Annotated in this window: 52 protein-coding genes, 2 tRNA genes and 2 pseudogenes (2 of these 56 cut by a window edge); 20 read left to right on the forward strand and 36 right to left on the reverse strand. The window is 60.8% G+C overall.

All coding sequences use genetic code 11. The annotated features are described in order from the left end of the window. The 6 genes from rseP to pyrH form a co-directional block, all read right to left on the reverse strand. Positions 1–1190, reverse strand: the 5' portion of a protein-coding gene (gene rseP / locus BLV27_RS12370; RefSeq protein WP_244504648.1) for an RIP metalloprotease RseP. 154 nt of this gene lie to the left of the window's left edge; the window shows 1190 of its 1344 coding nt (coding positions 1–1190); it begins with the start codon at positions 1188–1190; its stop codon lies beyond the left edge, outside the window. Between the two features lie 19 nt (positions 1191–1209). After that, positions 1210–2370 carry a 1-deoxy-D-xylulose-5-phosphate reductoisomerase gene (gene dxr, locus BLV27_RS12375; protein WP_092646420.1) on the reverse strand — a complete coding sequence of 387 codons (1161 nt, stop codon included), beginning with the start codon at positions 2368–2370 and terminating at the stop codon, positions 1210–1212. Beyond that, on the reverse strand, positions 2367–3233 hold the full coding sequence (locus BLV27_RS12380) for a phosphatidate cytidylyltransferase (RefSeq protein WP_342024878.1): 867 nt from the start codon (positions 3231–3233) through the stop codon (positions 2367–2369). Before BLV27_RS12380 ends, dxr begins: the two co-directional genes overlap by 4 nt. Next, a complete protein-coding gene (uppS, locus tag BLV27_RS12385) occupies positions 3230–3961 on the reverse strand; it encodes a polyprenyl diphosphate synthase (RefSeq protein ID WP_092646422.1) in 732 nt (243 codons plus the stop codon). The genes BLV27_RS12380 and uppS overlap by 4 nt, the downstream gene beginning before the upstream one ends. 110 nt (positions 3962–4071) lie before the next feature. Next, positions 4072–4629 carry a ribosome recycling factor gene (gene frr, locus BLV27_RS12390; RefSeq protein ID WP_092646424.1) on the reverse strand — a complete coding sequence of 186 codons (558 nt, stop codon included), beginning with the start codon at positions 4627–4629 and terminating at the stop codon, positions 4072–4074. A 323-nt stretch (positions 4630–4952) separates the two neighbouring features. Further along, positions 4953–5687, reverse strand: a complete 735-nt coding sequence (gene pyrH / locus BLV27_RS12395) for a UMP kinase (protein ID WP_092646426.1) — start codon at positions 5685–5687, stop codon at positions 4953–4955. Between the two features lie 105 nt (positions 5688–5792). Between pyrH and miaA the strand changes: the two genes are divergently transcribed. Both miaA and BLV27_RS12405 read left to right on the forward strand, forming a co-directional pair. Continuing rightward, positions 5793–6674, forward strand: coding sequence for a tRNA (adenosine(37)-N6)-dimethylallyltransferase MiaA (gene miaA, locus BLV27_RS12400; RefSeq protein WP_092646535.1), 882 nt, complete (start codon positions 5793–5795; stop codon positions 6672–6674). A gap of 40 nt (positions 6675–6714) precedes the next feature. Next, positions 6715–7557 carry an AraC family transcriptional regulator gene (locus BLV27_RS12405; RefSeq protein WP_170831441.1) on the forward strand — a complete coding sequence of 281 codons (843 nt, stop codon included), beginning with the start codon at positions 6715–6717 and terminating at the stop codon, positions 7555–7557. A gap of 51 nt (positions 7558–7608) precedes the next feature. Here BLV27_RS12405 and BLV27_RS12410 read toward each other — a convergent pair whose 3' ends face one another. Further along, entirely contained in the window at positions 7609–7938 is a 330-nt protein-coding gene (locus BLV27_RS12410; protein WP_092646430.1) for a chaperone modulator CbpM, read from the reverse strand. Then, positions 7935–8882, reverse strand: coding sequence for a DnaJ C-terminal domain-containing protein (locus tag BLV27_RS12415; protein ID WP_092646432.1), 948 nt, complete (start codon positions 8880–8882; stop codon positions 7935–7937). The genes BLV27_RS12410 and BLV27_RS12415 overlap by 4 nt, the downstream gene beginning before the upstream one ends. Positions 8883–9210: 328 nt before the next feature. Between BLV27_RS12415 and BLV27_RS12420 the strand changes: the two genes are divergently transcribed. After that, entirely contained in the window at positions 9211–9615 is a 405-nt protein-coding gene (locus tag BLV27_RS12420; protein WP_092646434.1) for a hypothetical protein, read from the forward strand. A 90-nt stretch (positions 9616–9705) separates the two neighbouring features. Here the strand turns inward: BLV27_RS12420 and BLV27_RS12425 are convergent, their stop codons facing one another. The 6 genes from BLV27_RS12425 to pdxH all read right to left on the reverse strand — a co-directional run bounded on the left by BLV27_RS12425 (position 9706) and on the right by pdxH (position 16612). After that, positions 9706–10125: a cupin domain-containing protein gene (locus tag BLV27_RS12425; RefSeq protein WP_092646437.1), complete on the reverse strand. Its 420-nt coding sequence runs from the start codon at positions 10123–10125 to the stop codon at positions 9706–9708. Positions 10126–10319: 194 nt separating this feature from the next. Continuing rightward, positions 10320–14003, reverse strand: a complete 3684-nt coding sequence (locus BLV27_RS12430) for a vitamin B12-dependent ribonucleotide reductase (RefSeq protein WP_092646439.1) — start codon at positions 14001–14003, stop codon at positions 10320–10322. Between the two features lie 597 nt (positions 14004–14600). Continuing rightward, positions 14601–14677 (reverse strand) — tRNA-Pro (locus tag BLV27_RS12435). A 42-nt stretch (positions 14678–14719) separates the two neighbouring features. Beyond that, complete coding sequence (locus BLV27_RS12440; protein WP_244504649.1) at positions 14720–15226, reverse strand: DUF192 domain-containing protein; 507 nt, start codon at positions 15224–15226, stop codon at positions 14720–14722. Beyond that, a complete protein-coding gene (locus BLV27_RS12445; protein ID WP_425283659.1) occupies positions 15205–15798 on the reverse strand; it encodes a cold-shock protein in 594 nt (197 codons plus the stop codon). The genes BLV27_RS12440 and BLV27_RS12445 overlap by 22 nt, the downstream gene beginning before the upstream one ends. 184 nt (positions 15799–15982) lie before the next feature. Then, positions 15983–16612 (reverse strand): pyridoxamine 5'-phosphate oxidase, encoded by a 630-nt coding sequence (gene pdxH / locus BLV27_RS12450; protein WP_092646445.1) that lies wholly within the window; start codon positions 16610–16612, stop codon positions 15983–15985. An 82-nt stretch (positions 16613–16694) separates the two neighbouring features. Here pdxH and fabI point away from each other — a divergent pair, with 82 nt between their 5' ends. The 3 genes from fabI to gpt all read left to right on the forward strand — a co-directional run bounded on the left by fabI (position 16695) and on the right by gpt (position 18786). After that, a complete protein-coding gene (gene fabI / locus BLV27_RS12455; protein WP_170831442.1) occupies positions 16695–17510 on the forward strand; it encodes an enoyl-ACP reductase FabI in 816 nt (271 codons plus the stop codon). A gap of 85 nt (positions 17511–17595) precedes the next feature. Further along, positions 17596–18210: a LysE family translocator gene (locus BLV27_RS12460; RefSeq protein WP_092646449.1), complete on the forward strand. Its 615-nt coding sequence runs from the start codon at positions 17596–17598 to the stop codon at positions 18208–18210. Positions 18211–18279: 69 nt separating this feature from the next. Beyond that, a complete protein-coding gene (gene gpt / locus BLV27_RS12465; RefSeq protein WP_092646451.1) occupies positions 18280–18786 on the forward strand; it encodes a xanthine phosphoribosyltransferase in 507 nt (168 codons plus the stop codon). Between the two features lie 52 nt (positions 18787–18838). Here gpt and BLV27_RS12470 read toward each other — a convergent pair whose 3' ends face one another. After that, positions 18839–20185, reverse strand: a complete 1347-nt coding sequence (locus BLV27_RS12470; RefSeq protein WP_092646453.1) for a cytochrome P450 — start codon at positions 20183–20185, stop codon at positions 18839–18841. Then, positions 20182–21414, reverse strand: coding sequence for a hypothetical protein (locus BLV27_RS12475; protein WP_092646537.1), 1233 nt, complete (start codon positions 21412–21414; stop codon positions 20182–20184). Before BLV27_RS12475 ends, BLV27_RS12470 begins: the two co-directional genes overlap by 4 nt. Before the next feature lie 70 nt (positions 21415–21484). Here BLV27_RS12475 and BLV27_RS12480 point away from each other — a divergent pair, with 70 nt between their 5' ends. After that, positions 21485–21700, forward strand: a complete 216-nt coding sequence (locus BLV27_RS12480) for a sulfurtransferase TusA family protein (RefSeq protein ID WP_092646455.1) — start codon at positions 21485–21487, stop codon at positions 21698–21700. Positions 21701–21710: 10 nt separating this feature from the next. On the opposite strand, the gene BLV27_RS12485 is transcribed toward BLV27_RS12480, so the two are convergent. Beyond that, positions 21711–25115, reverse strand: a complete 3405-nt coding sequence (locus BLV27_RS12485; protein ID WP_092646457.1) for an indolepyruvate ferredoxin oxidoreductase family protein — start codon at positions 25113–25115, stop codon at positions 21711–21713. 128 nt (positions 25116–25243) lie between these two features. On the opposite strand from BLV27_RS12485, the gene BLV27_RS12490 reads away from it, so the two are divergent. Continuing rightward, positions 25244–26146, forward strand: coding sequence for a LysR family transcriptional regulator (locus tag BLV27_RS12490; protein WP_092646459.1), 903 nt, complete (start codon positions 25244–25246; stop codon positions 26144–26146). 250 nt (positions 26147–26396) lie between these two features. Here BLV27_RS12490 and BLV27_RS12495 read toward each other — a convergent pair whose 3' ends face one another. Further along, a complete protein-coding gene (locus BLV27_RS12495) occupies positions 26397–26822 on the reverse strand; it encodes a SufE family protein (RefSeq protein WP_092646461.1) in 426 nt (141 codons plus the stop codon). Between the two features lie 122 nt (positions 26823–26944). Between BLV27_RS12495 and BLV27_RS12500 the strand changes: the two genes are divergently transcribed. Then, the gene (locus tag BLV27_RS12500) at positions 26945–27391 is read left to right on the forward strand and encodes a hypothetical protein (protein WP_092646464.1); all 447 of its coding nucleotides are present in this window, start codon (positions 26945–26947) and stop codon (positions 27389–27391) included. A 140-nt stretch (positions 27392–27531) separates the two neighbouring features. Here BLV27_RS12500 and BLV27_RS12505 read toward each other — a convergent pair whose 3' ends face one another. The 3 genes from BLV27_RS12505 to BLV27_RS12520 all read right to left on the reverse strand — a co-directional run bounded on the left by BLV27_RS12505 (position 27532) and on the right by BLV27_RS12520 (position 30006). Continuing rightward, complete coding sequence (locus BLV27_RS12505) at positions 27532–28287, reverse strand: SDR family NAD(P)-dependent oxidoreductase (RefSeq protein ID WP_092646466.1); 756 nt, start codon at positions 28285–28287, stop codon at positions 27532–27534. A gap of 298 nt (positions 28288–28585) precedes the next feature. Further along, positions 28586–28795 carry a hypothetical protein gene (locus tag BLV27_RS12510; protein WP_092646468.1) on the reverse strand — a complete coding sequence of 70 codons (210 nt, stop codon included), beginning with the start codon at positions 28793–28795 and terminating at the stop codon, positions 28586–28588. A 467-nt stretch (positions 28796–29262) separates the two neighbouring features. After that, entirely contained in the window at positions 29263–30006 is a 744-nt protein-coding gene (locus BLV27_RS12520) for an alpha/beta hydrolase (protein WP_092646472.1), read from the reverse strand. 530 nt (positions 30007–30536) lie between these two features. Here BLV27_RS12520 and BLV27_RS12525 point away from each other — a divergent pair. After that, entirely contained in the window at positions 30537–30749 is a 213-nt protein-coding gene (locus BLV27_RS12525; RefSeq protein ID WP_092646474.1) for a hypothetical protein, read from the forward strand. Here the strand turns inward: BLV27_RS12525 and BLV27_RS12530 are convergent. Together BLV27_RS12530 and BLV27_RS12535 are read right to left on the reverse strand one after the other, a co-directional pair. Continuing rightward, positions 30746–31495: an RlmE family RNA methyltransferase gene (locus BLV27_RS12530; RefSeq protein ID WP_092646476.1), complete on the reverse strand. Its 750-nt coding sequence runs from the start codon at positions 31493–31495 to the stop codon at positions 30746–30748. The genes BLV27_RS12525 and BLV27_RS12530 overlap by 4 nt on opposite strands. Before the next feature lie 39 nt (positions 31496–31534). Further along, positions 31535–32701, reverse strand: a complete 1167-nt coding sequence (locus BLV27_RS12535) for a Ppx/GppA phosphatase family protein (RefSeq protein WP_092646539.1) — start codon at positions 32699–32701, stop codon at positions 31535–31537. A 237-nt stretch (positions 32702–32938) separates the two neighbouring features. Here BLV27_RS12535 and BLV27_RS12540 point away from each other — a divergent pair, with 237 nt between their 5' ends. Genes BLV27_RS12540 through BLV27_RS12555 form a run of 4 tightly spaced genes read left to right on the forward strand, consistent with a single transcriptional unit; the run spans position 32939 to position 37121 of the window. Beyond that, entirely contained in the window at positions 32939–33238 is a 300-nt protein-coding gene (locus tag BLV27_RS12540; protein ID WP_092646478.1) for a virulence factor, read from the forward strand. Then, positions 33235–34134 (forward strand): methylenetetrahydrofolate reductase, encoded by a 900-nt coding sequence (locus BLV27_RS12545; protein ID WP_092646480.1) that lies wholly within the window; start codon positions 33235–33237, stop codon positions 34132–34134. The genes BLV27_RS12540 and BLV27_RS12545 overlap by 4 nt, the downstream gene beginning before the upstream one ends. Beyond that, positions 34131–35117, forward strand: coding sequence for a methyltetrahydrofolate cobalamin methyltransferase (locus BLV27_RS12550; protein ID WP_092646482.1), 987 nt, complete (start codon positions 34131–34133; stop codon positions 35115–35117). Before BLV27_RS12545 ends, BLV27_RS12550 begins: the two co-directional genes overlap by 4 nt. Positions 35118–35120: 3 nt before the next feature. Continuing rightward, on the forward strand, positions 35121–37121 hold the full coding sequence (locus BLV27_RS12555) for an ASKHA domain-containing protein (RefSeq protein WP_092646484.1): 2001 nt from the start codon (positions 35121–35123) through the stop codon (positions 37119–37121). On the opposite strand, the gene BLV27_RS12560 is transcribed toward BLV27_RS12555, so the two are convergent. The 6 genes from BLV27_RS12560 to BLV27_RS12585 form a co-directional block, all read right to left on the reverse strand. Further along, positions 37118–37750 (reverse strand): ATP-binding cassette domain-containing protein, encoded by a 633-nt coding sequence (locus BLV27_RS12560; RefSeq protein ID WP_092646486.1) that lies wholly within the window; start codon positions 37748–37750, stop codon positions 37118–37120. The genes BLV27_RS12555 and BLV27_RS12560 overlap by 4 nt on opposite strands. Beyond that, the gene (locus tag BLV27_RS12565) at positions 37743–39380 is read right to left on the reverse strand and encodes an ABC transporter permease (RefSeq protein WP_244504650.1); all 1638 of its coding nucleotides are present in this window, start codon (positions 39378–39380) and stop codon (positions 37743–37745) included. Before BLV27_RS12565 ends, BLV27_RS12560 begins: the two co-directional genes overlap by 8 nt. A 33-nt stretch (positions 39381–39413) precedes the next feature. Continuing rightward, positions 39414–40616, reverse strand: coding sequence for an ABC transporter substrate-binding protein (locus BLV27_RS12570; protein WP_092646490.1), 1203 nt, complete (start codon positions 40614–40616; stop codon positions 39414–39416). Between the two features lie 10 nt (positions 40617–40626). Then, positions 40627–41229: a CDP-alcohol phosphatidyltransferase family protein gene (locus BLV27_RS12575; RefSeq protein WP_092646492.1), complete on the reverse strand. Its 603-nt coding sequence runs from the start codon at positions 41227–41229 to the stop codon at positions 40627–40629. A gap of 94 nt (positions 41230–41323) precedes the next feature. Next, positions 41324–42532, reverse strand: a complete 1209-nt coding sequence (gene arsJ, locus BLV27_RS12580; RefSeq protein WP_280140306.1) for an organoarsenical effux MFS transporter ArsJ — start codon at positions 42530–42532, stop codon at positions 41324–41326. A gap of 1 nt (position 42533) precedes the next feature. Then, entirely contained in the window at positions 42534–43526 is a 993-nt protein-coding gene (locus BLV27_RS12585) for an ArsJ-associated glyceraldehyde-3-phosphate dehydrogenase (RefSeq protein WP_092646494.1), read from the reverse strand. Between the two features lie 100 nt (positions 43527–43626). On the opposite strand from BLV27_RS12585, the gene BLV27_RS12590 reads away from it, so the two are divergent. Next, positions 43627–43716, forward strand: a tRNA-Ser gene (locus tag BLV27_RS12590). 429 nt (positions 43717–44145) lie between these two features. Next, entirely contained in the window at positions 44146–45108 is a 963-nt protein-coding gene (locus BLV27_RS12595) for a metallophosphoesterase (RefSeq protein WP_092646496.1), read from the forward strand. Between the two features lie 175 nt (positions 45109–45283). Here the strand turns inward: BLV27_RS12595 and BLV27_RS12600 are convergent. The 6 genes and pseudogenes from BLV27_RS12600 to BLV27_RS12625 all read right to left on the reverse strand — a co-directional run bounded on the left by BLV27_RS12600 (position 45284) and on the right by BLV27_RS12625 (position 51684). Further along, positions 45284–45917: pseudogene (locus tag BLV27_RS12600) on the reverse strand (tyrosine-type recombinase/integrase). Positions 45918–46020: 103 nt separating this feature from the next. After that, positions 46021–47169 (reverse strand): glycosyltransferase, encoded by a 1149-nt coding sequence (locus tag BLV27_RS12605; protein ID WP_092646498.1) that lies wholly within the window; start codon positions 47167–47169, stop codon positions 46021–46023. Between the two features lie 578 nt (positions 47170–47747). Then, the gene (locus tag BLV27_RS12610; protein WP_092646500.1) at positions 47748–48404 is read right to left on the reverse strand and encodes a hypothetical protein; all 657 of its coding nucleotides are present in this window, start codon (positions 48402–48404) and stop codon (positions 47748–47750) included. Positions 48405–48413: 9 nt separating this feature from the next. Further along, complete coding sequence (locus BLV27_RS12615; RefSeq protein WP_244504651.1) at positions 48414–48947, reverse strand: hypothetical protein; 534 nt, start codon at positions 48945–48947, stop codon at positions 48414–48416. Between the two features lie 271 nt (positions 48948–49218). Further along, positions 49219–49843: pseudogene (locus tag BLV27_RS12620) on the reverse strand (tyrosine-type recombinase/integrase). A 422-nt stretch (positions 49844–50265) separates the two neighbouring features. Then, a complete protein-coding gene (locus tag BLV27_RS12625) occupies positions 50266–51684 on the reverse strand; it encodes a bifunctional AfsR/SARP family transcriptional regulator/alpha/beta hydrolase (RefSeq protein WP_244504652.1) in 1419 nt (472 codons plus the stop codon). A gap of 558 nt (positions 51685–52242) precedes the next feature. On the opposite strand from BLV27_RS12625, the gene BLV27_RS12630 reads away from it, so the two are divergent. After that, on the forward strand, positions 52243–52773 hold the full coding sequence (locus BLV27_RS12630) for an STAS domain-containing protein (protein ID WP_092646508.1): 531 nt from the start codon (positions 52243–52245) through the stop codon (positions 52771–52773). 55 nt (positions 52774–52828) lie between these two features. After that, positions 52829–53062 carry a DUF1127 domain-containing protein gene (locus BLV27_RS12635; RefSeq protein ID WP_170831443.1) on the forward strand — a complete coding sequence of 78 codons (234 nt, stop codon included), beginning with the start codon at positions 52829–52831 and terminating at the stop codon, positions 53060–53062. A 381-nt stretch (positions 53063–53443) separates the two neighbouring features. Here BLV27_RS12635 and BLV27_RS12640 read toward each other — a convergent pair whose 3' ends face one another. Then, entirely contained in the window at positions 53444–54340 is an 897-nt protein-coding gene (locus BLV27_RS12640) for a LysR family transcriptional regulator (RefSeq protein ID WP_244504653.1), read from the reverse strand. Between the two features lie 81 nt (positions 54341–54421). Here BLV27_RS12640 and BLV27_RS12645 point away from each other — a divergent pair, with 81 nt between their 5' ends. Next, complete coding sequence (locus tag BLV27_RS12645) at positions 54422–55072, forward strand: glutathione S-transferase family protein (RefSeq protein ID WP_244504654.1); 651 nt, start codon at positions 54422–54424, stop codon at positions 55070–55072. A 72-nt stretch (positions 55073–55144) separates the two neighbouring features. Further along, on the forward strand, positions 55145–57140 hold the 5' portion of the coding sequence (locus BLV27_RS12650) for an FAD-binding oxidoreductase (protein WP_092646514.1). It continues 74 nt past the right edge of the window; only the first 1996 of its 2070 coding nucleotides appear in the window; it begins with the start codon at positions 55145–55147; its stop codon lies beyond the right edge, outside the window.

Raw genomic sequence — 57140 nt, forward strand, 5'->3', positions numbered from 1 at the left:
ACGGGAATCGGGAACAGGTTCAGCAGACCGACCCCTGCGGACAAAAGCGCGATAAAGCCGATAAAGCTGGACAATCCGTGACTGGCGGCGACGGCACTGGTCTGCGCGATGCCGATCGGTCCGGACATGTTGCAGGAGCTGATTTTCCCGGTAGCGATGTATCCCAAGGTCGAAATGGAGCGGCCAAGGATGGTCCAGACCTGCGTGACTCCAAATGTCACCGCCTCAATGGGGCCGGACCGCTCGGTCGCGGCTTCGAATGCCAAGCTTGACGTGATTCCGATCAGCGCGCGCGTCTCGAACCCGCCATCGGCCAAGGGAATGTCACGTAGACGCGGCTGCAAAGCGAACTCGAGGACCTCACCATCGCCGCCATCTTCGCGCCAGACCGTCAGCGCTACCGTTCCGTCGCCCACGCCGGCAACGGCAGCCTGCAGGTCCGCAAAGGAATTCATTGCCGCGCCATCAGCCGTCAGGATCACGTCGCCCGGACGCATGCCAATGTCCCAGGCCGCCGAACGTGGCTGAACCGTGGAGGCGCGCGCCGGGACCGGAGCAATAGCGTCAACGTCGATCACCGCGCCGTCCCGCTCGACCTGGTAGGGCAATGTCGGCGCGGACGGCAAATCACCAATCAGATTGCCGATATCCGCGATGTCGTTCACCGATGTTCCGGCGATGGACAATATCCGGTCGCCCGGCTGGAGCGTTTGCATCTGGGCCGGAAGCGGTACCGCTTCGCCGACCGTGGGCGTGTCTGCCGCCCGGCCAAGGATCATTGCCATGCCAGCAAACAGCACGATGGACAGGATGAAATTGAAGATCGGGCCCGCCGCCACGGTCGCCGCCCGCCGCCAGAGCGAGGCACCGGTCATCGTCTCGGCCCGCTCGGACGCGGTCATATCCTGTACCGAGTCGTCATCTCCAACCGAGGCTGCGTTCGCATCGCCGCGGAACTTGACGTAGCCCCCCAACGGCAGGGCGGCCAACTGCCAACGCGTTCCGTGCTTGTCGACCTTGGACGCAATGATCGGTCCGAAACCTATGGAAAAGACATCCGCCTTGATCCCGCACCAGCGCCCGACGATGTAATGGCCGTATTCATGAATCGCGACGATGATCGACAGCGCAATCACGAAAGCCAGGATCATCCAGGCGAAGCCGCCGAACTGTGTTGCGATATCTGCCATCTGCGGTTTCCTTAGTTGGTCAGAACGTAGCAGCGATGTCGCGTGCGACATCCCGGGCCTGCCGGTCCGTTTGAAGCACCATATCGAGGTTCATGGTGGCAGCATCAAGGCATCCTGTCGCATCCATGCGGTCCAACGTGCGCTTTACCAGCGGTGCCATGTCGGTGAACCGAATGCTGCGATCAATAAACAGATCAAGCGCAGCCTCCTTGGCTGCGTTGAACACTGCCCCCGCAAGCCCGCCCCGATCCATCACGGACCGCGCGATTTCCAACGCCGGGTAGCGGGCAGGATCGGGCGCGTGGAAGTCCAGCGTGGCAACGCGCGCAAGGTCCAGCCGCTCCACCGGCAGATGTGTTCGGGACGGCCAGTTCAACGCATAGCCGATGGCATGCCGCATGTCGGGCGCACCTAGATGGGCCATCATCGCGCCGTCATTGAATTGCACCAGCGCATGGATCAGGCTTTGAGGATGAATGATCGTCTCGATCTTCGATGCAGGAAGCCCAAAGAACTCTTTGGTTTCGATCAGTTCCATCGCCTTGTTGAACATCGAAGCGGAATCGATCGTGATACGCTGGCCCATGTCCCAATTTGGGTGCGTACCCGCCTGTGCAGGCGTCGCCCGCGCCAGATCAGCGAGCGGCATATCCCGCAGGCCGCCGCCTGACGCTGTGATGATCACTTTCTCGACCGCGTGCATTTCCTCGCCGACAAGGGCCTGAAAGACGGCCGAATGCTCGCTGTCCACCGGCAGGATACGGCATCCATGCCGCGCCGCTTCGGATAGCAGCAGCGGTCCGGCGCACACTAGGCTTTCCTTGTTGGCCAGGGCCAACGTGCCGCCGTGGCGCACCGCGCGCAGCGACGGGACCAGCCCCGCGCTGCCGACGATTGCCGACATGAACCAGTCGGAGGGACGATCCGCTGCCTCCTCCAGGGCCCCTGCCCCGGCGGCCGCCTTGATCCCCGTTCCGGCCAAGGCGTCGCGCAGGTCTTCCAGGCGTTCATCGTGGGCGGTAACCGCGATCTCGGCCCGAAGCCGGATCGCGTCGGCGGCCAATTGGGCAATATTGTTGCCCCCGGTCAGCGCGACCGTCGTGTGCGTGCCCGCATCCAGCAGGTCCAGCGTGTTTTGCCCAATGCTTCCGGTGGCCCCGAAGACCGAAATCCGCGTCATCCGACCCCCGGAATCGGCGGGAATTCCGACAAACTCTCGACCACGAGAAGCATCAGCGCGGCACCCAGCATCGCGTCGAACCGGTCGAACAAACCACCATGTCCCGGTAACAGATTGGAGCTGTCCTTGACGCCCATCTTCCGTTTGATCGCGCTTTCGGCGATGTCACCCATCTGCGCCATCATGGCCAGCGCGACTGAAATGCCGACCGTCTCCCATCCCGCGTTTTGCCAGACGGCCCAAATGCCGCCGATTACGGCCGCCCCAATCCAGCCTGCTATCGTACCCGACCATGTTTTCTTGGGGCTGACCCGCGGCCAGAACTTGGGGCCGCCCAGTATCCGGCCCGCGAAGTAACCGGCAACGTCCGATATCACCACGACCGTGATCAGCCAGACCATCCACACCAGCCCGAAGTTGGACAGATGCTGCGTCAGGGACAGCCCCGCCAACATGATGGCGGCGGTGAAACCGACCATGATACGTCTGTGCCGCCGAATGAATGCGATGCCAGCCATGGGCACCAGCATCAGAACCGGCAGCCCAAAGCCAACCGGCAAGAGGTTCGCCGAAAACAGCGCCACACCGCCAAGAACGGCCATCAGCATTGCGCGCTTGGGGCCCGTGCGCAGCATCGTCGCTAATTCCCAGAGCATGAGGCCGACGCAGATCGCGATCAGCGAGACGAACCACAATCCTCCGCCCCAGATCGCGACGCCGCCAACGAGGAACAGGAAAACCGCAGTGCCGAGACGCGGGGCCAGGTCCTGAAAGCGGCCAGCGATCTGCGGCTCGATGGGATCTTCCATCGTGAATTCGAAAAGCGGCGGCTCTTCTTCGTCTGCCTCGGGACGATCGCTCATGCCCTGACCCCGCCAAACCGTCGATCGCGCCCACCGAACCGCGACAGGATCTCTTCCAGATGTTGGCGGGTAAAGTCAGGCCAGAGCGTGTCGACGAACTCGTACTCCGAATAGGCGGACTGCCAGAGCAGGAAGTTGGAGATCCGCGCTTCGCCGCTGGTGCGGATCACCAGATCAGGGTCGGGTAGCACATGGGTATCAAGATATCGCGGCAGTGTCTGGTCGTCGATCGCATCCGGGTCGAGCTTGCCGTCGGCGACATCACGCGCCAGCCGCTTTGTCGCGCGCGCCACCTCGTCACGTCCGCCATAATTGAGCGCGATGGTCAGGTGACAGCGCGTGTTATGCGCCGTCAGCGCCTCGACCATATCCATTAGCCCGCGCAGTTTCTTGTCCAACCGCAACCGGTCCCCGATGAACCGCACGCGGGTGCCCTGCTCCAGCAGGGTCTGCGCCTCGGTCTGGATATAGCGCCGAAACAGGGACATCAGGCCCGAAACCTCGGCCTGCGTCCGCTTCCAGTTCTCGGTCGAAAAGGCGAAGATAGTACAGTATTCCACGCCCAACTCGGGGCAGGCCTCCACGATCTCGCGAACGCGCCTCGCACCGGCGCGGTGGCCCAGAAGACGCGGGCGGCCCCGCATCTGGGCCCAGCGACCGTTGCCATCCATGATGAAGGCGACGTGTCGCGGACTGGGTCGCGCGCCGTTCTTGGCATCTGGGGTCATGTGGATGTCTCCTGTCCCATCAGCGCGCCCGGCTGTCCCGCCGGGGCTCCGCCCTTCAATTGGCCGGACGGTCCACCGGACCGTTCGCCGCCCATGGGGCGGTTTGCCAATCAAACTTGCATGATTTCACCCTGCTTGTCTTCCAGCGCCTGGTCGATCTTCTTGATATAGGTGTTGGTCAGGTCCTGAACCTCCTGCTCCCACATCTTGGCTTCGTCCTCGGCCAGGCCGTCGGCCTTCTTGATCTTGTCCATGCCGTCGCGGCGGATGTTGCGGATGGCGACACGGGCACCCTCGGCATACTGGCCGGCGACCTTGGTCAGTTCGCGTCGCCGCTCCTCGTTCAATTCGGGAATCGGCAGCATGATGATCGTCCCGTTCAGCTGCGGGTTGATGCCCAGACCGCTTTCGCGGATGGCCTTCTCGACCTTGCCGACCAGCCCCTTGTCCCAGACGTTGATGGTGACCATCCGCGGTTCGGGAACGTTCACGGTTCCGACCTGGTTGATCGGCGTCGGGCTTCCGTAGGCGTCGACCATCACCGGCTCCAGCATCGAAGCCGAGGCGCGGCCCGTCCGCAGCGAGCCGAATTCGGTTCGCAGGCTCGCCATCGCGCCATCCATCCGGCGCTCCAGGTCGTTGGTATCAAGGTCGAAATCGTCGGCCATTGGACTTCCCCTAGCAGGCTGGAGCCCCAAGGGCTCCGATCGGTTTTTGCTTCATTTAGCCAATGCGACGCACCAAGGCCAGAGGGGGGCGACAGAGGGCCGGTACAGGCCCCGCCATGCCGATGCGGGCGCGATGTGCGCAACCCGATGTCGGGGTGCCAGAAAAGAAGTGTGGATGTCCCAGTCTCGGCAGTCAACGGGGTTCAGGTCGTGGCCGCCCGGCTCAAGCCTGCCGGTCATGGTGTGCTCCAAAGGTCTGGCAACGACACGAAAATCGCGCCACCCCTTTGCACCCTTCCACGCAAACCCGCGCGCTGCGGGCGTCAGCCTTCGACGCGTGTGCAGGTTCCGGTACCTGCAAGGATCGACCGGAATCCACCCGGCGCATCCAACGAGAATACGATGATCGGCAGACCGTTTTCACGCGCCAGCGCAATGGCCGAGGCATCCATCACCTTGAGATGTTTTTGCAACACTTCATCATATGTAATCGTCTCATAACGGACGGCATCCGAATGCTTCTCCGGGTCCTTATCATACACGCCGTCGACTTTCGTGCCCTTGAAGATCGCACCACAGGACATTTCCGACGCGCGCAACGTGGCCGCCGTGTCAGTCGTGAAATAGGGATTTCCCGTGCCGGCGGCGAAGATCACGACGCGCTTTTTCTCCAGGTGGCGGACGGCGCGGCGGCGGATGTACGGCTCGCAGACCTGATCCATAGGGATGGCGGAAATAACGCGAGTGTGGATGCCCAGGCTCTCCATCGCACCCTGCATGGCCAGCGCGTTCATCACCGTCGCCAGCATGCCCATGTAGTCGGCGGTCGTGCGCTCCATCCCCTGCGCGGAGCCTTGCAAACCACGGAAGATATTGCCGCCACCGATGACCATGCAGATCTCGACGCCCATTTCGTGAACCGATTGGACTTCCTTGGCGATACGCTCGACTGTGGGCGGATGCAGGCCATAACCCTGCGGCCCCATCAGCGCCTCTCCGGAGATCTTGAGCATCACGCGCTTGAGGGGTTTCACACCGCCGGTGTCCAGATCCTGCATCGTGCTACCCCTCGTGTCCGTTGCGGTCACGGGTATGCCGGATTAGGCGGGAACGGGCAACCGGGATGATCGGTCGCTACAACGATAGATAGAACGACCTGCATGATGTTGAATTTTATTCATAATACCCCTTCGACCCAGCCCATACTGATCGCTGGCCCGACGGCTTCGGGCAAGTCGTCGCTGGCCCTGGCTATCGCCGAGTCTGCGGGCGGATGTATCGTGAACGCGGATGCGCTTCAGGTCTTCGCAGACTGGCGCAGCCTGACGGCGCGGCCTTCCGTGGCCGAGGAAGCCCGCGCTCCGCACGCCCTGTACGGTCACGTCGATTGGCAGCGCGCCTATTCGGTCGGCGACTGGCTGCGCGACGTCGCACCGCTTCTTGCGGGCGAACGGCCAATCATCGTGGGCGGCACGGGGCTGTATTTTCGCGCGCTGACCGAAGGGCTGGCCGACATTCCAGCAACACCGCCGAATATCCGGGCGGAGGCACAGACGCGCCTCGACGAGCAGGGCCTCGACGCCCTTGCGACGGAGTTGTCGCCGGACGTGCGGCTCGACATCGACCTGCAAAACCCGATGCGCGTGATGCGAGCTTGGGAAGTGGCCCGCCATACCGGGCGGTCCATCCGTGACTGGCAGGCCCAGACACCACCGCCGCTCATTCGGCTGGCCGATGCGCTGCCCCTTGTCGTCGATGCGCCGAAGGATTGGTTGACCCCACGCATCGAACGGCGGTTCGAAATGATGCTTGAGGACGGTGCGCTGGAGGAAGCCCGCACCGTCCTTCCCAAGTGGGATCCGACGCTGAACGCAGCGCAGGCCATCGGCGCGCCCGAACTTATCGCCCATCTGCGCGGCGAGATGACGCAGGCACAGGCAAGGGACGCGGCAATCATCGCCACCCGCCGATATGCCAAGCGGCAGCGCACGTGGTTCCGGGCGCGTATGGGCGGATGGACCCGCATCGACGCTACGACTTTGTGATCCTTTGACATGCGGGGCGGCGGCGTGGTCACCTTACGTCATGTCGCGCATTCGCCTCTTCGAATCGCGTGACCTTTCCGAAGCCGAACGCCTGACCGGCCTTTCGCTGGAGATGGTCACGCCCCTTATCCGTCACGGACGCTGGCGCCGCACCCTGCCCCATGTTGAAAAACTGCCGGTGCTGATCTGGATGCAGCGGGGGCAGGGGCGCGTGACGATCCTGGGCCGCACCCGCGGGTTTCAGCCGTCGACAGCGATCTGCCTGCCACCCGGCACGCCATTTTCGATCGAGCCGGGCGCAATGACCGAAGGAACGCTTCTGCGCCTTCCAAACCTGTTCGAAGCCCCTTTGCCCGATACGCCACGGATGCTGCGCCTTTCGGATGTCAGCACGCAGGGGGAATTGTCCGGCCTTATCGATCGGTTGGGCCGGCACGGCGACCTGGGCAACCCATCGGCAGGGCGCGCTGCCCTCGGGCGGGTGATCCTCATCTCGGCCTTGATCGAGAAACTCGCGTCGACACAGGCCGTGGCACACGTGTCGCGGCCCGCCGCGCTGGCCGTCCGGTTCGCCCGCATGGTGGAAAAGCACCTGTGTACAGGTGCCACGTTGGAGGAAATCGGGGCCGAGATGGGCGTGACCGCGACCCACCTGACGCGAACCCTCCGGGAGACAGCGGGCATGACCGCCGCAGCATACATGCAGGCCCGCCTTATGCACGAGGCCTGTCGCCGCCTGTCCGACACCGATGATGCCGCAGCCACTATCGCTGCCGCCCTAGGCTTCTCCTCCGCCGCCTATTTCACCCGGGCGTTCGGGCGTGAAATGGGCAAGACCCCTTCCGCCTTCCGGGCCGATGCGCGGCGGGTCGCTCGGGCCTGAGCGCCATGGATTGGGCGTAGGCACCGGCTCCACCGGACCTGTGGGGCATCTTCAGGACCGCTTGAGCGCGGCCTCGATGTCCGCCCGCACTTCGGCTGGCAGAATATCAATCGCACGGGTCATCATCGACAAGTCCTGCCGCGCCTCATGTAATTGATCAAGTAAGGAAATCACGACCCCAAGCACCGTCTCATCAAGTTCAAGATCATGCGAAAGGTCGCACAAAAGCTCTAACCGCGCGATGTCGATTCGGCGAAAAACATATCGGTCTTCCTCCTGTTGCGGCTTGACGAAGCCGCCCTTGATGAAGCTGACCAACTGGCTCCGGGTCAGTCTTGTGACAGTCGTGACAACTTCGTCTTCCGAGAAATGCTCCGTCATCTTCCGGCCTCCCTGAGCAGGGCGGCGCGCGGGTCGCCTTTTTGTGTCTTGCGCCACTCCGACAGGAAGTCGCGCAACTTCTTATCCGGGTCGGACGGCACCACGATCCTGAGTTCGACCCGCTGATCGCCCTTCTTCGTTCGCCCTGCGCGCGTGATCCCCCGGCCGCGCAGCCGCAGAACCCGGCCCGAACTTGCCCCGGCCGGAATGGTCAGGCCGACTGGTCCGTCAATGGTGGGTGCGGTCACCTTGCCACCCAAGACCGCCTCGTCGACCGTAATTGGAAGCGTCAGCAGGATGTCATCGCCCTCCCGGCGAAACACTGGATGGGGCCGTACCATAACAGTGATCAGCGCGTCGCCGGGTGCCCCGCCCCCAAATCCCGGCCTGCCCTTGCCGCGTAATCGCAGGGTCTGGCCGTCCTCGGTACCGCGCGGGATCTTGACGGCGAGGCTCTGACCATCCGGCAGAGTGATCCGGGTTTCACCGCCCCGCGCGGCGTCCATGAACGGCACCTCAAGGGAATACCGCGCATCCGGCCCGGCAGCGGAAAAGCCGCGCCCGCCGAAATCGCCACCGCCCCCCATGCGCCCGCGGTTGCGCAGGATGTCGGCAAAAATGTCAGCGGGGTCGAAATCGGGACCGGCACCCTGCCCCTGTCTGTAAGCATTGTCGGGCGCATCGGCGAAATCGCGGTAATACTGGCGTTGCGGCTTTTCGGCCCCAAGCCCGTCGATTTCCCCAGCGTCGAAACGCGCCCGCGTTTCGGGGTCTTTTAGGATTTCATAGGCGGATGAGATGGCCTTGAACCGCGCCTCGGCCCCGGCGTCATCGGGGTGCAGATCCGGATGGCTTGTACGCACGAGCTTTCGATACGCACTCTTGATCTGTTTTGCCGTGGCCGTCTTGGTCAGACCGAGCGCTTCGTAGGGATCGTTGAGCATCCCGTCTCCCCCTCTTTGACCGGACGCACCTGGCGGCGAAAAAGACGCGTACCATGCCCTGTCCACCGCCAGATGCCACGCCAACAGAGGTTACGTCGTTGATGCATGTCAATGGTGTGACAACGGCTGATGCGATCAGGTTAGCGGCCAGACCCCGACCATTATCGGCAAGCCGGCGCGCATCCGTTGGCCCCTGCCCCGGTCAAGTATCAACGGACTGAAATGTTGAGGGCGCTCTGGCGAAACGGGGTATCAGGGCTGGGTCGCACAAACAGAACCGCAGGTCGGGTCCGATGCGACAGGCGTATCAAGCGGGAAGGCGCCCACCATGATCAGGACCATTGCCATGCCGCCCGGCGGGCGCAATGATCACAGTAAGGCTTGGCGTTACGACAAACGTCTCGGCCCGGTTTGTGTCGGTTTACGCGCAATCGCCTGCCATTTTCATTTCTTCACTGCGCGTCCGACCGTGACGTCATCGGGCTTGCCTTGCCGTTCCGACGGTGCGGCCCAAGGTTCGACGACCACTCCAACAGAAAACGAGGCTGCCATGGATACGATTGATATCGAAGAAAGATCACCCAGCCGCAAGGAAAGCGGAAAAATGCCCCCTATCCGCGAGGATGCAGGCCGTGCACCGCAACATCGTCACTGCGAAGACTCCTCGCAAGGTGACCGCAGGCACAGGGTACTCGACCTCGAAGAAGACCTGTTCAACAACGTGCCGGTCTGACCAGTTACTGCCAATGACTGGAATCCCCGCCCACGATCGGGGCGGGGCGCAATCGGTGGGCGGCAATGCCCTGCTCCGCGCGAAAAGACTCTAGACCCGGATCACATCCGTCGCCTGCTCGGTGGCCTCTCCCTCGAACGTCTCACCCGAGGCATCCGCCTCCGCTTTCGTCTTCTGCACCAGATGATCGCGATGGTGCGGCGGACCATAGATCGTGTAGAGCTTCAGCGGTTCGTGCCCTGTGCAGATCACGTTGTGATGTGCCCCCGCCGGCACCACGAAGCCGTCGCCCGCGCCAATCTTGTGGGTGACGCCATCAATCACGGCCCGTCCCTTTCCGTCCTCGACCCGGAAGAACTGGTCTGTACCTTCATGGGTCTCGCCGCCAATCTCGCCGCCCGGCTCGATCGACATCAGAACCAGTTGCAGCTTCGTTCCGGAATAAAGGACGCGCCGGAAGTCGCTGTTTTCTTCGGTCAATTCCTCGATGTTTCCAAAATATCCAATCACGTCGCATCTCCGCCAACTACGCCGCCCTATGCGGCCATACGCGGCATGTCTGAACCACTCGGGCCGGGGACGCATTGATCCGAGTCAGTATCGGTAAATCGTGCCTCGCCGCGGCACGAACGGGAAACGGCGCGCAAGGTTGCCCCCGCGCGCCGTCCCGGTTCGGGTCGGTTACCCCGACCTGCCGTCAGCCTTCAGCTACATCCCGACGTCCCGCCGCAGGTGTTGCACTTCATGCAGGTGCCATTGCGCACCAGCGTGTAGTTGCCGCATTCGCCACAGGCCTCGCCCTCATATCCCTGCATCTTTGCCTTGACGCGCAGGTCCACGGCCGGGGCCGCGGTGATCGTCGCGGTTGCCGTGTCGGTTGCCCGGATCTTGGTCGTCGTCAAAACGGCCGTCCCGGTCGAGGCCAGTTCCGCCGCCACCTGGTCCATGCCGCCTCGCAGAGCGACGAGATCCTCGGGCAGGCGTTTGCGCAGATAGCCCGAGGAGGTGACCGACTTGATCACTTCCAGTGACTTGGACGCAGCCGACTGACCGACCGGGGTGACATTGCCGTCGTCGCCGGCGGGGGCTTCCGCTTCGCCGATGGAGTCGAAGGTGGTGCCCTGCGGCTTCACGTGGGCCAGATCCTCCCGGTCAAGATAGCTCACCGCCAGCTCACGGAAGATGTAATCCAGCACCGACGTCGCATTCTTGATGCTGTCGTTGCCCTGCACCATGCCCGCAGGCTCGAACTTGGTGAAGGTGAAGGCGTCCACAAACTCCTCCAGCGGCACGCCGTATTGCAGGCCAACCGAGACCGCGATGGCGAAGTTGTTCATCATCGCCCGGAACCCGGCCCCTTCCTTGTGCATGTCGATGAAGATCTCGCCCAGGTTGCCATCGGCATATTCGCCGGTGCGCAGGTAGACCTTGTGCCCGCCGACGTTGGCCTTCTGGGTATACCCCTTGCGACGCTCGGGCAGCTTCTCGCGTGCGGCCTTCAGGTACTCCTTGACGATGACCTTCTCGATCACCTTCTCGGCCAGAACCTGTGCCTTGGCGTGCGGGTTGCCCGACTCCAACACCTCGGCGGCCTCGTCGTCGTCCTCGACCAGCGAAGCAGCCAGCGGCTGCGACAGCTTGGAGCCGTCACGATACAGCGCGTTGGCCTTCACGCCCAGCGACCAAGAAAGCTCGTACGACGCCTTGCAGTCCTCGATCGTGGCCGAGTTCGGCATGTTGATCGTCTTGGAGATCGCGCCAGAGATGAACGACTGCGCCGCCGCCATCATGTGGATGTGGCTATCCACCGACAGGAAGCGCTTGCCCTTCTTACCGCAAGGGTTTGCGCAATCGAACACCGTCAGATGCTCATCCTTGAGTGCAGGGGCCCCTTCCAGTGTCATGGTGCCGCAGACGTGGTCGTTTGCCGCCTCGATCTCCGCCTTGGTATAGCCCAGGTGACGCAGCAGATCGAAGGTTGGGTCGTTCAGCCGGGCCGCAGGGATACCCAGCGTCTGAGTGCAGAACTCCTCGCCCAAGGTCCACTGGTTGAACACGAAGCGGATGTCGAAGGCCGACGGCAACGCCGCCTCGATCTTCTTAAGCTCATCCTGACCAAAGCCGTGACCAATCAGCGACGTGTGGTTGATCCCCGGCGCGTTGCCAAGGCTGCCGTGGCCCACGGCATAGCTGATGATCTCGCCGATCTGTGCTTCGCCATACCCCAGCTTGCGCAGGGCGGCAGGCACCGACTGGTTGATGATCTTGAAGTAACCACCCCCGGCCAGCTTCTTGAACTTCACAAGCGCGAAGTCCGGTTCGATGCCGGTCGTGTCGCAATCCATGACCAGACCGATCGTGCCCGTGGGCGCGATGACGGTGGACTGGGCGTTGCGGAAGCCGTTCTTCTCGCCCAGCTCCACCACTTCATTCCAGATGGAGGCCGACAGATCGGTCAGCGTTTTATCCGGGCAGCCATCGATGTCGAGCGCGACGGGCTTCACCGCCAGCTTCTCATAGCCGTCCGTCTTGCCCAAGGCGGCCTGACGATGGTTGCGCATCACGCGCTGCATGTGGTTGGCGTTCTTCTTGTAGCCGGGGAACGGACCAAGCTCGCCGGCCATTTCGGCCGAGGTCGCATAGGCTACGCCGGTCATCACCGCCGTCAGCGCACCGCACAGGGCGCGCCCCTCGCGGCTGTCGTATCCCAGGCCCATATTCATCAGCAGGCCGCCAATGTTGGCATAGCCCAGACCCAGCGTCCGGAAGTCATAGGAGCGCTGCGCAATTTCCTTGGACGGGAACTGCGCCATGGCGACCGAAATTTCCAACGTGATCGTCCAGAACCTTGCCGCATGGATGTAGCCGGCATGGTCGAAGCTGCCGTCCGCGTTCAGGAACTTCAGCAGGTTCATCGACGCCAGGTTACAGGCCGTGTCATCCAGGAACATGTACTCCGAACAAGGGTTGGAGCCCCGGATCGCGCCGTCTTCCGGGCAGGTGTGCCAGTCGTTGACGGTGTCGTGAAACTGGATGCCGGGGTCAGCACAGGCCCACGCCGCGTGTCCCACCTTGTCCCACAAATCGCGCGCCTTGACGGTCTTGGCGACCTTGCCATCGCGGCGGTTCGTCAACTCCCAGTCGGCATCCTTCTCGACGGCGTGCAGGAAGGCGTTAGTGACGCGGACCGAGTTGTTGGAGTTCTGGCCCGACACGGAGTTGTAGGCCTCCGAGTCCCAGTCGGTGTCGTAGACGGGGAATTCGATGCTGTCATACCCCTGCTTGGCGTATTGCAGCACCCGCAGGATATAGGCCTCGGGGATCATGTGCTTCTTGGCGGCACGGATCACGTCCTTCAGTGTCTCGTTGACCGACGGATCGGTCGCATCGGCCAGGGAGCCGTCCCAGGCACGCACCGCTTCCATCACCTTGGTCAGCTGGTTCTGGTGCGCCTTGCTGCCCGCGACGATGGCCGCGACCTTCTGCTCCTCGATGACCTTCCAGTCGATGAAGGCTTCGATGTCCGGGTGATCCATGTCGACGATGACCATCTTGGCCGCGCGGCGCGTGGTGCCGCCCGACTTGATGGCACCCGCGGCGCGGTCACCGATCTTGAGAAAGCCCATCAGCCCCGACGACTTGCCACCACCCGACAGGGCTTCGCCCTCGCCACGCAGGTGGCTGAAGTTGGTGCCCGTGCCTGATCCGTACTTGAACAGGCGCGCCTCGCGGACCCACAGGTCCATGATCCCGCCATCATTGACCAGATCGTCGGCGACGGACTGGATGAAACAGGCATGGGGCTGCGGATGCTCATAGGATGATTTGGAGCGGACCAGCTTGCCGGTCTTGGGGTCGACGTAGTGGTGCCCCTGCGCCGGGCCATCAATGCCATAGGCCCAGTGCAGACCGGTGTTGAACCACTGGGGCGAGTTCGGCGCGGCCATCTGGCGGGCCAGCATCACGCGCATTTCGTCGAAATAGGTGCGAGCATCTTCCTCGGTGGTGAAATAGCCACCTTTCCAGCCCCAGTAAGCCCAAGCCCCTGCCAGACGATCAAAAACCTGTTTTGACGACGTCTCGCCGCCAAAGCGCGCGTCTTCGGGCAGCTTGGTCAACGCATCCTCATCGGGGACGGAGCGCCACAGGAATTCAGGGACGTCTTTTTCCTTTACGCGCTTGAGCACGGCGGGAACGCCGGCCTTGCGGAAGTACTTCTGCGCAATCACATCCGACGCGACCTGGCTCCACCCTTCCGGGATTTCCACCGCTTCCAGCTTGAACACTGTCGTTCCGTCCGGGTTGCGGATTTCCGACGTCGTCGTCGTGAAGTTCAATGCCGCATAGGCATCCTGGCCAGCCTCGGTGAATTTGCGCTCTAACCGCATGATCCTGTCCCCATTCCCTAAGTCAGTGTCCGCCGGAGCATTGCGCCCCGATTGTTCTTCATCTTCATCAATGTGAGGCGGTAATACTGTCTGTTCCGCAAAGGCTCCCTGTGCACGCAACCCGAAGGAGCGTGGGAATGTCTTGCGAAGGCTGCTGCCCGAACCTCACCGCGCTGCCACTAGATGTGGTGTGACTTACGCCGCCCGCTACCACTACATGCGGTTTGAAGCGTCGGTCAATGTGGATAACGGTGATAAAATTCAAAGAATGTTCTTGACGGTGCAACAGCGGCCGGCGGTCAGATTCGGCGTCACCAGATCACCTCCGGTCGGACCCTTTTTTACAATATGATGCGGGTCGCTCTGCCCAAAACACAGGCAGGGAAAACGACCGTGGCGCGAAGGACACGCTGGCATTCATACATATTTGTCCACAGGTTCTTCGCCCGCCGCGTATCCCATGATCCGAACGCGATGTCGCTGTTATACCAGATATGGTGATGCGATCGCGCAACGCCACCATATGATAGAATCGCCCGGCCAGCATTCGCGACCGAGCCACGCCTGAGCGGAAGGTGCCAGAAATTCTGGAAGAACTGGTCGGGGCGAGAAGATTCGAACTTCCGACCCCCTGTACCCAAAACAGGTGCGCTACCAGGCTGCGCCACGCCCCGACCTGTGTGGCCCATAACAGTGGATTGATCCGGGGAAAAGCCTTAGTCGCAGGCCCAGAGCGCTTTCTCTTGCGGCAGCGCCGCGCTGCGCAGCTCGTCGCCAGCGTCGATGCCGATTTTCCCCGCCATACCGCCGTTGATTTCCAGCACGGCGAGGGTCGGCGCTCCAGCCGGGATCGGTGTTTCGTCCAGCGGAACGGCGTTGTCGTGTACGCGGACGATCACACCGCTGGCATCAACGAATATCATATCCAATGGGATCAGCGTGTTACGCATCCAGAATGCGACGTTGGCTTCCCTTGGATAGACGAACAGCATCCCCGCCCCACGCGGCATCGTTTCGCGATACATGAGGCCCCGTGCCTGCTCCTGCGGGGTTAACGCAAGTTCCACGCGAAAACGGATCGAGCCGAAGTCACCCCGAATATCGACAATGCCCGGCGCGCAGCCCGCATCAGCCGTCTTCGCGGCAACGCCTGTCGCGAAAGGCGCCGCCAGCATGAACAGGCTGACGGCGACGATCCGTCTCAGTCCAAGAAAAATTCCCATCTGCGCACCTCGACCGCCAATTTGCCGCGCGCGCCATCGATGACGCGCACGCAAAGTGCTTCACCGGCCAGCAGATCCGCAAGTCCGAAGCGACGCAGAACTTCGACGTGCACGAAGATGTCTTCGGAGCTGCCGAACACATTCACGAAGCCGAAGCCCTTGCTCCGGTCAAACCATTTCACCCGTGCGGGCAGGTACGGCGCATCGGCCGGAGCATCCTGCATGTATTCAGGCGCAGATTCGTGGGACTTAGTCTCGGGAGGTTCGATTTCCAGAACTTCGACCGCCTGGAAGCCACGCTCGCTCACCTGATAGGTAAGCGAAACCCGGCTTCCATCCAGAACCGAACTCTGCCCAAAGCTTCGCAAGACATTCGCGTGCAACAGAATGTCACGATCCAGCCCATCACAGACAACAAATCCAAATCCACGAGCAGCATCAAACCATTTCACGAGTCCAACGATCTGCTCATTGTTCTCCGTTGAGTTCTCCGCTGAATTCACACCGTCCGCCATAAATTTAACTTCTCTACCAGTTAAGACAATACGCTGGCGGAAATGGTTGTACCGCAAATCGTTGCTAGTGGTTGTACTCCGCTAGGTACATCCCCCGCCAACGGATTAGTCAAGTTTACTTGAAGTCCATAATAATTAACAAAAGATTAACATTTTTGAAAAATACTTGAAATTCTTCACGATATCGTCTCAGCGAATTCAGAGCGGGGGCCAACACGAAAGTACCTGAAATTTCAATTTGTCAGGGATTTAGACGCGCCACGTCCCAGTTTTCGGCCGCACAGTCCGGTCGAGTGAACCTGAATCGGTCGTGCAAGCGGAATGCGCCGTCGGCCCAAAGCTCGATCTCGACTGGTCGAATCCGGAAGCCGCCCCAATGCGGGGGGCGCGCGGGCATAGGGCCCTTCGTTGCCGTTACCCTGGCGACCTTGGCCATCAACGCCGAGCGGCTTTCCAGAGGCCGCGACTGGTCAGACGCCCAAGCTCCCAGCCGCGACTGTAGCGACCGCGAATTGTAGTAAGCGTCAGCCTGTTCGTCCGACACACGCTCGACCAGACCGCGCACGCGCACCTGCCGTCGGAGGCTCTTCCAATGCATCACGAAAGCGGCCTTGGGGTTCGCCGCCAGCTCCTGACCCTTGGTGCCCTCGAAATTGGTGTAGAAGACGAAAGCCCCGTCCCCGGACCCTGCCCCGACCTCGATCTCCTTGAGAAGGACCATCCGCACATTGGGCAGCCCGCCTTCGTCAACGGTGGCGATGGCGATCGCGTTCGGGTCTTCCGGCTCGGACGCCGTCGCTTCCTCCAGCCAACGGGCAGAAATCGCCACCGGATCGTTGCCTGCGAATATGCCGTCCCGCTCGCTGCCCATGGAACCGTCCCCTTACCTGCTAACCTTGCTGCACAAACGCCTTTCGCCTAAAGCCTGATGCAAGGCAAGTCGGAGGGGCATCATGACACAGCTGATGGCAGGGAAGCGCGGACTCATCATGGGTCTCGCCAATGATAAATCGATCGCATGGGGCATCGCCAAGGCCTGCGCCGAACAGGGCGCGGAATTGGCCTACAGCTTTCAGGGCGAGGCGCTGAAAAAGCGTGTTGTTCCGCTGGCGGCGCAGACCGGCAGCGATATTGTGATCCCTTGCGATGTAGGCGAAGGGGCCTCGATCGATGCGATGTTCGCCGAACTTGCCACCCATTGGGACACGCTGGATTTCGTGGTTCACGCCATCGGCTTCTCGGACAAAAGCGAATTGCGCGGGCGCTACATTGATACGTCGCTCGACAACTTCCTGATGACCATGAATATTTCAGTCTACAGCTTTACCGCCGTGATGCAGCGCGCCGAGAAGATGATGACCAACGGCGGATCGGCCCTTACCCTGACGTATTACGGTGCCGAAAAGGTAATGCCGCATTACAACGTCATGGGTTTGGCCAAAGCGGCGCTGGAGTCCTCGGTCCAATATCTGGCAGAAGACCTCGGTCGCGACGGTATCCGGGTGAACGCCATCTCCGCCGGCACCATCAAGACGCTGGCCGCATCGGGCATCGGCGACTTCCGCTACATCCTCAAATGGAACGAATACAACTCGCCGCTGCGCCGAACTGTGACAACCGACGAGGTCGGGGCCTCGGCCATGTACCTGCTGTCGGACCTGTCGTCGGCAGTCACCGGTACGATTCACCACGTGGATGCCGGCTACCACGTGGTCGGCATGAAAAATGTGGATGCCCCCGATATGACACTGGAAAGGAAGGGCGAGTGATCCGGGCAATCGGCCAATGGGCCATCGCGCCCATTGGACGCGCCAGGCGCAACGCATACAGGACCTCAAGCGCGGGCCCTGACCGATGACGACCCTTACGATCGGACAGCTGGTCGCCTTCAACGTCGCGCTCTTCTTCGCTGTGGCAGCCCCCGGTCCGGCGTTCCTCATCTGCACACGATCCAGCCTGCAAGATGGCGTTCGTGCCGGTGTCATGACGGGGCTAGGGTTGGCAATCGTTGCCGGTCTGTGGACCCTGGCGGCCTTGCTGGGGCTGGACGCGCTTTTTGATGCGGTCCCTCAGGCCTATACGGTGATGAAAATCGGTGGCGCGATATTGGTGCTTTTTTTCGCGGTAGGCACTTGGCTGTCAGCCGCGGCCCCCGTACCCGACACCCCCCAAGGCTCCTCCGGCCGGGCGTTTCTGCAGGGCGTCGCCCTGAACCTTGCCAACCCCAAAAGCATCATCTTTGCTGTCGGAGTTCTGCTGGTCATTTTTCCGCCCGGCCTGAACGCGATCGAGATGGGCATTCTGACTGTCAACCACATCCTGCTGGAGGCGATCGTTTATTCGACCCTCGCCTACCTTCTGAACCGGCCGAACGTCCGCGCCCGCTACATTGCGCTCAAGCCTCGGATCATGCGTACCATGGCCATAATCCTGGCACTTCTTGGCCTGCGCCTGCTGCTCTGGGGGTAGGCAAGTTCTTGACCATTGACTGCGGCCCGTGGTCTAGCCTGCTGCAAAACACCGCCGGAGATCTGCCCCATGTCCAACCAATTGCCCCACGAAAAGGGTTTTCACATCAGCTGGGACCAGATTCATCGTGATAGCCGCGCGCTTGCCTGGCGGCTGGATAGTCGGGGGCCGGGCGAAGGCGGCGCATGGAAGGCTATCGTCGCGATCACCCGTGGCGGCATGGCCCCCGCGATGATCGTCGCACGGGAACTGGGCATCCGCCTGGTGGATACGATCTCGATCAAGTCCTACGACCATCAGGCGCAGGGCGATGCGCAGGTCCTGTCCAAACCCGACCCCGAGATGGTTGGCGACGGGACCGGTATTCTGGTGCTCGACGATCTGGTCGACTCGGGCAAGACGCTGGAAGTCGTGCGCAGCCTATACCCCAATGCCCATTTCGCGACCGTCTATGCCAAGCCGAAGGGGGAGCCGATGGTCGATACCTTCATCACCGGCGTCAGTCAGGACACTTGGATCTTCTTTCCTTGGGACATGGCCCTACAATACGTCGAACCCTATCGCGGCAAAGAATAATCCGGCCCTCCGGGTCCGCTCTGCGAGCATGGCACCCGGCTCTTACGGATGCTCAAACAACGCGACGCGTCAGCCTCAGCCGAATCCCGTCCTTCGATCGCACCGTCAGATGTGCGACCGGAACCGGTGGGGCACCCACAGGATCAATACGGAACGCCCCGACAAGGCACCCCAACAGCAGCACACCCTCGGCCATCGCGAAGCCCGCCCCGGTGCACACACGCGGCCCCGCGCTGAACGGAATGTAGGCCTTTCTTGCCGACTCCTTGGTGGCCTCAGTGCCCCAACGATCAGGGTCAAAGCCGTCGGGATCATTCCACATCCGGGTGTGACGGTGCAGGTGCCAAGGGCTGAGCACGATTTGCGCGCCTTTCGGCGCATCGCGTTTGCGAAACACTTCCGCCCGGGTCGTCTCGCGCACCATCATCGGCACCGGAGGGTAGAGGCGCAGCGTCTCGCGGAACACATCGCGTGTAAACGGCATCTTTGAAAGATCTGAAAACATGATGGTTTCCCAATCTCTCACAGCCTCTACCGCCACCCGATCCTGCGCGTCCGGATGCGTTGCTAGCAGGTAAAGCGCCCAAGCCATCGCCGAAGCGCTGGTCTCGTGTCCCGCTAGGAAAAAGATCGCGACCTGGTCGACCATTTCCTCCGGGCTGAAACGCTGCCCTGTTTCGGGGTCGGGGAAGGTCATGATCTTGGTTGCAAGGTCACCCGGGGCCGTTCCCGCCGCGATTTCGCCTGCGCGCCGCTCGACCAAGGCGGTGATGGCCGCCCGAATTGACCGTGCCGCCCCCAACGTCCGGCGCTTGTGGAATCGCGGCAACCAATGCGGTAAGGGGATCAGCGCGGCAATATTCAAAAGGGGCTGCGTTCGTTGATAATTCCGGAACTTTTGGAAAACCTCCGCTGCCAGGCTGTCCTCGATCGGTACAGAAAACAGCGTGCGAAAGATCACATCGGCGGCGGCATAACTCGCCAATTCTTCCACCTCCTGTTCTCCGTCCCGCACCCGTGCAATCATCGCGGCGGCAGCGTCGCGCATACCGGGAAACGCCTCGCGCAACCGCCCACCCGCGAAGGCGGGATCAATGATCCGCCGCTGCCGTCTCCATTCCGCACCATTCGTCACGAACACCGACCGCCCCAAAAGCGGGGCAAGACCTTCTCGGATGCGGTTGGATTTCGGAAAATCCTCCGGACGCGATTTCAGAACCAGCTCAATAAGATCCGGATCGTTCATCATGTAGCTTCTGAAGAACGGCGTACGGAACTCGGCCATCCACGCGCCATACAAACGCGCCGGCTGCGCGCTCAGGATGTCCGTCCGGAACCGTCGGGCATAGCCCAGCAGCCCCACACGCCCATCGCGCGACATGGGTTTCGGCGGGATCACGATGCCATGTCCGTAAACCGGTTGACCGCGCGCCGCTTTGCCGACGGGCTCGGCCTGCGATCCGCGAACCGCGCGGCAAGACGCTTTGGCCCGGCGGTCACGCGGAAATAATCGTAGTCGCCTGGCTTGCCCGACAGATTGTCGAAGGCACAAAGATATTGGAAGTGAAGGCGGAAATAGCGCCGCTTCAGCTTGGCCCAGGCTCTCGGCTTCAATGTCTGGCTGAAGGCCGCCGACAGGATCAACGGTCCTGTCTGAAACTCGGGGGCGACCCCGGACACGGACACCGGATCGCACAGCGCGAAGGCGCACCCATCACCCGGAGCAGTCACATCAACCCAAGGGATCAGATCTTGCCCCCCCATCAGATGAAGGTCGGATCGCAACCTATTGGCTTTAGGCAGGAAGCTGAGCATTGGAACGACATGTCCCAGACTCAGGAAACTGCATTTTCCAGGCGGAATACGCTCGTCACGGATCATGTCGGCCAGAACCGAAATCGCCAGATGCGCGCCCGACGAATGCCCAACGACCAGCACCTCGTCAGCGTCCGACGCCAAGGCCTTTGCGACCTTTTTGGCGAATGTCACCATGCGCGCCTCCAGCTCGGGCGGGTTTGCGCCCTTCCACCGGGCCGAGAAGGCGTAGTCGTGCATCAGATAGTACGCGAAGACCTTGGAGTCCTTGCGTTTAAACCAAACCAGCACCGCCCAGATCACAGCAATGGAGCACACCAACCCCAAACCCACCGCCGTCACCCCGACGGATGGCCAGATGCTGCGGACAAGCAATTTGACGGACTGGCCCAATACCCATCCAGCGATGACAGCCACCACAAGCTGCAAGATAAGGAAAACAATTGGATAGAGCGCGGCGATAACCGGGCCTTGGCGCAGGCGCATCAGGCGAAACAACGCACCGGACCCGATATATGTCCATGCCGTGCGGACAAGCTGCGCATAGGTTGAGGGGATCGACGCGGCCATGGACGAGGACACGATGTCGGACCAGACCAACACCTCGATCTCGGTCTCGACCCTAGCATTTTCAATCTCAGCGGTCACCCTCCAGGAATACGGGCCATCGCCCTTGACCTGGGAAATCTGGAACCCCGATATTTCGGACTGTCGCGCGGCCTGCTTTCGGTACAATTCGCGGTAACGCCGAGCGTGAAACGGATCGAACCCAGGGATATAGAGCACGCGGCGGCGGCATACGTCCTGTGTCATCTTGGCGCTCACGGCTTTCCTATGTTCGTCTGAGGATGACAGAAGCATCGGGCGGGATTAAGGACAAGACATGGATATCGATCTCGAAGTCGACGCGCTCGGCCTGCTGTGCCCACTACCCGTACTGCGCGTGAAGAAACGGATGCAGACGCTGCCCTCGGGCGCGACAGTCCGATTGTTGGCCGACGACCCGGCAGCGCATGTGGATGTGCCCCACTTCTGCGCGGAAGCGGGGCATAAGTTTCTTGGGGTCGACGGATCGGCATTCACGATCCGCAAAGCCTGACGCGTAACGGCTATTCCGCCGCGTGCTCCACCAGCGGTCCGCCTGCCCGGATTGATGCCAGCAGTTCTTCACGCCGTTTGGCTGCGCGCCGTTCGTTGGCTTCCTTCACCGGACCAAAGCCGCGGATCGTCAGGGGCAATTCGGCCAGTGCAATGATGGCGTCGCGCGTGCCGTCGGAAAGTGTCGGCAGGACCTCCTGCAGGTCGGTCTCATACTGCTTGATCAGTGCTCGCTCCATGCGCCGCTCCGACGTGCGACCAAAGGGGTCGAACGGTGTGCCGCGCAGGCGTTTACCCGTGGCCAACAGCGGATAGAAACGCTCGATCCACGCACCGAAGGCACGCTTTTTCGGTCGCCCGTCGGGGCCCTCCTGCGACAGCATCGGCGGTGCCAGTAAGTACGTTAGCTTCAAGTCACCGTCGAACGCCGCAGCGGCCTTCTCCTTCGTCGATTGGAGCAGGCGCGCGACCTCGTACTCGTCCTTGTAAGTCAATAGCTTGTGATAGCCCTTGGCCACGGCTTCCTTCACAGCGATGTCCTTGATCGCATCGATCTGGCGCGTATAGCGCTTGGCATAGCGCGCAGACTGGTACGCCGTCAGGTGATCAACCCGTGTCTGAACGCGCTGCTCCAGCGTCTTGGGTAGCTGCGTAACGGTATCGGCCAGAATCGCCGCCGCCTTGTCCTGGTGGATGACGGCCCAGCGACCCAACTCGAAGGCACGCTGGTTCCTCTCGACAGCCGCCCCGTTCAGTTCGATCGCCTTGATGATGGCGTCGTGCGACAGCGGCACCAGACCCTTTTGCCACGCGGCCCCGAGGATCATCGTATTTGAAAAAATTGTATCACCGAGCAGTTTCTCGGCCAGCTGCGACGCGTCGAACTTTGTCAGCCGATCGCGCAACCGCGCCTCCAGCGACAGGGAAAGACGGTCGACCGGCAGTTTGAAATCGGCATTCAGGGTGAATTCGCCCGTCACAATCTCATGCCCATTTACGACCGCACCGGTGCGACCCGGTGAAGTCAGCGCCAAGGTCTTGGTATCCGCCGACACAACGAGGTCGCCGCCGATCAACGCGTCCGCCTCACCCAGAGCGACGCGGATGGCATTGATGTCGGACGGCTTGTTGGCCAGTCGGCAATGCAGCGCCACGGCACCGCCCTTCTGTGCCAAGCCCGCCATTTCCATCAGGCCCGCACCCTTGCCGTCAAGATACGCGGCCATCGCCATGACCGCGCCGATGGTCATAACGCCTGTCCCGCCAACGCCGGTGATGACTGTGTTCCAAGTGCCATCAATCGTGGGAAGGGTTGGTTCAGGAAGCGTTCCCACGTCGACGTCCTGCGTGGCGTTCTTCTTGAGCCTTGCACCTTCGATCGACACGAAGCTAGGACAGAAGCCTTTGATGCAGCTGTAATCCTTGTTGCAAGACGACTGGTCGATGGCGCGTTTGGTACCGAATTCCGTCTCGACCGGCACCAACGAGACGCAGTTCGACTGGACCCCACAATCGCCACATCCCTCGCAGACGTCGGTATTGATGAAGATGCGCTTGTCGGGATCGGGGAAAAGGCCGCGCTTGCGCCGGCGGCGCTTTTCGGCAGCGCAGGTCTGGACGAAGATGATGGCGCTGACGCCTTCAACCTCGCGCATGTGCTTTTGAACGCTCTCCATCTCGTCGCGCTCGTGCCACGACAGGCCCGACGGAAAGCGCGATTTCCGCACGTCTTCCTTGGCGTCATAGACAACGGCAATTTCCTTGACGCCCATCGCCTGAAGTTCGCGCGCGATCCGGTCGGGGGCAAGATCGCCCTCGTTGTGCTGACCACCGGTCATCGCGACCGCATCATTGTAGAGGATTTTGTAGGTGATGTTGGTCTTCGCCGCCAAAGCCGCGCGGATGGCGAGAATGCCCGAATGATTATACGTGCCCTCGCCCAGGTTCTGGAAAACGTGCTTGCGCTTGGAGAACTGGCTTTCACCAACCCAATTGACGCCTTCGGCCCCCATGTGGGTGTAGCCCTCGGTGGAGCGATCCATCCAGAGTGCCATGACATGACAGCCGATACCCGCGCCCGCACGCGACCCTTCGGGCACCTTGGTCGACGTGTTATGCGGACAGCCCGAACAGAACCAGGGGGTCCGCTTGGTGATATCGGGAGCGTTGTCGGCGCGTTTGACCTCGGCGATGCGGCTCAGGCCCGCGTCGATCCGGTCGGTTCCGCGCCCTTCCTCCTTCAGGATTTCGCCTAACTTCTCCGCGATATCCGTCGGGTCGAGCGCATAAGCCTGCGGGAAAAGGATCGGCCCGTTGGACCCTTTGCGATAGCCATAGACGCGGCGGCCGTGGCGGTCGTCGAAGATGGCTTCCTTGACCTGCACCTCGATCAGCTTGCGCTTTTCTTCAACGCAGACAATCAGATCGAGACCCTCGGCCCAGTCATGCAGCCCCTTCATGTCCATCGGCCAGGTCTGACCGACCTTGTAGGTCGAGATGCCCAGCCGTTCGCATTCCGCGTCGTCCAGACCCAGCAGGCTCATCGCGTGCACGAGGTCCAGCCAGTTCTTGCCCGCCGCCACGAAGCCGATCTTGGCCCCCGCCTTGCCGTGCATCCGCTTGTCCATCCGGTTGGCATGGCTGAACGCCTCGGCCGCCCAGCGTTTATAGCCGAGAAGGCGGTCCTCCTGCGGAATCCAATGGTCATTCAGGCGGATGTTCAGGCCACCCTCCGGCATGTCGAATTCGGGCGTGATGAACGACATCCGGTCGGGGTGCCCATCGACGACGGACGTCACCTCAACAGTGTCCTTCATCGTCTTCAGGCCGACCCACACACCCGCATATCGCGACAGCGCCCAGCCATAGAGGCCATAGTCCAGAATTTCCTGCACCCCCGCCGGGGCCAACACGGGCATGTGCACATCGACCAGCGCCCAGTCGGTCTGGTGGCAGGTTGTCGACGACTCCCCCGTGTGATCGTCGCCCATCGCCATCAATACGCCGCCGTTCTTCGACGTGCCGGCCATGTTTGCGTGGCGCATCGCATCGCCCGATCGGTCAATGCCCGGCCCCTTGCCGTACCACAGGCCGAAGACGCCATCGTGCGTCCCCTCACCGCGCAATTCCGCCTGCTGGCTGCCCCACATCGCCGTGGCAGCAAGATCTTCATTCAGACCAGGCTGAAACGTGATGTCGTTAGCTTTCAGAATCTTCGACGCTTTTTGCATGTTAAGGTCGACGGCACCCAGCGGTGAGCCGCGATAGCCGGTGCAATACCCCGCGGTATTCAACCCGGCCCGACGATCCCGTTCCTTCTGCAGCAGCATCAGGCGCACCAACGCCTGCGTGCCATTTAAAAGCACTTCCGTCTTGTCGAGGTCGAACCGGTCGGACAGAGATACATCGTGGCGCATGAAAATTCTCCCTTTGGATCATTATAGGTCATATAGGCTGACCTATAAAGCGAAATCTTCTTCACACTTCCGCACCACCCTACCTTATAGGATGAATCGGGGAGCGGATTTATTGACGCGGGTGATTCATGGATTGGGACAAGTTACGGATTTTCCACGCAGTTGCGGATGCGGGCTCGTTGACGCATGCGGGTGACGTTCTGCACCTGTCGCAGTCGGCGGTCAGCCGTCAGATCCGTGCGCTCGAAGAAAGTCTGAGCACGACCTTGTTCCACCGCCACGCTCGCGGCCTGATCCTGACGGAACAGGGGGAACTTCTGTTCGACGCGACGCAGGCAATGACCAAGCGGCTCGACACCGCCAGCGCGCGCATCCGCGATTCCGAGGAGGAGGTTTTCGGCAACCTGCGCGTCACCACGACGATCGGCTTCGGTTCGATCTGGCTGGCTCCGCGCCTGTCGAAACTCTATGCGAAATATCCCGACCTCAGCCTTGATCTGATGCTTGAGGAACGGGTGCTGGACCTGCCCATGCGCGAAGCTGACGTCGCAATCCGCATGAAGGAGCCAAGCCAGGCGGACCTGGTGCGCAAGCGCCTGATGGACATCCGGATGCAGTTGTTTGCCTGCCCCGAGTACCTGGAGGCGAACGGCACGCCGAAGTCATTGCACGATCTGTCTCAACACCGTCTGCTGTGCCAGTCGCTGGACGTCACGCAGGTCAGCGCGGGGGCGACGTTGGTACGGGAATTGATGACCTACGACATCGGTCGGACGCTTAAGGTGAACAATTACTTCGGCGTCTTGCAAGGCGTCCTTAGCAACTTGGGAATTGGAGTGTTACCCGACTACCTTAGCCAGGATTTCCCGCAACTTGTCCGTGTTCTGCCGTCCGTGGAATCGAACGAAGTTCCAGTTTTCCTTGCCTTCCCCGAGGAATTGCGCGGCTCCAAAAGGATTGAGGCATTTCGCGACTTCGTCGTGGAGGAGGTGGTCGCCTACCGCAAGGCCCGCAAAGGCGACTCCAAGTAAATCCCTCCGTGTCGGCACTCTCAGTCATGCGTCCAGTGCATGACGGGATTGCAGCGGTCCGTTCACTTTACGCCTTGTCTGAAGGCGGCCTGCGCAATAATTACTCACTCGAAGGCTGGCGTTTATGCCCCTTCATCTCCCTGTTGGACTTCGGCCGAGCTTTGAGCTCGGCCTTTTTTTTGGACCACTGCGTTTCGGAAACCCCAACGTCAGTCAGTCAAACCGGCCTGTCGTCAATGCCGGAAACGGCTCACCCCGCCTCGGCAGCCGCGGTTTTCCGGATACGTTCGACCATGGCGCGCAGCCCGTTGGATCGTTGCGAAGACAGATGATCGTTCAAGCCAAGCCGCGCCAATTCCGCCTTGGCATCGACCTTGGTGACCTCGCCCACCGATAAACCGGCGTACAACTCATGCAGGATCGCTATCAGTCCGCGAACTATCATCGCATCTGATTCACCTGCGAAATCAAACGTCGCCGAGGCTCCCTGCCCCTCCAGCCTTGGGTGCAGCCAGACCTGACTGGCACAGCCGTCCACCTTGGTCGCGTCGACTTTCAGCGCGTCGTCAAGCGGCGGAAAGGCTTTTCCCAACTCGATCACATGGCGATAGCGGTCTTCCCAATCGTCCAGAAATTCGAACGTCTCGACCAGATCTTCAAAGCGTTCCTGTGCCATCTACACCTCTTTCGTCGGGGTTGAGGTAGGCGCAGCGCCCAGCAAGGTCCAGCCCCCGCTTCCCAAAGCCGCGGCAATGGGCTAGCCCAGTATCGAAGTTAATTCCCGGGGGACCCACCAAAATGTTCGCACGCATCACAGCGGTTCTGGCAGTCACGGCGCTGGCCGGGTGCGGGATCGGGCAATCTCGTCTGAACCCGATGAATTGGTTTGGCTCCGACCGCGAGGAGCGGATCGACCAAGCGCGCGCCGAACCCAGCCGTCCCGTCGTTCAGGAAGTTGTATCCCTCAAGGCCGAGCCGACGCCCGGAGGGGTCATCATCTCGGCTGTAGGCCTGCCGCCAACCCAAGGCTTTTGGGAGGCGGAGCTTGTACGCATTGCATCCGACGATCCTGCGGTCCTCGTTCTGGACTTCAACATCCTTCCGCCACTGACGCCAGAACCGGTTGGCACACAACCTTCGCGCGAAGTGCTGGCCGGGGCGTTTTTCACGACGCAGGACCTGACCGGCGTGCGAACGATCGCGGTTCAGGGGCTTTCCAACCGCCGTTCCGTCAGCCGCCAGTAAGGCGTTCTGAAACAGGGGCTTGAGCGCCGTTCTTTACAGAACGGCGCTTTCTGTACGGGCCCCGGTGACCTATTTAGACTCCGACGCTCTGATATCGCGCCCGGTCATCGCCAAACCTGCATACCAACATCCCCGCCACCCTAGCCCGCCGTCCAACCGCCATCGACCAACAGCGAGGAGCCGGTCACCATGGCCGACGCATCCGAGGCCAGGAACAGGACCGCGCCCATGATGTCCTCCACTTCGGCCAGCCGGGGCAATTTCACCTTGTCCTCGATCCAGGCGCGCCGGACCGGGTCGTCCAGCGTCTTGGCGGACAGCGGCGTTCGCACAAAGGTCGGGCAGACGGTATTTACCCGGATGTTCCGAGGGCCCCAATCGATCGCCATGGCCTTGGTCATTCCCTCGACCCCATGCTTCGTCGCGCAGTAGACGGCCCTGTCCACACCGCCGACATAGCCCATCTGGCTGCTGATCTGGATGATCGATCCACCTCCGTCCATCCGCAGCGCCACACGCTGGGCCAGGAAATACGCGGCCCGCAGGTTTAAATCGGTAACGGCGTCGAAATCATCAGGGGTGGTGTCCTGCGCAGGGCTGTGGCGCGCCATACCCGCCGAGTTGCAAAGGATGTCGAACGGAGCCTGCACATCAAGAAATCCGCGCGTCGCGTCCAGGTTGACCACGTCCAACACGTGCCCTTCGGCGGAGTATCCGGCGTCGGTCAATTGCCGCACGGCATCATCCAGACCTGCCCGACCACGAGCAGCGATTACGACATGAGCGCCCGCTTCCGCCAAAGCCGCCGCGCAGGCCAGACCTATGCCCCGAGAGCCGCCGGGAACAAACGCCCGCCGCCCGTCGAGGCGAAAGCTGGGGGTCTTGGGTAAGGGCATTCCATTCTCCGGCACTCAGAATTGAGCGGCGATGCCAACACACGTGACCGCGATCATTCAAGCCGCTTTCGATGAATGGGCACGATGACATGCATCGATCCATTATCCGAACGCCGGTGCAGATTGATGCGATCGCAGGGCGATAGACCAAGACGTTGCCGAGTTTTACCGTGCGAAGCATCCCGAAATCTGACGTACTCATGAAGATGTGCCGCCGATGAGAGGAAGTCTGCAAAAACCCTCCGCCATCGCAAGTAAAGTGGGATCTTCCCGGTCCAGAACGGCCGCCCAGTCGAAATCATGCATCAGAGATCAACTTCCCTGAAGATATTTCATCTTGCAGTTCGTCGGAATACCGCATGGCCAGTGTTTCCCCTCCCTTGCCGAGGGAGCCATTGATGGCGAGGAAGAGGTCGGGAAGCACCTCCAGCGCGCGCTCCTGCTGCGCCTTCGATACGAACTTGGTCCGTTTCCCGTCCAAATAGTCCTGCCACGTCAGGCCGGTCATGTAGCCGTTCTTGCTGTCGCCCGGATTAGTTCACGAGCGATAGCAAAAAAAGACCGGTGCCCCGATGGCGGTCACCGTGAAGACGTGCTTACCCGTACTTATATCCCCCAATGACAGGATATCCGGTCCCGGTGCCTCCGTCCTCGGAGATCGATGACTATTAATGCCGGTCCGCAACCCTTCGAAGATCAGAAGATACATATCCCCGAGCCGGCCTTGGCGGTCACCACGAAACAGATGCATGGAAACGTCCGAACGCTCCGTCAGGGTCGAACTGCGAAGATTCCCTCGGCTTCCTCCCCAGTCCCTTACCCAGAACGAAAGACCATCCTTCGTTTGGCCGCGTTTTTCCAACTCATGTGGAGCCAGAGGCCCGAGATCAATTCCGTCCAAATCCATTGTCTGTCCTTCTGAGGGTTCCGCCGCGAGCACGACGCGAGACGGACAGCCGAAGTGAGATCGCGAAATCAATCCGGCAGGCGTTTGAGGACGTCTACGACGCTGCGTCGGATCAACTCCAAGTCGTCCTTTTCCGAGAAACGGTGATCGCTTCCCCGCACGAGCGTCAGACGAATGTCGTCGCAGGTCACGTGGCTGAGCAGGCGCAGAGCCGTCGTCGTCGTGACCGAAGCGTCATCCGTGCCCTGCACCATGCGCACCGGGAAAGGCAGCGGCAGCGGGTCACGAAGAACCAGGCGCGCCCGTCCTTCCTCGATCAGGCGCTTGGTGATGACATAGGGCTCGCCATAGTCGGACGGCAAAAGCGTCTGCCCCTGCTCCATCACCTCGGCGCGCTGTGCGTCGTTGAAATCCCGCCAGAAACCGTCCTCGGTGAAGTCGGGCGCGGCGGCGATAGTGACAAGACCCGCGACGCGCTCGGGCCTCTCCTTGGCGATCAGCAACGCGATCCAGCCGCCCATGGATGACCCGACAAGGACTTGCGGCCCCTCGGTCACCGCTTCGATCACGGCGAGGGCATCCTGATACCAGTCCCCGATGCAGCCGTCGGCAAAGGCCCCGCCCGACTCTCCATGGCCGGAATAGTCCAGTCGCAGGAACGCGCGCCCCTTGCGCTTCGCCCAGTCTTCCAGCGCCACAGCCTTGGTGCCCTGCATGTCGGATTTGAACCCGCCGAGAAAAACGAGGCCCGGCCCGATACCCGGCGTGAAACGATAGGCCAGCTTGTTCCCGGCGCGCGCAATTGTCTGCATCGTGTCCCCCACTTTGCCCAAGCCCTAGCGGTGACGGCGACGCTGCGCAATTAGGTGCCCGAAATCGCGTACGGTGATATGCAATCTCTAATTCGCGCGACATCCAATCGTGGATCCGAGCGATGCGGCTCGTACCATCTCATCGACGCAAACCGCCGATATCTTGCGGTATTTACGGAGTATGGAACCAAGCATTAGGCGGTCGTTGCGCATTTCGCAGTGCCAAGAACTTGGTGCCTTGGCGGGTGCCGTGCCGCTGTCACTGGTGATCGACGACCTTTTGGACATCGCTTTCTGCACGCCGCACCGGCACCGAATATATTGGCATAAATGGCTGGACCACTGCCGCCGGGCCCGGATGTCATCGCGTTGCGCCTGACCTTCGGACGGGATTTGCGCAGATGCGACGATCTTTCCGGACCGTTCAATGGACCCGTCCGCGCGTTGGAGCGTTTCACCCTAGTTAAGCAAGAGGCCCCAGGGCCCGAGTGCACCGAACGGCCACGCCCGTCCCAAACAATGAGATATTTATGACCGATGTCCCTCTCAGCCCCAAACCCAAGCAACCGACGGACCCGATGACGGAGGGCTTCGGACCGATCGGTGCCAAGCCGCAACCGGATCGCGAGAGGAGCCGCTATGATATTCCCAGCCGTCCCGATGATGATTTTGCGATCGACGAGCAACGCATCCGCCGGCGTGCTACGCCACCGCGCGATGAAGGAAATTCGGGCGAAGCCTAGGCATCCGGGTCGCAGCCACGCCCCTTAAACCCTTGTGCCACGACAAATTTTTCAGAACTGTCCGAACGACTGGCCCCCGGCTTGAAATTGGCGACTTTTGTAAAGTTGTTCTTGAGTTGCTTTTGCAACTCCCCCTCCGCGCCGCCTGCCAGAACCTTGGCAACGAAGGTCCCGCCGGGTGCCAGCACGTCGAAGGCAAGCTCGGCCGCCGCTTCGCAAAGCGCAATGATCCGCAAATGGTCGGTTTGCTTGTGTCCCGAACTGGAGGCGGCCATGTCGGACATCACCACATCCGCTTCGCCGTCGATCCACCCCTTGATGATGTCGTCGGCCCCCTCGGACAGAAAATCCAGCACATGGATTTCGGCCCCCGGAATCGGCTCCACTTCCTGCAAGTCGATGCCGATGATGCGGCCGATTTTCTTCTTGGGGTTCTCGCCCAACGAATTGATGCGCGGCACGGCCACCTGAATCCAGCCGCCGGGTGCACAGCCCAGGTCGACCACGCGCGCGCCAGGCGTCAGGAAGTGATATTTATCGTCCAGGTCCATGATCTTGAACGCCGCGCGCCCGCGATAGCCCTCGGCCTTGGCGCGGGCGACATAAGGGTCGTTAAGTTGCCGCTCCAGCCACAGCTTGGATGACATCGTACGCCCGCGCGCCGTCTTCACCTTGACGGTAAGATCGCGGTAACCGCGTCCGGAGGCATTGCCGGACTTGACGCCTTTTGTGGGTTTCTTGACCATATCGCTGCCCTAGCCCCCTTTGAACCGGATCGAAAGCCCTCAGAGCGGTCCGTCGTCCAGCACACCATCCGCCGACATCTGTGCATAGAGCAGACCTTCTCGCAGGCCGCGGTCGGCGACTGACAGACGATCTGTCGGCCAGACCCGTAGCAGCGCCTGAAGGATCGCCGCGCCCGACATGATAAGCGCGTGCCGATCCCGCCCGATGCGCGGATCGCTCCGCCGACCGTCGGGCCCTTGCGCCAGATAGCCCCGGATCACCTTGTCGATCTGCTGTGTCGTCATGCGCAGCCCGTCCACCTTGTTGCGGTCGTACCGGCGCAGATTCAGGTGCGTCGCGGCCACGGTCGTCACGGTGCCCGACGTCCCGACAATCTGGAACCCCGGGTCAGCGTCGCCCGCCGCGTCCGCATAGGGAGAGAATTCGGCCAGACACTCCTCGAAATGCCAGGACATCAGCGCAAAGCGCGCGGCGTCGTCGGTCACATCGCGGAACTGGTCCTTGAGCGTGGCAACGCCCAGCGGAATACTGATCCAGTCGACGACCTTGGCGCGGGGGAACGGATCGTCGGCCGCCCCCTTGAACCCGGCGTGCAGGCGCATGATCGCCCGGGCGCGGTCATGACGGGGCACTCGGGTCAGGTCGATCCAGACCAGTTCGGTCGATCCGCCGCCGATGTCCACGACCAACAGTTGTTCGGTCTTCGCGCTGACCAGCGGCGCACAGGATACGACCGCCAGACGCGCCTCCTCCTCGGGCTGGATGATCTCCAGCGGAAGTTCCGTCTCACGGTGGACAAGGTCGATGAACTCGGTCGCATTGGTTGCGCGACGGCAAGCCTCGGTCGCGATGAGCCGCATCCGGCGGACGTCGTGCGTTTCCAGCTTGCGACGGCAGATTTTCAGCGCGCCAATCGTGCGCGCCATGGAGGCGCGCGACAACCGACCCGACTGCTCCAGCCCGTTGCCCAACTGAACCGACTTGGAAAAACTGTCCACGACGTGCAACTGGCTGCCCTTGGGCTGTGCGATCAGCATCCGGCAGGAGTTTGTCCCAAGGTCCAGCGCCGCATAGAGCTCCGCCGGGTCTGGTCTATCGCCCGTCGGACGGACGTGAGGGTTGGGCCTTATCACGGACGCGGGTCCGGCGATGCGCGGGGCACCGGCGTCGAACCTCGGCCCGTTGGCCGGATCTTCCGGTGGCATCGCCGCCTCCGCATGCTTGGTTAAGATCACGCTACATTTCAGGTCCGCTTCATACAAGCCACCTTCATGTCGGAGTTGAAGGATTTGACGGCTGCTCCCCCTCGCCCCCGGCCAAAGGCTGGCGTAACGCTGTGTTCGACTGTCGAAGTGTCGTCATCGGAAGGCGCGAAGTCGCCATCGTGCCCTTCCCGGGCATCCGGCGGCCATATACCTCGGACAGGTCGAGGAGAGTTTCACATGGGCCAGATCACGGTCGTCTACTGGCGGGACATCCCCGCGCAGGTCATCGTCGGCAAGGGACGCCGCGCCGCCAAGGTGCAGCTGTCCGAAAGGTTCGAACAGGCCATCGACCGCGCCGCCATGCGCTCGGGCGCGTCCGAAACGGACGCCTACCTGGCCGACTGGCGCAAGGTCCCTGAAGACGTAGTCGATGCACCCGATACCGATGTTGCCGCCGTCCGCGCCGCCGAACTGGAGGCCGCATGGACACCGGAGCGGCTCAGGGCCGTCGCGTTGGCTGGAGGGCGCGAGGAATGAGCATCCTGGGGTTCCGCAAGGCTGTCGCACCTGCCCCGAAGTCCGCCGAACTGGCCGCATTCCTTCAGGGGGCGTCGATCGAAGTCATGCCGCGCACCGCCGAGAAGGTCGAGGATTTCGCCGGGATCCTGCCCCATGGCACCCGCGTCTATATCGCGCACATCGATGGCACCCCGATCGAGGAGATGGTCTCGACCGCCGCACGCTTGCGCCGCGAAGGCATGGACCCGATGCCCCATTTCCCCGCGCGCATCATCCGTGATCGCGCCACGCTCAACAACTGGATCGCCCGCTATCGCGACGAGGCGGACGTCGATCAGGGCCTGATCCTGGCCGGCGGCTTGGCCCAGCCTGTGGGCGAATTCGAAACCTCCATGCAACTGCTGGAGTCCGGTGCCTTCGACGGGTTCAAGCGCTTGCACGTCGCCGGTCATCCGGAGGGGAACCGCGACATAGACACCGACGGCAGCACGAAGAACGTCTCGGAAGCACTTTCTTGGAAACAAAAATTCTCCAATCGGACGGATGCCGAAATGGCCATCGCCACGCAATTCTGTTTTGACGCCGCGCCGGTGATCGAGTGGGCAAATGGCATCAAGGCGGCCGGCATCGACCTGCCGGTTCATATCGGGATCGCGGGTCCGGCCAAACTGCAAACGCTGATCAAGTTCGCCATTGCCTGCGGCGTTGGCCCCTCGCTGAAGGTTCTGCAAAAACGGGCGATGGACGTTACCAAGCTCTTGCTACCCTATGAGCCGACGGAGATCCTGAGCAATCTGGCCGCGCACAAGGCTGCCAATCCCGACTTCAACATCGCCTCGGTGCATATTTTCCCGCTGGGCGGAATCAAGGCATCAGCCACTTGGCTGAATGCTCATGCAAAGGATGAAGAATGACCCGTACCGTATTGGAATCAAAGACGAAGACCGTTGTCATCGGATTTGACGAGCCGTTCTGCGTCATTGGCGAGCGGATCAACCCGACGGGCCGCAAGAAACTGGCCGCCGAGCTTGAAATGGATGACTTCTCCACGGTTGAGCGTGACGCGCTGGAGCAGGTCGCCTGCGGGGCAATGGTGCTCGACATCAACTCAGGCGCGGTCTTCACCAACAAGATGGCGCAGGACCCGCGCTACGCCGACAACAACTTCGTCGAGCCGATGCTGATGAAGCAGTTGATCGAACGGGTGCAGGCCATCGTCGACGTGCCGCTGTGCATCGACAGCTCGGTGCCCGGCGCGCTGGAGAACGGGTTGCAGGCCGCCGAAGGGCGTCCCCTGCTGAACTCCGTCACCGGGGAGGAGGAGCGGTTGGAGCTGGTTCTGCCCCTGGTCAAGAAATACAACGTTCCCGTGGTCGCCATCTCCAATGACGACACTGGCATTTCCGAAGATCCGGACGTGCGCTTCGCTGTCGCCAAGAAGATCGTGGAGCGCGCCGCCGATTTCGGCATCCCAGCCCACGATATCGTGGTCGACCCCTTGGTCATGCCGATAGGCGCCATGGCGACGGCCGGACAGCAGGTGTTCGCCCTGGTCCGTCGCCTGCGCGAGGAATTGGGCGTGAACACGACCTGTGGTGCTTCGAACGTCAGCTTCGGCCTGCCGAACCGGCACGGCGTGAACGCCGCCTTCCTGCCCATGGCAATTGGCGCGGGAATGACCTCCGCGATCATGAACCCCGTGCGGGCCGTCGAGATGGAGGCCGTGAACGCCGCCAACATGTTGATGAACCATGACCCGAACGGCGGGAAATGGATCGGCTTCAGCCGCGTTATGGATGCGATGAAGGAGGGTGCGACCTTTGCCGAGGCCGCGCAGGCCGCCGCCGCTTCGGGCGCGCGCACCGGGGGGAGACGTGGCGGGCGGCGCCGCGCGTAGACCATGACCGATCACCACGTCATCTTCATGCCGTCCGGCAAGCGCGGGCGATTTTTGACAGGCACACCCGTCCTGACGGCAGCGCGGCAGTTGGGCGTGGACCTCGACTCGGTCTGCGGCGGGCGCGGCATCTGTTCCAAGTGCCAGGTGCAGCCGGGTGAAGGGTCGTTTTCCAAGTTGGGCGTCACGGTTCAGCCCGGTGCCCTGTCAGACTTCAACTCGGTTGAGCGGCGGTACGACGAGAAGCGAGGCCTGAAACCGGGTCGGCGGCTGGGCTGCCAGGCGACGATTCAAGGTGATGTGGTGATCGATGTACCAGCCGAAAGCCAGGTGCACCGGCAGGTGGTCCGCAAGGCGGCCAACGGCATCCCCATCGTGATGGACCCGGCCACGCGTCTGCATTTCGTTACCGTGGAAGAGCCGGACATGGACGCGCCCTCGGGCGACCTGGAGCGGTTGCGCGATGCGCTTCGCGCGCAGTGGAACCTAGACGATTTGAGTGTGGCGCTGCCGCTTCTGCGGCAATTGCAGCCCGTATTGCGCGCCGGGAAGTGGCAAGTCACCGTTGCCGTCAACCATGACGAGAACCGCATTACCGCGCTCTATCCCGGCCTGCGTGAAGCGCCGCTGCTTGGGCTCGCGATTGACTTGGGCTCGACCACCATCGCAGCGCACCTGTGTGACCTGACCACCGGCAAGGTGCGCGCCTCGGGCGGTGTGATGAACCCGCAGATTCGCTTTGGCGAAGACCTGATGAGCCGGGTCAGTTACTCGATGATGAACCCCGGCGGCGACGTCGAGATGACGAACGTGGTGCGCGACGCGTTGGACCAGTTGGCCGTCGAACTTGCCGCAGAGGCGGGTGTCGACGCGGGCGACATCGTGGAATCGGTGATCGTCTGCAACCCCGTGATGCACCACCTGTTGCTGGGTGTGGACCCGGTAGAGCTGGGGCAGTCTCCCTTCGCGCTGGCGACGTCCGATGCACTGCGCCTTTCGGCAAGCGAAGTCGGCCTGACTTCCGTGGCGGTAGCCGCGCGCGTCTACATCCTGCCCTGCATCGCGGGTCACGTCGGGGCCGATGCCGCCGCCGTCGCCTTGGCCGAGGCACCGGATCAGGACGATCCGATGACCCTGATTGTGGACGTCGGTACAAATGCGGAAATCATTCTGGGCAACCGGGAGCGCCTGCTTGCCTGCTCCTCGCCTACGGGTCCCGCGTTTGAAGGCGCGCAGATCAGCGCGGGCCAGCGCGCGGCACCGGGAGCCATCGAGCGGGTCGAGATCGACCCCGTGACGAAGGAGCCGCGCTTCCGCGTCATCGGCAGCGACCTGTGGTCCGACGATCCGAGCTTTGCAGAAGCCACCAAAGACAGCGGCATCACCGGCATCTGCGGTTCCGGCATCATCGAGGCGGTGGCCGAAATGCGTATGGCGGGCATTGTCGATAGCAAGGGATTGATCGGTTCGCCCGTGCAGGTGGGCACCTCAAGGTGCGAATTGGTGGGGCGGACGCATTCCTACCTTTTGTGGGAAGACGGCGAGCGGCGAATCCATGTCACGCAGGGCGATATCCGCGCGATCCAGCTGGCCAAATCCGCACTATATGCGGGCGCGCGCCTGCTGATGGACGAAGCGGGCGTCGACACCCTCGACAAGATCACGCTCGCCGGGGCCTTCGGCGCGCATATCTCACCCAAGCACGCGATGGTTCTGGGCATGATCCCCGATGCGGAATTGTCGCATATCACCAGCGCGGGCAATGCCGCCGGGCACGGGGCGCGAATGGCGCTGTGCAACAAGGGTGCTCGCGCGCATATCGAGGCGCTGGTGCGCAAGATCGAGAAGATCGAAACCGCCGTCGCCCCCCGCTTTCAGGAGCATTTCGTCGCGGCAAACGCTATCCCGCATGCGACAGCCCCCTTCCCGCACCTGTTTGCAGAACTCACCCTGCCGGACGTCAGTTGGAACATCGCGTCTGAAGGACGGCGCCGACGGCGTTAATCCAACCGGATCACTTCTCCGCCCGCAGCCGCGGCATCCGCCTCGTCGTGTGTCACCAGAACGACTGGAATCGCCGCGTCGCGGGCGCGTCCGAAGACCAGCTCCCGCATCTGGGCGCGCAGTTCGGTATCGAGCTTGGAAAATGGCTCGTCCAGCAACAGCGCGCAGGGCCGTGACAGCAGCGTCCGCATCAGTGCAACGCGCGCCGCCTGCCCCCCCGACAGCGTTGACGGGTCACGGGGGCCGAAGCCGTCGAGATTGATCTGCTTCAGCGCATCCGCGACCATTTCGCGACGCGCGGCGCGGCTGCAACCACGCGGCAGGCCGAAGGCCAAGTTTGACGCTACATCGAGATGCGGAAACAGCAGCGGATCCTGATAGAGGATGCCGATGTGGCGTGCCTCCGGCGGAACCCCGGTCAGGTCGCGCCCATCAAGAGAGATGCACCCCGTTGTCTGGAACGACGGGGCCAGCCCCCCCATCACCAGGTTGAGCAAGGTCGACTTGCCAGACCCGGATGGTCCCATCACCGTCAGCACCTCGCCCGGCGCGACGACCGTATCCACCGACAACAACGCGGTTGTTCCATGCGCGATGCGGACCCCTTGGAAATGCAGTCCCTTAGACATGGCGCACCCCCCAGCGATGGCGGAAGATGATCGCAGGAACAGCCAGCGCCAACGCGAACGGCAGAAGTGCTGCCAACGCCTGCCCCAGACCCCAGACGCCGATGGCCCGCCGGTCCCCGCCCGACGATAGCGCGACGGCCTCCGTCACCAGTGTTGTGACCCGTCCCCCACCCAGAAGGAGTGTCGGCAGATACTGCCCGATCGAAACGGCCAGTCCCACCGCCGTCGCGGTCAGAACCGGACCGATCAGCATTGGCATCCGCAAGCGCCACAGGATACGGTTCGGCGAGGTCCCGAGGCCCGACGCCACCCGCGCAAGACGGACGTCCCACGCGCGGAACGGACCGGAAAGCGACAGGAAGACATAGGGCAAGACGAAGACGACATGCCCCGCCAGAACCAGCCAGAGCGAGGGTCTGATCCCCAGCGATAGCGGCAGCAGTTGCAGCCCGGGCAGAAACGTCACCTGCGGCACCAGCAGCGGCAGGTAGAGCAGCCAGAGCGCGCGCTGGCTGAGCGTGAGGCCGTGCCGCACCTCGGCCTCCAGACACCCGATCACGAGGAGGAGCGAAGCGAGGGTCGCCGCCACCGCAATGGCGAAGGTCCGAAGCGCGGTGTCCATCATATCCGGACCGAACCGCATCCAACTGCGCAAGGTCAGGTCCTCGGGCAGCATGTCGGGATAGGCCCAGCGGGCCGCGACTGACCACATCGCCAGCGCGGCAAGACCGGCCAGCACCATGATTGCCGATCCACCGGCCAGCGTCAGACCCGCTCCGCGTGCCGCGCGTTCCGGCAGACCCACACCCGACCAGATCCAGGCCCGGCCAAGTCGCGCCACCAGACGTTCGGCCAGCAGCCAAAGGCCCAGAACACCAAGTGTCGCGCCAAACAGGATCAGACCGCCTGCCGCGGCCACTGCGCGGGCCGACAGATCAGGGTCTGTCATCCAGCGCGTGACCTGAACAGACAGCGTCGTAGGAGTTGACGGCCCCAAGATCACGGCAACATCAACGTTGGTCATGCCGAAGACCAACACCACCAGCACCGGCAGGCGCACCTGAGCGTAGACCGAGGGGAACACCGCCTTCAGCCAGCCCGCCACGCGCCCCTGCCCCAGACTGCGCGCGACCGCCAGACGTGGCGCGGCATTTGCCTGGCCCATGGCGGCCAGCACCATGAGCAAGAGAAACGGCATCTCCTTGGCGATCAGGCCCGCGGTCAGCGACAGGCCCCACCGGTCGCCGAGGATGAGCAAATCGGGGGCCTGCTCCCACCCCAGAACCCCGGCGGGGATGCGCAGAATCCAGCCCGATGGCGAAACAAGAAATGCAATGCCAAGGGCGGCGGCCGCATGCGGAACCGCCAGCAGGGGCGACAATACCCTTTCAAGCCACGCAAAAGGACGTGTCCCGTGCCATCCGGCCAAGATAAGTACGGTGACGCCCAATGCCCCGATCGTTGAGAGTACCCCCGAAAGAACCGACACCATCAAGGCGCGCGGCAACCCCGGCCATGACAACGCCTTGGCGAAGGGCGCGTCCGCCCCCGGCACCAGCAACCCGAACGCCGGCAGGACTGCACCGATCAGGCCGAACACGACCGGTCCGAACAGGACCAGTGCGGTCAAAAGCGGGACAGGGCGCAGCAAGGCGGCGCGGAATCAGTCGGCGATGCCGTAGCGCGCAACCCAGTCTTGGGACAGGCGCGTGGCCCAGCTGGGGTGCGGCTCGGGCAAGGCTGGGCCCAATTCCTCTGGCGACAACGTCGCAACGCCAAGGTCCAGCGCCTCGAACGCCGCGCGGTCGTCGGCGGGCAGTTTTTCCATGTCGAGTACGGTGCCATACCCCAGAACCGCCGGATCCTGCGCACGCACCTGCGCCTCGGGCGACAGAATGATGTTGGCAACGACCATCGCACCCGCCTTGGCATTCGCGTTGACCGGGATGGCAACGAAGCTGGCGTTTCCGATGGTGCCCCCATCCAGCACATAGGTGCGCACGCTTTCGGGCAGGTCAAAATTTCCGATCGCGGTCGTCGCCTCGCCGGGGGAGAAGCTGAGTGCGATGTCCACTTCACCGTCGTTGATCAACTGGAACTGGCGCGGGCCGTTTTCCGGATAGGCGCGCCCTTGCCGCCACAGCAGGGGCTGAAGCTGATCAAGATACTCCCACAGCATGAAGGTAACATCGTCGTAATCGTCGCCAACCGGCTTGGACAGTCGCTCCGCATCCTCGACTATTTCAATCAGCATCTGCTTGAGAAACGTTGTCCCCAGGAAATCAGGTGGCTGCGGATAAGTGAAGCGCCCCGGATTTTCCTGCGCCCATTCCAGCAACCTTGCGGCAGATGCAGGCGGTGTCTCGACCCGTGCACTGTCGTAGACGAAGACCAACTGCGCCATGGCCCAAGGACTTTCATATCCTTCGGTCGGGACGGTGAAGTCGGCCCGAACGCCCTTGTCCTCGACGTCGACGTATTGCCAATTCGGCAATTGCTCCGCGAAGGGACCGAATAGCAGCCCAGCCTCCTTCATCGCGGCGAAGTTCGCGCCGTTGATCCAGATGAGGTCAACGGACCCCTCCTCTTCGATCCCGGCTTGAAGCTCGTTCAGGACGACGCCGACCGCATCGGCGGTATCGGTCAGTTTGACGTGCTGCAAGTCAACACCATGCTCCTGCGCGCGGTCGCCAACCCAATCAATAAAGTCATTCGTCGCGGTGGATCCGCCCCAGGCGTGCCAGTAAACCGCCTGTCCTTTTGCCTGCTGCGTCACGGCGTCCCAATCGGCGACGTCGGGTGGAGTTTCAGCCAGCGTGGTCGCGGGCCAGGCCAGGGTGGCCATCAGGGTCAGTGCAAGGCGCATTCTAGTTTTCTCAGGTCAAAAGGTTACGTGCATTGGCCACGCGGGCCACGGCGGTGAAAAGGCACAGGGATCCGAATATCCAGGCCAGCGGAATGAAAAGCTGCGGCAGAATGCAGAGCAGGGCAAAGAAAACGATTGTTTCAGTGCCCTCAAGCAATCCAGCGGAATAGAAGAGGGATTTCACGCCCTGCGCCGTGCTCGACAGGCCGCGCTTTTCGGCCATGATCGAATAGCCAAGGAAGCTGGCCCCGTTAACGTAGAACGACAAAAGCAGGAATGCCGCCGCCATCGCGTTGGCCGGATCCAACAGGGCGAACGCGAAAGGCACCGCGCCGTAGAAGACAAAGTCGCACCAGATATCGAGGTATCCGCCGAAATCCGTCGTCTTGGTGGCGCGGGCAACGGCCCCGTCAAGACCATCCAGCACGCGCGACGCCAGCAGCGGCAGTATCGCCCAGCCGGGTGCACCGAACGCGATCACGGCAGCCGCCAGGATGCCCACTGCGAACCCGACCAAAGTAACACCGTCAGCTGTCGCTCCGGCCCCGGCAAGGGTGCGGCCAAACCGGTTCAGCGGCGGATCGATATAGGGACGTACAAAACGGTCGAGCATCCGGTCCTTCGCGCAAATTGCGTGCCAAAGGCCTCGTGCACAGTCACGGTTGGCAGTGCAAGGCACAAGACCGTGACCTTAAACAGCCTTGACTTCAGCCTTGCAACGGCTTGCACAACCGCGCGATTGCCAAGGCGGAGGCCGCAGCCAGCACCGCCGACGTGGCCAGCGCCAAGGGCAGGCCCCCCAGCTGATACGTCAGACCCGAAAGCGCCGTGCCCAACAACCGCCCACCCGCGTTCGCCATATAATAGAAACCGACGTCCATCGTGACCCGGTCGGGCCCCGCAAAATCGAGGATCAGGAAGGAATGGAGCGCCGAATTGACGGCAAAGACCGCGCCGAACACCAGCAATCCACCCAAGGTCAACGTACTCGCCTCCGCCCCGCGCAGCGCGATCAGCGCCAACGCCCCCGACACCAGTGCCAACCCGCACACCCAAGCCAGCGCGCGGCCGGGTGTACCTTGGCCCAATCGCGGGGCAAACGCCTGAACCCCACCGTAGAACACAATCCACAGCGCCATAAATCCGCCGGTCAGGAAGAAAGCCCGCTCCGCCTCCATCCCCGTCGCAAGATAGCCGGCAAGCCAGATTGGCAGCGCGACAACGAACCAGACGTCGCGCGCGGCGAACAGGAACAGCCGCGCCAGCGACAGACCGTTGATCCGGGGGTCCCTGCTGAACACCTGGCTGAACCTCGCCCCCTTGACCCTCGCGGTCAGGCCCGACGGAAGGAAGACGATGATCGCGAGCAGGACGAGCGCCAAACCGGCGGCCATCGACCAAAGTGCGGGGACGAAGCCGATCCAGCCCAGCAATGCCGCGCCAAGGAAGAACCCCATTCCCTTAACCGCGTTCTTCGACCCGGTCAGCGCCGCCACCCAAGTGTAGAGCCGCGCGCCCTGCCCCGCCGGTATCAGCATCTTCACCGCCGATTTCGATGTCGTCTTGGTCAGGTCCTTGGCCACGCCCGAAGCCCCCTGCACCAGCATCACGAAGCCGACCGAAGCCGCCATCGCCCATTCGGGGTCAAGCTGCGTCAGCGCGACCAAAGCGGCGATTTGTAGCGCCAGACCCGCGATCAATGTCGCGGCCAAGCCGAAACGTGCTGCCAACCATCCGGCCACCAGGTTTGTGACGATGCCCGCAACTTCATAAAGCAGGAAGAGCCAGGCCAGCGTCAGCGGCGAAAATCCCAGGCGGTGAAAATGCAGCAGAACGAGCATCCGCAGCGCGCCGTCGGTCAGCATAAAGGCCCAGTAGGCCCCAGTCACAGCGCCATAGCCACGCCAGTCAGTCACGTCAGGATGCCATCATGCGGGCAATATCGGCCAGTCGAACGGCATAGCCGAATTCGTTATCGTACCACGCATAGAGCTTTAAATGGGTGTCTTGCACGACAACAGTCGACGGCCCGTCGATCACCACTGAGCGGCGCTCGTTCAGGAAATCCGAACTCACCAGTGGGCGGTCTTCCAGCCCCAGGATGCCCGCCATCGGCCCGTTCGCGGCGGTGCGAAACGCGTCGTTCACGCCTTCGGAAGTTACGGGTCCTGCCATCTCGAATGCACAGTCGGTAAGCGATGCATTCAACAGCGGCACCCGCACCGCGTGGCCCATCAAGCGCCCTTGCAGATCGGGGAAGATATCCATGATCGCCTTGGCCGACCCCGTAGTCGTCGGCACCAGGTTCATCAACGCCGAACGCGCCCGACGTGGGTCTTTGTGGGCGCGGTCGACCATGGTCTGCGTGTTGGTCACGTCGTGAATTGTGGTGAAGCTGCCGTGCCGAATACCGAACGCGTCCCGCAGCACCGCGATCAAGGGTGCCAGACAATTAGTCGTGCAACTCGCGGCCGTCAGAAGACGCTGGCTGCCGTCATAGCGGTCATGGTTTACCCCGAAGACGAGGTTCAGCGCCTCGGAGCCCTTCACCGGGGCCGAGACCAGAACCTTGCCGATGCCCGCTGCCCAGTAGGGCGCGATCTTTTCCTCGGTCTTGAAAACGCCGGTGCAGTCGATCACCAGATCGACGCCCGCCAGGGGCAGATCCTCGATTCGGGAGTGGCTGGTGAACGCAAGCGCCGCATCGCCTAGGTGAAGCGTATCGTTTTCAGCGTGACAGGGACGCGTCCAGCGACCGTGAACGCTATCGAATTCCATCAGGAGAGCGTGCTGATATGCATCACCAGCGGCGTCGTTCACGCCAACAATCTCTATGTCGCCCGGTGCATCCAGCAAGTCGCGCACGACCAGTTTCCCGATCCGTCCCAGACCGTTGACAAAAACCTTCACCCCACGCACTCCCGCATTTTTGCCGGTTTGTTATGGAGTCGCGGTAACAGATTGATGACACTTTCCAAGCGCTGCGTCGCAGTGTAGCCACGGGCCGAGTGGAAGCGTGGCCGAGCGGTCGAAGGCACCGGTCTTGAAAACCGGCAGGCGTGAAAGCGTCTCGTGGGTTCGAATCCCACCGCTTCTGCCAGTTCTTGGCATAAATTATATATTTATCAGAACCTTAATTAGACCCAATTCCAGATCGCCCCCCATTTCACCCACCATTCTGTTTTGTATGAACTCCTGTATCGAGCTCTAGGCTTCGCGAAATCGTTGCAACCTGATCGGCCGCAAGCGGACTTGCGTTCGCACCGCAGCGAATGCCTGCTTGGAGCCCATCTTGACTGATGCTGCGCTTCGCAAGGATGGCCGCAAGGGGCGGTTTGCAGCCATTCGCTGAACCACGCGCCAACGTCGGCAATGCGGACAAACCTGCCGTTCGGACTTAAGAGTGCGCATACGTTAATAGGTTGAATCGCCACGCCGCTGGTTCTTCAAATTGATCAAGATCAATGCTTCATGAGGCCGCCTTTGAAATAGCGCACTGCGAGTGGTTAAACTGCAAATAGGGGGGGAGATGAGGATTCGCACTGCTGCAGCGGTCGTTGCGTTGCTGCTCAGCATGGTAGAAGCGCATGCGGATTACTCGCTGACCATCCTACATACCAATGATTTCCACTCCAGCTTCGAGGGTATCGACCGGTGGGACCACGATTGCCCTGCTGAGGAGAATGCCGCAGGTAATTGCTACGGCGGCTCAGCGCGTTTGATGACTGCGATCAACGAGGCCCGGAAGCGCACAGAAAACTCAGTACTGTTCGATGCTGGCGACCAGTTCCCACGCCCCGAAAACCCCTACGACCTTAACGTTTCACTCACTGCCAACTTGATGAACCGACTAGCCTATGATGCTATGACCTTGGGTAATCATGAATTTGATTACGGCGAGGATGTTGTCGTCGAATTCATCGACAGGCTGAATTTCCCGGTCCTGGTCGCGAATATCGATTTCTCTGGCAACCCGCATTTGGCGCTAGGGACGCGAAAATCGGCTATCATCGAGCGTGGCGGCGAGAAGTTGGGTTTGATTGGTGTCACGCTAGAGAGTTCCACAGCATCGGCCGCTTACGCAGAAGACGTAGTCACCTTTGATGCGACGGGTGCGGTGCAGGCCGAAGTTGACAACCTGATAGCGGAAGGGGTGAATAAAATCATTGTGATCAGCCACTTAGGCTACAGTGCTGATAAGAGATTGGCGGAGAGCATCGTAGGCATCGATGTGATCGTTGGAGGTCACACCCATAGCTACCTTTCGAACACCTTTGCCAACGCGGTAGGGCCATATCCAACGATGGTGAATGGCGTTGCCGTGGTGCAGACATTCTCCTTCGGCCTTTTCCTGGGCGAATTGACCGCAACTTTCGACGATGAAGGCAACTTAACCAAAGCTGTTGGCGATCCGATCCTGCTTGATGCGAGCGTGGCCGAGAGCGAAGGCATCACATCACTAATCTCTAATGCGGAGGCGGAGCTCAAGTAATCCGGCAAGCGCGCAGTCGTCGAGATACACTAAATAACCAAACGCTGCGCCAACACCGAGTTCAGCATGCAAGCCAGTTTAGCCAAATTCATCGTCTCCTTCGGGCTCGACCGGACCTTCGCCGCGACCTGCACGAACGGCAGCTATGGACCGTCTGTGAAGACGGCCCATGCCTTTAGATTTCGATAGCTTCGGGCGATAACCAGCGCATCTTCAAGCTCAACGCCAAGGTATCTGACAGTGCTGTCCATCTTGGTATGGCCCAACAAAAGCTGCACTGCCCGAAGGTTGCCCGTTTTCTTCTAGATTTGGGTCACCTTCGTTCGCCGCATCGAGTGCGTGCCGTATGCGCTGGCCTCCAGACCAATTGATGTCACCCACTCATGGACAACCCGCGCGTACTGGCGGGTCGAGATGTGAAGCCGTTCGTGAAAAGGACCTGGCCAGAGGTGTTCGGATTCGACCATGAGCGGCTCCCGCATCCACCTCGCGAGCGATGCCCGCGTACCTTCTGAGATTTCGAAGCGCATAGGATTCTGGGTCTTGCCCTGCAGAACCGACGCGCGTTCCTTGATTTGGCCTGACGCCATGACATCGACCACCTATATTTTGACCAGATCGCAGCCGCGCAGCTTGCTGTCGATGGCAAGATTGAAAAGGGCCAGATCGCGATGGTTCTCGGCTAGCTCCAGCCGCACCCTTATGGCCCAGACATATTTGGGCTTGAGCGGCCTTTTTTGGCCGACGATCCGACCTTTGTTCCAGGCTGGGCGCAGTGCGCGAATGGCGGGTAAGTTTGGTGTTTCCATGATGGATCCTCCGATCCACCACGCCCTCCCACATCGACAACCCGACGTTGACAAGACATCATATCTCATAATGCTGCGTTGCATCCGAGGTCGGCTTGGAGGACTATCCGCCAACCAAAATGTCGAGCGCGTTTTCGACAGTCGGCAATGCGGCAAAGTCATTGGCTGCCTGAATTGCGCGTCTGCGCATTTCGCAGTTTTCCAATCCATCTGTGATCGCAGCCCGAAGCGACGGTATGTCGTCGCCCGAAACAGGGATGCACAACCCTGCCGACGCAAGACACCGGGCATTGTCGGATTGATCGGCGAAGAGCGGAACCACGACCATCGGCGTACCGGAAGCCAGCCCTCCCAGGACAGTGCCCGAACCTCCATGGCAGACCATGAGCTCTGCATGCTCGAATATCTCTGCCTGCGGGACGAATTCTCGGACGACGACATTGTCGGGTACGCTCTGGATCAGGTCGTGCGGCGCGTTTCTTCCTGTGGTCAGAAGGACCGATACGGGCAAACCGGCAACCGCATCGACGCTGGCTGCATAGACATGTCTTGTGAGGTCTTCACCGGCGGTGACGGTGCCAAAGGTCATGTAGACCAAGGGCCTGCCGCTGGGCGGCAACCATTCGGGCCGCGCTGTGGTTGGGGCCTTGATCGGTATGAAAGTTCCGAAACGGAAGGGCTCCTGGCCATTGATCCGGGGGGTGTCATCCAGAACCTTTGGATGAGCGCTGAAGGCTGGTTCATCCCTCAGATAGCCGCCGCCGGTGGGCACCAAAGAAATCAGGGATCGCAGCGCGTCCATTTCCTCGGTGTAGTTTGTGGCGATGGATTCTTCGGACTCGCCATTCACAATCTCGAAACGGGCATGTCGGATGCCGAGTTTTTCTGCCGCGATCAACCCAGAGAACTCGGTGGATTCACGCAGGATCAGGTCTGGGTGCCAGATGGTCAATTCATCTAGCAATCCGGGCAGGAAGCTTCGCGCCAGAGCCCCCATGAAGAAGTGGGACATGAAGAACTTTCCGGCTTTTTCGCGCGGCACGCATTTGGCGCGTTCGTTCACCGCCTCTCGTTCCGCATCGCTCGGCCCTTTCAGGACCAGGTGACCGAAGCCGTGCTTGGCGATTTCCTCGCCAAGATCGGGGAGGGCCGCGACCCTTACTTCGTGGCCTCTTGCCTGCAATCCCTTTGCAAAAGGCAGCATGGGGGTGAAGTGGCTCAAAAGCTTGTTGGTCGTGACAAGAATGCGCACGGAAAATCCCTAAACTGGTGCCGAGCCTGGATGTTTTGACGATCGCTCGAGCCTAGTCGAGTTCTGCCGCGCTGTCTCGGAAGAGTTTTGTCGCTCAATGGGTCAGGGTGCGATGGCCCCTGGCGATCGGTTGCCGAACCGCGTCTGCACAGTTCGAGCCACATTCGGGGATGTCGTTGCGATCGCTCTCCGATCTCAGTCCAATGCTGCACTTGGGGACTTAATCCCCGACGTGTCTGTCCCTGGAAGAAACGACCGTTTTTAGACAGAACTAAAAAGCGGTCCATCGCGCATCCTCAGCGTAAGCTCATTTTGTCCGCTGCCACCCATCGCCACATGAATCTGCAGCGCGATGCACGAATGGCCGGTTCGGTGATGCTGCGATGCTGTTTTGGATCACCCGGCGAGTGTCCGTTCTGGGCCGTTCGCTGCGGACGATACGGGGGGCGGGGAGCGGACTTTCGCCGCGACTTTCACCGGGGTCTGTAATGCAGACAAAGCGGACGTTGCCCGAACGCGACCAATGTCCGGCATGGAATGGCCGCCAACTCGCGACAAACACTGCGGTTGGACGAAGCTCAGAATTGAAGGCCGAGAAAAATCACAGCCAATGGCACTGGTGATACAGCGAAAATAACCGTCAGAAAGGTCGAAATTGGCGTGAATATTCCGCTCAGGCCGGCAATGATCATAATGCCGCCACCGCCGCCGATGATCGAGTTGCCCGGCGTATTCACCGCGATCGCCATCGCGATATACCTATACCTTAGGGCAAGGCGAAGAACGCGTTTCGACTGCCCTTCAAGAAGCATCGCGACCCGTTCGTCTTTCGACAATGGAGCGGCGCGGGCCACCAGGGCGGCGGCACGCCGCATCCTCAAGACCTGCAGGACCTGCTCCAGCGCGCTGATTGGCAGGAACCGTCCGACCGTGAAGGCCAGCATCATGGCGGCGATTGTGCAGACGTAAATCAGTGGTGCAATCGCCGCGCCGAAACCCGCGAGCAGCGCGATGCCGATCTCTGCCCCCGGCACAAACGGCATTGCAAGAAGCGCGACATAGGCCACAGCACCGATCATGATGGCCTTGTGGACCTGCTGCTCATTGTCGGGCCGGATCTGAAGGTCCAGCGCGTCACGGATCAGGTGTACGCCCCATGTTGCCAGCACGATGAAACCGATCAGGATACCGATCTTAAGTATCAGGCCGGGCAACGTGAGCCCATTAGACGTCATGCGCGGGGCTCAGCCGGATACCGCGTCGGGCGGGATCACAGTGCCAGTGGACCGGATCGGGATCTGGTTAGTCCAGTACCAGCGACGGGTGGTCCAGGTGACGTCGACCGCCACCTCATCACCCTTGACCGTTCCGTACCACACCACGGTGTGCGGGGCATCTGGGCAGATCGCCGTAGTCGTAAAGTAGACCACCCCGTTGATTTCCTTGGTTTGATAGTCAGACCAGCCAAAGTTGCAGTACTCTTCGCAATCGGTCGATAAGAACGTACCATCGCGAAATATGATCTCATCTTTCAGCTCTGCGCCACTGGACAGGTCCTCACCGTATATTCGGAATGCGATCCCATCCAACGCGCCTGTCGCAGCCCAGTCACCTTCCGGCACCGCGAGATCCGGGATATCCTCGTTCATCACCGAGAGGGTTGCAGCGCCTGTGCCAAGGGTGGCCGTCAAAATTGCAGCGATTTGCAAAACCTGAGGCATGACCAGCTCCGTACGTGGAAAACCGTTGTTTTGGTTTAACCGCAGAGTATCGAGCAAATGGCGTGGCAGACAAGATAAATTAGACTGCGGGTGCCAGCATCTAGAGACAGCAAGACTGCGCATTGATCCGAGTTTTGCGATCCGGCCGGGGGAACTTACCGCTAACTGTGATTTCTACCGCACATCCGTCTATCTCCTTTCCAGACACCGGACCCTCGCTGAAACACAAAAGACCGGCCGCTTTGGGCTCAAAACAGTCGACCACCAGACTTTTGATCTATGACCGGTCCTGAATGGCGAGCGGCTGATTGAGCCGTTCGCCCGTCGTCTAGATGTCAATCTGCTCAACGATGCCAAGAGCGTCTTCTAGCTCGACACCAAGGTATCGCACCGTGCTATCCCCCTTGGTATGTCCAAGAAGAAGCTGCACGGCGCGAAGGTTGCCGGTCTTGCGATATATCTCCGCGGCCTTTTTCCGTCTGAGCGAACGCGTGCCGTAGCCACTCGGATCAAGACCGATAGCCGATACCCAGTCACGAACGAGCCGCGCATATTGCCGGGTCGACACATGGGTTCTGTCATGTAGTCGGCTTGGAAACAGAAATGCGAACCCCAGCATGTCAGGGCTGCAAACCCAGCTCCAGATGGAATCACGCGTGTTTTCAGATACCTCAAACTATACAGATCGGATTGTTTTGCTTTGGATGATCGTGACGCGGTTGCGCACCCGGTCTCCGACAACGAGATCGGCGACCTTCAACCGGACCAGATCACAGCTTGCTGCCTATCGCCAGGTTGAACAGCGCCAGATCGCGCAGGTTGCCAGCCAGTTCGAGGCGAGCGCGGATTGCCCAGACCTGCTTTGGGAGCAATGGACGCTTTTGGCCGATCAACCTACCCTTGTTCCAAGGGCGACGCTTCGGTTTGACTGCGGGGAGTTGAGTTTTCAACATGAGCTTTCCTCAATCCGTCCCTCCCGCTCCATGCGTCAACACAGCGTTGACCGTCGAATTCTAGGCGAAAAGTGGAACGACAGGTTTCGGAGCACCGTACCATTCGATGATGCCGCACCGCCGCAAGGCGGCTCCGAGCCCAACAGACCTTTCTTAGGCAATGCAACGAACGTCTGCTTTGGTTCGCTTCGCCGTAAGGTCTGGCTCTTTTCCAAAGTGGCCGTAAGGCTTCGCCGGCGGGCTTCGCCAAATCGCAATCCGGCCTAGTGGTCGCTGGCAAGGACGTGAGCTCTGCCGGCTCAGGTGGCAGCAGCCGACCGCAGCACTGATCTGAAGGCTACTCACGGAAATCAAACGGTGCCACCTACATGTCGAGGGGTTCGCGTATTGGTTTCACAGAGTCATTTGGTTGGTCTCGGGAGTCATATGTCGTATTCTTCCAGAAAGGAATTGATCGCCTGCATACAGACATTCCAAGCAGGCTCATAATCCACCAAGACATGATTGCGGCTGTCCAGAGGCACGAACTGAGCGTCCGGTATGCCTGCCGCCAGAGCACGGCCTTGGTCCAGCGGGATTCGCTGGTCGCCCTTGGAATGGAGTACGATCGTCGGAGCGCGGATTTCTGACAGTCGGTGCCGCACGTCGATCTCTCCGAACGCGTCTTGGAAACGGGCCGCATTGTGGGGTGAAGTTGTCAGCCGCTGAAACTCGTCGAACCAGTCCAGATCATCCGCATTGGCGTCCGGCATGAAGGTGTGCGAAAAGATATGCCGATAGGCCGAATTGTCTGTGCCCCACCCGACTGCCGTAAGGTTTCGCACGGCTTCGCGACGCGCTTGTTCCTCTTGGCTGGCAAGGTGTTGCCACCCGGCGGAATAGCCCCCGATCAGGATCAGGCCGGACACACGCTCGGGGTGGCGCACGGCAAATTCGATACAAACTGCCGCGCCCTGCGAAATGCCGAGCAGGGGAAACCGTTCAAGTCCCAGCTTGTCCGCCACGATTTCAAGATCTTCGACAAAAGCGTTGAAGCCGAGGTCTTTCACGTTCCAGTCAGACAGGCCGCAGCCGCGCTCGTCGTAGCGGATGAAGGTCCGCCTGCGCGCTATCTCGGAAAAGCATTTACCCCAGATTGGGCTGGCCCAGTCCAGTTCGAGATGGGTCAACCAATTCGCCGCCTTGAGCAGGGGTGGTCCTTCCCCAACGGTTGCCATGGCGATCTTGGTCTTGTCGGGAGCCTCGCAGAAACTGATCCGCTGGTTCCGCAGGCCCTCGACCGGAACGGGCTTAGTCGTAGCCGCGACAGCTATGGCGGGATGTGTCGTGGGGGCACCCGACGCTGGGGTCCCGGTATAATAGGCTTCGGCACCCTCGGGATCGACGTCGTTCCAGAGGCGTTTCCATTTTGGCGCGCTTACGGACGGCATGTCGGGATGGGTCGCCAGTTGGCAGATTACATTAACGCGGGCCACAGCGGCGTCTTCACGCTCGGCCATCAGCCATGATCTGAATTCATCACTGCCTGCGGCGTCGAGACCGTCCAAAAGCACATTGTCCAGCTGCGCAGCCATCGCTTCCAAGGCATCGATCGGCAATTTATCAGACCTTTGTCGCAAGCGTTTGTGGATCGTGCCGATATCCACCTCAACGTCCTCGATATTGAACGAAACGCGCTCTCTGTCCGCGACGATGCGTTTAAGGTCCGGACTATCAACGACCTGGCGCAGCTTGCTCAGTGACCAGCGCAGCGCCGCTTTCGGGTCATCGGGCAAATCCCACAGCATTTCGCACAGACGCTCGCGCCGATGAGGACGCGCCGTGGCGACCAGAAATCCCAAGAGTGCCCGTGCCTTCCGCGACGCCGGAAGAGCAATTTCGACTGCATCTTTCCTAACGCTCAGCTCCCCTAGTAGCGAGATCCTGAGAGATGTGTTCGGTTTGGAGCCCGTGTCGTAGATCTGGATCGGTTGCATATCGCCATCTCAATTTGGGAACGAAAACAAGAGAGACACAGCTCCGGCCAATTGCCAGAAGCTTTTGCTAGGTCCGCACTACGCGGATCTCGCGGCGCGTAAGTTGCAACCGTGATCCGTCCTCTTAGAGACAAATTTCGTGTGTGGCGACAATTTTCGTAATTACCACGCTTGATCAGGTGAATTCACACCACGCTGACAACGCTCCTTACAACGGTCGCGCCTAATATGTCGGCACATTGAGAACACGATGGCCCGCCCAGCTCGGGCGCAGGGCCATGCACAAGAAAGGAGCCTCTCGATGTCGATAAAGCTGTCCCCGGACAATGGCCAGATACGTGCGTGCTGCCAGGCGACCCCCGGTCACGGTACACATTTGCCTTTCCGGACCAGGCAGGGACCAATTGTGTCGGAGCTAGTTTCATGAACATTTCCATTCAGACGCTCGGCGACGTTGTCGTCGTGACGATCGAAGGGATCGTCGATTCCCGGGCTGCCGGGCCGCTCTACGACGCATTGGTAGCGCAAGTCAGGGCCGGGACGCGGAACATTGTCGTGGAGCTTTCCGGTTCTGTCGTGCTGAAACGGGCCGGCATTCGCGGGCTGATCGTTGCGGCCAAGCTGTTGCAAGGCAGGCGCGGGCAAATGCGTATCTGCGCCGCTCAACCGCAGATCGAGGCGTTCCTCAAATCGGCCAGCTTTGGCCATCTGTTGACGTTCGATCGCGACCGGGCAGCGTCCATCTCCGCGATAACGCCAAGCTGTGAGGCATCTGTCGACGACAATCACCTGCCGAATTCCGCCAAGGTCTGTCGCACCGTCCCTTCGCGCGTTCGGGCAAAGCCAATCGGTGCGGCTTTTTCGCGAGCACCCACACTCTTTCCCAGCACCGACCGGCCCTCATTTTCGGCCAATTGCAGTCATGCCCCCAAATTGGCTCCTTCCGGAGCCTGAACACTTCAATCTAGGGCCGGCCTTAAATCCGGACCCCCTACAGAAAGCCCATATAATGTTGACTACAACCCTCGTCCGAGCCTTTCCGCTGGCCCCGAGAACCCCGAGTTCCAACCTGTTCCGCCTGATCGCAAGGGCGGTTTTCACCCATTTGCGCAACCAGCGGCAGTATCGCCAACTGCACGAGTTACCCGATTACTTGTTGGAAGATATCGGACTGACCCGCGCGCAGGCCGGGCGCGCCGCTTGGGAACCAGCTTTGACTGATCGCTCGGCGTCACCAAGGTAGAAGGAAATCTACCCTTGATGGTACTTTCCGCCTTCTAATCCAGTCACTGAAAGCGGTCGTTTGTTTCGCTGAAACAAATGTCCGCTTTGTCCGCATAGCGGACCTCGGTGCTCCGGGCAGCGAACGGCAGCTTTGAGCCCAAAGCAGACCCAATCAAAATTTGCTGTTTGCGTCTGCGGCATCTCTGTCTCCGCATGGGATGAGAAACCCATATCGCAACGCAGCATGAAAAGCGGACATTGCTGCAAACTGCAGCAGACTCAACAGGGCCTATGACCAAGTTGCGGGACTTAACGGACTTCAACCCCATGTAAGTCGATGTCCGGCCTGGCGAACCGCTCCCTTTGGGTTGCGGCGACATGGCGTCCGTTTTGGGGGGGATCAAAATTGCACGGCAAGGTGGTCAATCACGGCGCGAATGAGGCCTGTTAAGTGACGACTTGGTGGGTAAACGGCATAAAGCCCCACCACTTTGGCCTCTTCGGTTTCAAAAATAACCTGAAGGCGCCCGTCCTTGAGGAATGGCAGTGCGGTATAAAGTGGCACCCGCCCGACGCCCAAGCCTTCCGCCGCCATATTCGCAACCGCGAGCGGTGAGTTGGCCCGGAAGTTGCCCGAAACAGGGACGGTGTAGACACCTCCCGCCCCGTTGAATTCCCAATGATCGGTCGGAGATGCCGATGATTGCAAAAGGCAATTGTGGGTCGAAAGCGCTGCGGGCTCTTTCGGCAGGCCATTCTTCTGAAGATAGTCTGGCGATGCACAGCAAATGATCCTCATGTCCATCAGTTTGCGCGCTACAAGGCTGGAATCCTTCAAAACCCCAAACCGGAGCGCGAGGTCATAACCTTCTTCCACCAAAGACACATGGTGATCCGAGAGGTGCAATTCGATTGATACTTTCGGATGCGCCTCTTGAAACGGTTGCAGCAGGTGAACCAGTTGTGAAGATCCGTATCCTGTAGGTGCGGTAATTCGGATACGCCCTGCAAGTTCAGTCTGACGCTGTTGCACAAGCCCTTCCAACTCATCGAATTGTTCAATCAGTGGCAAGCATCGATCGTAGTAAGAACGCCCTGTGTCGGTCAGTGTGACGCTGCGCGTGGTCCGGTTGAACAGTTGCGCATTCAGCCGTTCTTCAAGCTGACCGACATATTTGCTGGCTAGCTTAGTGCTGATGCCAACCTGCTGTGCACCCTCCGTAAAGGATTTATGCGCAGCAACAGCAGCAAACGTCTTCATGCCCACAATAATGTCCATTACCCACATCACGTTCATAAACAGTCCCTGATTGGGTATATTATCGCCCGATACTCTTCAAGATATCTCTTTTCATCGCCGGAGACGTCCTCTGGCTTCATGACAAAGGAAATTCAGATGCCCAACGCAGTTCGTATTCACAGCTTCCCTCTCTCTGGCCACTCCCACCGTGTGGTGCTCTTTGCCGGTCTTGCTGGCATCAATCATGAGGTCATCAATGTCGATCTTGGTGGTGGTGCTCACAAGTCCGAAGATTACCTTGCCAAGAACCCTGCTGGTCAGGTTCCAATGATCGAAGACGGCGACACGGTTGTCAGCGATAGTAACGCCATTCTGGTTTACCTCGCCCGCAAATACGCCCCCTCCTACATTCCCAATGACCCAGTTGGCGAAGCAGAAGTGCAAAAGTTCCTGACCCTGGCAGCAGGCGAGCTTGCTTTTGGTCCAGCAGCGGCGCGCCTGATCAATGTCTTCAAAGCCCCGCTCGACAAGGGCTTTGCTCATGAAACAGCCGCCAAAGTCCTTGGCAGGCTGGATGCACACCTTGAAGGACGTGACTGGTTGGTCGGCGATGCACCAACGATCGCTGATGTGGCCATCTACAGCTACACGGCCCACGCTCCGGAAGGCGACGTTTCGCTCGATCCATACCCAAAAGTGCGCCAGTTGCTGACCAACATCGAAGCCCTCGATGGCTTTGTCCCAATGCAGTCAACGCCCGTGGGTCTGAACGCAGAAAACGCGGCCTAACCCAACGCTGGCCCAACCGGTTCCTTCCCCCGGTTGGGCCTTCTATCCATCGTTCAAATTTTGAGGTTCGTCATGAATGCTCAGTCAACAATCACTACATCGCAGTTCCACTCAGGCGAGCGCGAGATGCAGGAGCGGGCCGGTAAACGCGAAGCAATGGAGGCCATTGGCAAGATCGCTATCCGTCATTTCATGCCCGACCAGCACCGTCAGTTTTACGAGAAAATCCCGTTCATTCTTGTGGGTAGCCTAGATCGCGATGGATGGCCTTGGGCGTCGATGCTCGTGGGCGGTCCGAACTTTATCACGTCGCCTAATAACAAGCGTCTCGATCTTGATGCTACGCCGTTGGCCGATGACCCGTTAGCCGCGAACCTGAAACAAGGTGCGTCCGTTGGGCTTGTCGGGATCGAACTTTCGACGCGTCGTCGCAACCGGATGAACGCGACTGTGCGTGCGGTTAACGATGGTGGGGTGTCGCTTGATGTCGTGCAGTCCTTCGGTAACTGCCCGCAGTACATTCAAACGCAAGACATTAATTTCGTGCGCAGTCCAAATGCGCAGATTGACCGGACAACGACGCAACGGTTCACGCAGCTTGACGCGGCAGCGCAAACCTTCATCGCACAGGCCAATTCCCTCTATGTCGCCAGCTCCTCGGACACAGGCGAGAACCCTACAGCGCGGGGCGCTGATGTGTCTCATCGCGGCGGACAGGCGGGCTTTGTCAAAGTTGAAGGTAATGCAATCATCGTTCCCGATTTTTCCGGCAACAACTTCTTCAACACGCTTGGGAACTTCTTGGTAAATCCCAAAGCAGGATTGCTTTTCCCCGACTACACAACGGGTGATGTCTTGATGCTAACGGGTACAGCAGAAGTGTTTGAAGCAGACGCGCGTGAGATCGCCTGCTTCAAAGGAGCAGAGCATGGCTGGAGGTTTACTTTGGATCACGGCATCCGCATCCGTGACGCCCTGCCGTTCCGGGCAGAATTCACCGAGTGGTCCCCCAACAGCCTTATGGCCGACAATTGGAACCAAGCTGAAGCCCGTCAAAAGATGGAGACCGAACGTGCTGCGTGGCGTTCTCTGAAGGTGACCGCCATCAAAGATGAAAGCAGTGTTATTCGCTCATTCACGTTTGGTTCGGAGGACGGCCAACCTTTGTTGCCTTTTGAGGCAGGCCAATTTCTGACAATTCATGTCACGCCCGAGAATGCCAAGCCGCAAACACGTACCTATACAGTTTCGTCTGCCCCTGCTGATCAGGGCTACCGCATCTCCGTCAAACGTGAGCCAGGCGGTGCAGTGTCAAACCACCTGCACGACACTCTGAGAATTGGTGATGTGATCGAAGCAAAAGCTCCCAAAGGCGCGTTCTACATTGACGCCCTAGGGAAACGTCCTGCTGTTTTGTTCGCGGGCGGTGTCGGTGTGACCCCCATGATATCGATGACACGCCACGTGCTGAACGAGAGCGTGCGCAAACGCTACACAAGGCCATTAACGGTTTTCCATGCCGCCCAAACAACCGATCAGCGGGCATTTTTGGAAGAGTTCCGCGCAGCAGAAATCCAAAGTGACGGCAAGATCAAATATGTGTCGATCATTGGCCATCCCGGAGGTGGCGAAGTGCAAGGCACGGACTATGACGCGACGGGTTACATCACCCCAGATCTGATCCGGGCCGAATTGTCCTTTGATGACTACGACTTTTTCCTATGTGGTCCGCCGCCGTTTATGCAGGCCGTGTATGACGCAATACGCGATCTTGGTGCCCGCGATGCGCGCATTTTCGCAGAGGCTTTTGGTCCCGCAGCGCTCAAACGCCGTGCTGATGCGGGCGTCACAGCATTTGAACCTGAACCTGAAGCCGACACTGCGGTCGTGAAGTTTGCGCAGTCCGGCCATGAGCAGCATTGGGAAAAAGGCGAAGCTACGTTGCTGGAAACAGCCGAAGCACATGGGGTCACACCCCCATTTTCTTGTCGTAGCGGATTTTGCGGGAGCTGCATCACCAAAAAACTGTCCGGCAATGTTGCCTACCGCACGCCAGTGACCGCCGAAC

It is taken from the genome of Jannaschia faecimaris (genome assembly GCF_900107415.1).
Classification (GTDB): domain Bacteria; phylum Pseudomonadota; class Alphaproteobacteria; order Rhodobacterales; family Rhodobacteraceae; genus Jannaschia; species Jannaschia faecimaris.

Bases quoted from the DNA above. Each gene is read 5' to 3' on its own strand.
- dxr (WP_092646420.1), bottom strand. From the start codon at position 2,370: ATGACGCGGATTTCGGTCTTCGGGGCCACCGGAAGCATTGGGCAAAAC.
- BLV27_RS12380 (WP_342024878.1), bottom strand. From the start codon at position 3,233: ATGAGCGATCGTCCCGAGGCAGACGAAGAAGAGCCGCCGCTTTTCGAA.
- uppS (WP_092646422.1), bottom strand. From the start codon at position 3,961: ATGACCCCAGATGCCAAGAACGGCGCGCGACCCAGTCCGCGACACGTC.
- frr (WP_092646424.1), bottom strand. From the start codon at position 4,629: ATGGCCGACGATTTCGACCTTGATACCAACGACCTGGAGCGCCGGATG.
- pyrH (WP_092646426.1), bottom strand. From the start codon at position 5,687: ATGCAGGATCTGGACACCGGCGGTGTGAAACCCCTCAAGCGCGTGATG.
- miaA (WP_092646535.1), top strand. From the start codon at position 5,793: ATGTTGAATTTTATTCATAATACCCCTTCGACCCAGCCCATACTGATC.
- BLV27_RS12405 (WP_170831441.1), top strand. From the start codon at position 6,715: ATGTCGCGCATTCGCCTCTTCGAATCGCGTGACCTTTCCGAAGCCGAA.
- BLV27_RS12410 (WP_092646430.1), bottom strand. From the start codon at position 7,938: ATGACGGAGCATTTCTCGGAAGACGAAGTTGTCACGACTGTCACAAGA.
- BLV27_RS12415 (WP_092646432.1), bottom strand. From the start codon at position 8,882: ATGCTCAACGATCCCTACGAAGCGCTCGGTCTGACCAAGACGGCCACG.
- BLV27_RS12420 (WP_092646434.1), top strand. From the start codon at position 9,211: ATGATCAGGACCATTGCCATGCCGCCCGGCGGGCGCAATGATCACAGT.
- BLV27_RS12430 (WP_092646439.1), bottom strand. From the start codon at position 14,003: ATGCGGTTAGAGCGCAAATTCACCGAGGCTGGCCAGGATGCCTATGCG.
- BLV27_RS12440 (WP_244504649.1), bottom strand. From the start codon at position 15,226: ATGGGAATTTTTCTTGGACTGAGACGGATCGTCGCCGTCAGCCTGTTC.
- pdxH (WP_092646445.1), bottom strand. From the start codon at position 16,612: ATGGGCAGCGAGCGGGACGGCATATTCGCAGGCAACGATCCGGTGGCG.
- fabI (WP_170831442.1), top strand. From the start codon at position 16,695: ATGACACAGCTGATGGCAGGGAAGCGCGGACTCATCATGGGTCTCGCC.
- BLV27_RS12460 (WP_092646449.1), top strand. From the start codon at position 17,596: ATGACGACCCTTACGATCGGACAGCTGGTCGCCTTCAACGTCGCGCTC.
- gpt (WP_092646451.1), top strand. From the start codon at position 18,280: ATGTCCAACCAATTGCCCCACGAAAAGGGTTTTCACATCAGCTGGGAC.
- BLV27_RS12475 (WP_092646537.1), bottom strand. From the start codon at position 21,414: ATGACACAGGACGTATGCCGCCGCCGCGTGCTCTATATCCCTGGGTTC.
- BLV27_RS12480 (WP_092646455.1), top strand. From the start codon at position 21,485: ATGGATATCGATCTCGAAGTCGACGCGCTCGGCCTGCTGTGCCCACTA.
- BLV27_RS12485 (WP_092646457.1), bottom strand. From the start codon at position 25,115: ATGCGCCACGATGTATCTCTGTCCGACCGGTTCGACCTCGACAAGACG.
- BLV27_RS12490 (WP_092646459.1), top strand. From the start codon at position 25,244: ATGGATTGGGACAAGTTACGGATTTTCCACGCAGTTGCGGATGCGGGC.
- BLV27_RS12495 (WP_092646461.1), bottom strand. From the start codon at position 26,822: ATGGCACAGGAACGCTTTGAAGATCTGGTCGAGACGTTCGAATTTCTG.
- BLV27_RS12500 (WP_092646464.1), top strand. From the start codon at position 26,945: ATGTTCGCACGCATCACAGCGGTTCTGGCAGTCACGGCGCTGGCCGGG.
- BLV27_RS12505 (WP_092646466.1), bottom strand. From the start codon at position 28,287: ATGCCCTTACCCAAGACCCCCAGCTTTCGCCTCGACGGGCGGCGGGCG.
- BLV27_RS12510 (WP_092646468.1), bottom strand. From the start codon at position 28,795: ATGACCGGCCTGACGTGGCAGGACTATTTGGACGGGAAACGGACCAAG.
- BLV27_RS12520 (WP_092646472.1), bottom strand. From the start codon at position 30,006: ATGCAGACAATTGCGCGCGCCGGGAACAAGCTGGCCTATCGTTTCACG.
- BLV27_RS12525 (WP_092646474.1), top strand. From the start codon at position 30,537: ATGACCGATGTCCCTCTCAGCCCCAAACCCAAGCAACCGACGGACCCG.
- BLV27_RS12530 (WP_092646476.1), bottom strand. From the start codon at position 31,495: ATGGTCAAGAAACCCACAAAAGGCGTCAAGTCCGGCAATGCCTCCGGA.
- BLV27_RS12535 (WP_092646539.1), bottom strand. From the start codon at position 32,701: ATGCCACCGGAAGATCCGGCCAACGGGCCGAGGTTCGACGCCGGTGCC.
- BLV27_RS12540 (WP_092646478.1), top strand. From the start codon at position 32,939: ATGGGCCAGATCACGGTCGTCTACTGGCGGGACATCCCCGCGCAGGTC.
- BLV27_RS12545 (WP_092646480.1), top strand. From the start codon at position 33,235: ATGAGCATCCTGGGGTTCCGCAAGGCTGTCGCACCTGCCCCGAAGTCC.
- BLV27_RS12550 (WP_092646482.1), top strand. From the start codon at position 34,131: ATGACCCGTACCGTATTGGAATCAAAGACGAAGACCGTTGTCATCGGA.
- BLV27_RS12555 (WP_092646484.1), top strand. From the start codon at position 35,121: ATGACCGATCACCACGTCATCTTCATGCCGTCCGGCAAGCGCGGGCGA.
- BLV27_RS12560 (WP_092646486.1), bottom strand. From the start codon at position 37,750: ATGTCTAAGGGACTGCATTTCCAAGGGGTCCGCATCGCGCATGGAACA.
- BLV27_RS12570 (WP_092646490.1), bottom strand. From the start codon at position 40,616: ATGCGCCTTGCACTGACCCTGATGGCCACCCTGGCCTGGCCCGCGACC.
- BLV27_RS12575 (WP_092646492.1), bottom strand. From the start codon at position 41,229: ATGCTCGACCGTTTTGTACGTCCCTATATCGATCCGCCGCTGAACCGG.
- BLV27_RS12595 (WP_092646496.1), top strand. From the start codon at position 44,146: ATGAGGATTCGCACTGCTGCAGCGGTCGTTGCGTTGCTGCTCAGCATG.
- BLV27_RS12610 (WP_092646500.1), bottom strand. From the start codon at position 48,404: ATGACGTCTAATGGGCTCACGTTGCCCGGCCTGATACTTAAGATCGGT.
- BLV27_RS12630 (WP_092646508.1), top strand. From the start codon at position 52,243: ATGAACATTTCCATTCAGACGCTCGGCGACGTTGTCGTCGTGACGATC.
- BLV27_RS12635 (WP_170831443.1), top strand. From the start codon at position 52,829: ATGTTGACTACAACCCTCGTCCGAGCCTTTCCGCTGGCCCCGAGAACC.
- BLV27_RS12640 (WP_244504653.1), bottom strand. From the start codon at position 54,340: ATGAACGTGATGTGGGTAATGGACATTATTGTGGGCATGAAGACGTTT.
- BLV27_RS12645 (WP_244504654.1), top strand. From the start codon at position 54,422: ATGACAAAGGAAATTCAGATGCCCAACGCAGTTCGTATTCACAGCTTC.